The following is a 56,960-nucleotide window of genomic DNA, read 5'->3' on the forward strand; positions in this document are numbered from 1 at the left end:
TCAACTCGTCTGTACATACGCCGGGCAGAAGGACTGGACATCCTTCTGCCCGGACAGGCAGTCGCGCCACGTCGACCGACGGCGGCTGTGTCGGTCGTGAACAGGCGATTAAGACCGCGGCTTGAGGTGCATGACCACAATCTCCGGCGCCGGCCACGCCCAGGCCGCAGGCGTCACGTACGGATGGTCCGCATCCGGCCAACCGGTGTACTTGCTGTCGTTGTACTCGTACCAGGTCGGGCCTTCAAACAGCGGGATCGTGGGCAGAGTTTCGGCAACAATCTTCTCAATCTTGTAGACCTCCTGCTTCTGGGTGTTCTCGTCGGTAGTCGTCGAGAACGCCTGCAGGGCTTTGTCAACCTCCGCGTTGCTGAACTGCTCATAATTCTGCGGGCCGCCGGTGCCGTAGGTCGTCTTGTAGATGTAGTACGGATTGGGACCGGTACCGGAAGAATAAATTGCCAGCTCGAACTTGTGGCTCTGCAGCATCGAAATGTAACCGCCGTACTGCTGCTGCTGGACCTGCACCTTGATGCCGACTTTCTGCAGGTCCTGGGCAATCAACTGAGCGGACATATCCCAGTCGGTCCAGCCGGCGACCACCTGCATCGTGAACGACAGCGGCTTGCCGTCCGGCGTCTCGAAGATGCCGTTCGAATTTTTCTTGAAGCCCGCATCCTGCAGCAACTTGACAGCCTGCTGCTGGTTGTACGTGAACTCGGTGTCCTGTTTCGGCAGGCTGGGATCCAGCCAATCCTTCATGATGGGCAGGAGCACCCCGGTTGGATTGGAGGCCTGCGGATACCCATACTCCGCCTTCTGGATGAGCGCGCCCCGGTCAATCGCCAGACTGATGGCTTTGCGCACGGTCAAATTGCTGAGAATCGGGTTCTTCAGGTTTGGAATCACCTGAACATTGTTGTTCGGTGGGAACCAGTAATGATTGTTCGGACTCTTGGAGGTGTACACGTTCTTGATGTTCGGGATGAACTGGCTTGACCAGTCGGCTTCGCCCTTGGCCAGCGCCAGGTTGGCCGAGTCGTTGCTGTTGTAGGACGGGATTTCAATTTCCGGCACGGGCGGCTTGCCCAGGTAGTAATTCGGGTTGGCCTTGAACTTGTAGTCCTGGGACGTAAAGGTGTCCAGTACGTACGGGCCGGTGCCGACCGGATTCTCGTTGTTGGTCTTTCTTGGGTCCGATATGTTTTTCCAGATGTGCTCCGGCACGATGTACGTCTCGAGCACGTACATGGCAAACGGCACGTCCGGCTTCTTGAAGTCGAACACGACCTTATAGTCGCCGTCCGCCTTCACATCGGCCAGCTCCTGCCAGACCCCGCTGGTATCGAGTGCTGGGTTCTTCTTCAGCAGATTGAACGTGTACACCACGTCCTGCGAGGTGAACTTCTGGCCGTCCGACCACTTGGCGTTGTCGCGCAGCGTTACCGTCAGCGTCTTGTTGCCGTTGCTCCAAGCCATGCTCTTGCCGAGGATGCCGTACTTCTCCGGTCCCACCAGGTTGTAGTAATACAGCGGTTCATAGATGAAGCCGTCCGTCCCCGGATTGGACGTCGTTTGAAACGGATTGAAGTTGCGCTGGAAGCTGCCATACGGCGCGGGCACCATGACGATGGGCTGACCCTGTGCGCTTCCCTGCGATTGCGTCGTGTTGGCCTTCCCGGAAGAATTGCCGCTGCTGTTGCCGCCGGAGCTGCTTCCGCACCCGGCGACCGTCGCCGAAAGCGCTATCGCCACCGCCGCGGTACTGCCCAGTTTCCAGGTCTTTTTCATCCACACTCGACCTCCTTCAAATGTCCACGACAACATGGATAGAGTACTCGCACACCATCGCTCCCACGGCAATCGGTGCGCGCGGGCCGTCACATGAATGCGTTTTCATGTTGTGGGTGCACGGCACCACATCAGCCTCTCCCCTTTCTCTCTATACCGGACAGAACCAGGACAGGGCGGCCAACTTTGCCAGTCTGCCCTTTTGCCCATACATTCCTGGTCCTTCTATCGCAGGTGAGCTGGGGGCCCCACTGTCTCCCGCACCACCAACTCGGTCGGAACGGTGATGATGGACGGCAGCTTGCTCGGATCCGCAATCAGCCCGAGTAATTCCGCAGCCGCCTTGCTCCCCATCTCCTCCCGTTGCTGGCGGATAGTGGTCAGGCCGGGAGTCACATAACGCGCCAATGTGATATCGTCAAAACCTACCACCGAAATGTCCCGCGCCACCTCCATCCCGCGTTCACGAAAGGCGCGGATGGCGCCAATCGCCATCAGGTCACTCACACAGAACACGGCGGTTGGGCGATGTGCGCAGTCGAGCAGACGACAGGCAGCCTGATATCCACTTTCCTCCATAAAATCGCCTTTCAAAACCCACTCTGGATGAAACGGAAGACTGCGTCTGCGCAACTCCTGCTGGTACCCAATCAATCGATCCTGTCCTGGCTTTGTCGCCAGCTGGTCTCCGAAGAAAGCGATTTCCCTGTGTCCACAGTCTGCCAGATAGCGGACGGCGGCCACCGCTCCGCCGACATTGTCCGACGTCAGGTAACTTGCCCGTGAACCGACCAGATCGAGGTCCACAAACACACACGGGATCTGGCTGTTGGCCAACTCCGGCAACCGCGGGTCACGCCGCGGAACGCCAAACACGAGCACCCCATCGACCTCGCGATGCCTCGCGCGCGCTTCAAAGCCGCTGAGCGCCTCCTCCAACTGCCGGTCCGCAAAGAACAGCACATCGTAGCCCTGGCGCCCGACCACATCCTGGAATGCGGAAATCAGGTCGCTGAAAAACGGGTGCCGCAACCCTACATTGACGTAGTCCTCAAAGAACACCCCGATACACATCGTGCGTTTGGTCGCCAAGCTCCTGGCGATGGCGTTGGGCCGATAACCGAGCTCCTCGGTTATCCGTTGCACCTTCAGGCGAGTCGCCACACTGACATCCCGGTACCCATTCAGAACTTTGGACACCGTGGCGGCCGAGACACCCGCTCGCTTGGCAATGTCGTATATGGTCGTCACACGGCACTCTTCCCTACCACGCAGAAAGCGGTTTCGATGTTTCCAACAACAGAGCACTTTGACTATATGGATGCTTATTCGACACGCTGCTCGAAAGTCCTCCTGTTGCAGCCACAATTTTTGCGAAACTCGCCAGCAAGGATGGACGTCGAGACCTCACGGTCCCCTAGACCCGGATCCGGCGTCCAGCTCCGTCCGCGGCAAGGCATCCTCAGCCACCGAGGTCCCCACGCCATCCCTGCAGTGATCAAGGAAGCCCTAATCTCTCCTCTCCCGCACGTATTTGTACAACTGGACGAGCAATGCTCGACGCGTCAGGAGTCCCAGCAGTTCTCCGTCCTCGTTGGTCACGCACAGGAACGGCCGGTTGATGGACAACTCCAATGCTCTTAAAAACGATTCCGTCGCCTGGATGCACGGCGCCTCCGTCTTCATCACCTGCTCCACTGTCGCTTCCGACAATCGCTCAAATTCGATGCGCTCGTTGCCCAGGATGGAATCGAGAATCATCGTCTTGCTGATGATACCCCGCACCCGCGACCGTGTATCCAGTACGGGAATTGCGGAATATCCGCTCTTGACCAAGACCAGGAGCGCATGCTCCAGGTTGTTGAATGGCTGTACGCAGGCCACGTTTTGCACCGGAATCAACAGCTCCCGAATGTTCGTTGCCAGGATGTCTCTGTGGTCCATGTCCATCACGAGGGACGCCCTCCTAGCATGGCATGTTTCTCAATCCGGCCGCCCGTATCGCCCAGGGCGCCAATCCCATTGTACCCTGTCGCACGCAGGCTGTGGTGTCATTTCTCCGACATACGGCAAGGCGGCCCGCCGGCATCGCTTCCGCAAGTCTGCTAAACTGATAGGGAAGTCATGTCGCAAGGAGGAGATGGGCGTTGCCGTTTTGGTTTCACGAGCCTGCAGCCCCGGGACACTTCTTGGGCTGGAAAGTGAACCGAATGCTGTACTCAGGGCAATCTCGTTACCAGCGGATCGAGTTTGTGGAAACGGAAGAGTTTGGTACGGCTCTCGTGCTCGACGGCGTCATGCAGACCACGTCTGGAGATGAATACATCTACCACGAGATGCTCGCCGGCGTCCCACTGGCGGCCCACGAAAACCCACAACAGGTGCTGATTCTCGGTGGCGGGGATTGCGGATTGGCCTCGACGGTCCTGCAGGACCCGCGCGTACAGGAACTGCGCATGGTGGAGATTGACGAGGAGGTCGTCAGTCTCTCCTGCACCTACCTTCCCCGGCACACGCGCAGCCTGCAGGACCCCAGACTGGCCATCACGTACCAGGACGGGGCCCAATTCTTGAAACACGCCCGTCCCGAGTCGTACGACCTAATCCTGGTCGATTCGACCGATCCAGACACCAACTCTGGCCAGTGGCTGTACACACCCGAGTTTCACGCCTCCGTTCTGCGTGCGCTCAAACCAGGCGGAGCCTACGTCCAACACTCGGGCACCCCGTTTTACGATCCGGACGTGCTCCGCAGCGTCAGCCGCGATGTGGCGGACCGTTTCCCATCCTGCCAGGTGTACTGGACGACGATACCTACCTACCCAGGCGGCCTGTTCACCTTTACCGCTGGCAGCAAGGGACTGGATTTGAGCGTCCCTCGTCACCGTCTGTCCTGGGACACGCGGTGGTACAATGCGGAACTGCACCGGGCCGCCTTCGCGCTGCCCCAATCCGTCAAGGAACTGCTGCCCGATTCCATTCTCAAAGCCGTCACACCCGGCTGAAGCTTCCGGGGCAACGCGCGGGCCTGCATCCGCGCGGCCCACTGGCGGCTTCCTAGCTTGTATTATATATTTTATATTTAGACCCCGCTTTCCGCGCGTCCTCGCGATGGCGCCAGCCGAAGCGCCTGGATGCCCCCGTCACGGGCGGCGCCTGCGGCGGCCCTGAGCAGATGCCCCCGGCTGAGGGGTAGGAACGGGCTGCCCACGCCGAACGTCGAACACGTCGTCGAGCAAATACCAGTTCTGTGCGAAGCTGTTGGGCAGCACCCAGTAGCTGAGGCCGCGCAGATTGTACAACTCGACCAAGTTGAACTTCGCGGCCACACTCAGGGCGTCCTCAAACCATACCACGTGCTGCCGGCGCTCACCGTCCGTGTAGTGGAAATACGGGGATGCGGCCCGCGTGTCCCACAGCACCTCCGACTCCCGTTCGATGGCCAACTCCATCGCCGCTTCACAGGACAGCCCGCTGGCGCGTTCGCCGGGGCGCCAGGGCAGTGTCCAGTCGTAACCGTACAGCGCTATACCCATCAAGACCTTGCGCGAGTCCATCTGCGAAGTCGCGTAATCCAACACGGCTTGCACTTGGTCAATCGGGGCCACCGCCATCGGCGGTCCACCGACCCACCCCCACTCATACGTCATTAGCATCAGAAAATCCACCGCTTCGCCCAGGGCGCGGTAGTCAAAGGCGCCCATCCAGGAGGCCGTCGGCATATCCTGCGTCTTCGGACCCAGGGCAATAGAAATGGACATTCGCTGCCTGCGCAACGCGGCCGCTGCCTCACGGACAAACTGGTTGTACAACTGCCTGTCGCCGGGGCGCAGGTGTTCAAAGTCGATGTTCAAACCGGAGAATCCCTTGCGCCTGGCCGTCTCGATGGCGTTGTTGAGGAGTCGTCCGCGCAGCGAGGCGTTGCTGAGGATGGTATGCGCCAGTTCGGTGTTGAACGTGTTGCCGTCAAAATTGGTCATCGTCATGAGCGGCTGAATCCCCAATTGGCGGGCGGCGCGCAACGCCTGCTCATCCCGTTGCGGTTGCAGGGAGCCGTCCGCCTGCGCCTGGTAGCTGAAGACAGACAGGTAAGTGAGGTTTTGGATTTCCCTGACTACGTTAGCGTCGCTGGCGCTCCCCTCTGGCAGCAGATAGGCGTTCACTTCCATCGTGCGTTTCTGGGGGACCGGCTTTGGCACATACAGCGTCGTCCCGGCTTGCAACGCCTCAACATCCCTTTGGCCGAGCCACGCCCGCAGCAACTGTTCGCTCACGCCAACGCGGCGCGCAATCTGCGCCAGCGTATCGCCCGCCCGCACCTGGTACGGCTGTGCCATGTAGCGGTCTCGAGCGGGCAGCAAAAGGTGCAGACCCGGGGTCAACCGGTCCCGTTGACCCAGTTCGTTCAAACGTATGATGCGCCGGGTAGACACACCGAACTGATTGGCAATGGAACTGATGCTGTCGCCCGGCTTGACCGTGTAGATGAACATCCTCCATTCCGCCCTTCCATACGCAAGCATACCCTCGCTTACCATATGCACGGGCGGGCATGGGCGTGTGCCGAGTGGGAGCGCCGAAGAACAACAGGGTCGGTCCTCAACCCTTGGCCGAAGAAGTGGAAGATTGGTGCACGAGCACGACCGCCGTCCCGTCCTGATAGGCGATGCGCCAGTCCGGCTGGCTTTCCAGATAGGTAACGATGGAATCCCCCGGCGGGAACAAGGCGGTTTCAAAACGATACTTGTCCAAAAGCTCTGGACACTGCCACCATACGTTCTGCAAGGCCAGGTAATCGTCGAACACCCCGCTGGCCAAGAAAACGTCCGTCCTGCCGTCCACAAACGTCGGGATTCCGCGGTAAATCAGATAGCCGCCCCAGTCGTAGGCGTTCAACAGACGGCGCGTGCGTCCATGCTGAATCAGGTAGTCAACGGCCGCCACGGGATAGGCGCTGGTGCTGAAGTGTTGGTCCACGGGACCCCGGACCTGGTGCCCATGCTCGGCACAGAACAGGGCGGACGCGGCCACCCCCGCGGCGGTGAGGACGCTCTCCGCAAGGCGCAGCCAGCGCCAAGCAAAAAAGTCGCGGAGGGACTCCTCCCAGTCGGCCAAGACCGCGGCGAGAAGCGGCACAGCGCAGATGGTCGTGTAGGGCAGGAAACGCTGATAGATAAGCGTCACCGCGAAGGCGCCGCCAAAAAACAGAGTCTCGCGCAGCGGCAGCGGGCGCCGGCGCGCCAGCAGAAGCAGAAATACAACGATGAGAAAGGGGAGCACGACCTGCTGGAACGACTCGGTGTGAAAATTGGGCGAGTGCCACTCCATGATGTTGTCCACCAAGTCCTTGTTGGTGGACAACAGTCCATAGGTGAACGTCTGCAGGTGGTTCGGATTGATCAACCCGAGGACAAAGCCAAGTCCACCCGCCCCGATCAGATGCAGACGCGCCGGCCAGGACAGAGAAAACCTCTGCAGCCGGCCCAGGGAAGGGACAAAACTCAACAAGACCTCCAGCCCAATCATGACCACACCGATGCTGGCCGACGCGTGGGCATTGGCCCACAGCCATAACAGGGGCGGCATGAGACACGCCGCCCCCCAGCGGCCTTCCCGGACGTGGCTGAGCAACCACAGAAAGACGGCAAACAAGAGGTAGGAAACCAACTGTGGGCGCAGCGTCCAAAAGTCGAGCGCCACCCAGGTCGCCGCGCAGGCCGCCAGGGCACTGGCCAGATAAGCGCCGTGGGAGACGCGAATCCCCAAGCGATACAGGACCAGCACGGTGAGCGCGTGCAAGCCGGCGTACAGCAGCCACGCCCCGACAAACTGAAAGTGTTCCACCAACGCCGCCAGGACGACCTCAAACAGCCACTCGTGCGTCACCCAAGGGTGGCCGTGCATCGTCCAGGAGAACGGATCGGTAGTGGGCACCTGATGTCGATCCAGAATGTAGCGGCCGGCTGCCAGATGCCAGGGAGTGTCCGGATCGGAAAACGGGCGCATCGCATAGACCGCAAACCACGCCATCCAGGCGCATAGGACGGCGTGCGGCAGACGCAACCAGCGACCAATCCAGGACATCCCATCCCCTCCTTGACCGACAGCAGTACCCGGATGGGGCGCCGCGCACGATACAGCCGTACCGAATCAGCCGCGCCCGTCGCGCAGATGAACATACAGGTTGGCCTGTGCAAGCATGGTGAACGGAGACGTGAACACCAGGACAATGCCGTTGACAACGAGGATGGCAACCGAATTATGCACCAGTCCGACCATGAGGGCGCCAATCACCGCCTGCACGACGGTGATGAAAAAGTAGGTGATGACGAATACCCAGAAGACTCGCCAGCCTTGCTTGCGGGTCAACACCCACGACCGGCGAATGGCGGCCCACAGCAGTAATGGCTCCGCAAAGACGATGGGGGAGACCTGGGAAAAACGGATAGCAATCCAAACCCCAATCACGGCCGCCGCAAGGGCAACCACGGCAGCAACGGGACCCATCAAAGCAAATGCGAACGACATAATCAGTCCGGCGACAAAGACGAGGACCGTCATCACAACCAGCCATAGCAACCACCATAAAACCGTGGTCACCGCCACCGCCGGCAGGCGGCGGGCCGATGTGGACAGGGCATCGTCCAAAGCCGGGGGCTCGCCAGTGGCCGACAGACTCAAGGCCAGGCGCAGCACCATCCCGAACAACAGCGGCATCACGACCAACGCGCGCAGCAACCCGAGCACCGCGACCACCGCCGGGTTGTCCGCTCCCGCCGAGTCCGCCTCGGTCGTGTTGAGCCACTGCTCCAGCGACTTGTCATTGTTCAAGATGGACTGAAAGATGTCGGTCCATTGACTCACGGCGTGGTAGTCAAAAATGCCAAGAAGAACCAAATAAGGAACAAGGATGCATGCCGACGCGGTCAGCCAGTAACGAACATGGCCCCGATACTGGGCCCAAGTCGCGGACAGAACCGCACCCACACGCACCTTGCGCACCTCAAACTCCTTCCAGGAACCAGCCACAAATCATCCTCCCAATCCTCTCGCATCCCTCCTATCATAGCATACGCGCGCCGGGCCCAAGGAGCCCCCGGTTGCCGCGCTGCATCCGGGGCCCCAGCCCGTACACCTGCATGCCGTCTTCGATGCCGGACTTCTTATGCAACTCCGCGTAGTAGCCGTCCAGACGCAGCAACTCCTCGTGCCGCCCGGACTCGACAATGCGTCCACGGTCGAGCACCAGAATGCGATCCGCCTCGCGGATCGTCGACAGGCGGTGGGCAATCACCAGCGTCGTGCGGTTTTCGGCCACCGCTCTCAGCCCCCGCTGCACCCACGCCTCCGTCCGGCTGTCCAGGTTGGCGGTCGCCTCGTCCAGCACCAGCACTCGCGGGTTTAGGGCCACGATGCGGGCAAAGGAGATGAGCTGGCGTTCGCCCATGGACAAGTTGGCCCCCTTGGCGAAAAGCTGGGTTTGGTAACCGTCCGGCAGCCGCTCAATCACTCGGTCCGCGCCGACCGTGCGGGCCGCGCGGATGGCCTGCTCCTCGTCGATGTCGTCGCGGAACAGGCGAATGTTGTCGAGCACCGTTCCGGTGAACAGGTGAACATCCTGCTGCACCATGCCGACCAAGCGGTGCAGGTCTGCTTGGGCCATGGCGCGGATATCCACCCCGTCGATCCGAATGGAACCGCGGGATGGATCATAAAAGCGCAGCAGCAGGTTCATAATCGAGCTCTTGCCCGCCCCGGTCGCCCCGACGATGCCGATAAACTGACCCGGTTCCACGGTGAAATGGATGTCTTTGAGTACCGGTTGGCCATCCCGATAGCCAAACCACACGTGGTCAAACTCCACCCTCCCCCGCACCCGGCTTGCCTTGACCCGCGCCGGCCGAACGGGATCGACAATCGCAGGCTGCACCCGCAACACGCCGCCGATGCGCTCCGCGGCCACCATCGACGATTGCAGGGTGTTCCACTGCTGCGTGATGGAGTTGATGGGCTGAAAGAACTGCCGGATGTAGCTGATGAAGGCGTATAGGGTGCCGAACAAGATGGCGTGGTGCAGCACCGCCGTACCGCCCACCCAGGCCATCAGGGCCACGGCCACATTGCCAAGCAACTCCAGCGAGCGGTTAAACATCACCGACAGTCGGTACTCGGCGACGTTGGCCCGGTAATGCAGGCCATTGAGATCGGCGAACGCGCGGGCCTGCCGGTCTTCCTGACGAAAGATCTGGATGATGCGCATGCCGGCCAGATTCTCGGCGAGAAAGGCGACAATGTTCGAGAGGCGAGTCCGGGTGGTCTGGTAACGCTGCCGCAGCTGGCGCCGAAACAATAGCGAAATGGCAAAAATCACAGGAATGACTATCATGCACTCAAGGGCGATGTGGGTATCGAGTTGAAACATCGCCACCACAATCATCACAACCGACAGGCCGTCGCGAATGAGACTGAGGAAGAACTGGGTGAAAAACTGGCTGACCGTCTCCGTGTCGCTGGAGACGTTGGTGACGAGGCGGCCGAGCGCGCGTTCATCGAAGAACGACATCGACTGCCGTTCAATGTGCTCAAACAGATCCTGGCGGATGCGCTGGACGATGCTCTGCCCGGTGTACTGCAGCAGCAGGATTTGCAGATAGTTGGCCACCACCCCGACCACCACGACGGCAATGTACACCAGGCTGATGATGAACACCCCGTGCAGACTCGGATGGGAGACGGAAATGTCGTCGTCAATCGCGATTTTCACCAGATACGGCTGGAGGACGGAGGTGGTGTTGAAGATCACCACCAGGCCCAAAACGGCAAGAAAGTTCCACATGTACGGGCGTGCGTAAGGCAGGAGCCGGGTCAGACTGTGCATGCCGGCGCCCGTGCCAGAACCCGCGGCGGGTGCGCGGTGGTCCCAATTCACCCGACAGCTCCCCCTTCCTGCATCGCGTAGATGGACGCGTACACACCGCCTGCGGCCACAAGTTCATCGTGGGTACCGCGTTCGACCACCTCACCGTCGTCCAAAACGAGAATCTGATCCGCATGGCGCACCGCAGACAGCCGGTGGGCAATGACAATCGTTGTCCGCCCACGCCGCACACGCCGCAGATTCTCCAGGATGCGCTTTTCCGTGTTCATGTCCACCGCCGACAGGCTGTCATCCAGGATGAGAATGGGCGCCTGCTTGAGCAGGGCGCGGGCAATCGCCGCCCGCTGCCGCTGACCGCCGGACAGCGTGATGCCGCGTTCGCCGACGAGGGTGTCGTAACCCTGCGGGAAGTCGACAATCTCCTCGTGGATGGAAGCCAGCCGCGCCGCCTCCTCAATCTCCCCCTGGGTCGCCGCCTCACGTGAAAAACCGATGTTCTCGCCGATGCTTGTCGAGAACAAGAACCCGTCCTGCGGCACATAGGCTATCGCTTGGCGAAGGTCGGCCAGCGCCAGGTCGCGGACGTCAATGCCATCGATAAAGACCGCACCCGGGGGCGGATCGAAAATGCGCGGCAGGAGGTTGACCAACGTGGTCTTGCCGCTGCCGGTGCGCCCGACGATGCCCAGGGTCTGTCCGGCCGGGATGTGAAATTGGACCTGCCGCAGCACGGCCCGGTTCCCTCCCGGATAGCGGTACTCGCGAAGGCGTACCTCGACCTCGCCCTTGATATGCCCGGGCTGAACCGGGTGGGGCGCATCGGCAATGTCCGGCTGCTCCGTCAGCAGCACGGTCAAGCGCCGCAGGGAGGCGGAGGCGCGCTGGAAATTGTTGAACACAAAGCCCAACTGCTGCAGCGGCTGGATCATCATCGTCAAGTACAGCGTGAAGGCCACGAACTCGCCCAGGTGGATGCGCCCAGAGACGGTCAGGTAGCCGCCGTAAAGCAGGGCGATGGCGAAGCTGATGGAACCCATCAAAGGAATGAGCGACTGAAACGTGGCGCTGCGCCGAAACATCGCCATCTGCCGCGCCACAATAGCGTTCAGACGGGTCCGGAAGCGGCGGGCCTCTACAGCCTCGTTGGAAGTTGCTTTCACGACGCGAATGGCCGACAGGCTCTCCTCGGTCAGGTCTGCGACGTCCGACAGAGCCTCCTGCACCTGGCGCGAAGCGTCGCGCAGGCGCGGGCCGAAGAAGACGACAAACAAGGGGACAAACAAGATAGGGATAATGGCCACCAGGGTCAACTTGACGCTGACCGTACGAAAGGTCATGTACAAGGTCGACAACAGCAGGAAGATGGCGTTGAACAGGATGTTCATACCGCCGGACAAAGCCTCCCGGACAGCGCGCACGTCATTGAGCGCGTGGTTCAGCAGATCGCCGGTGCTGCGCCTGTGGTAATAGCTGGCCGACAGCCGCTCCCAGTGCAGGAACAGGCGCTCCCGCAGTTGGTACTCAAAGGCGCGCCCCAAGTGCCCGTTCATCAGTTGGCCGATGCCGTACAAGACCATATACAGAGCGCCGATGGCGAGCAGGGTGAGGCTGTACATGGCAATGCTGTGTCCAGTCAGCCGCCTGGCCTGCAGCGCGTCCGTGAAGTTGCCCAAGACGTGCGGAAACTGTACGGTCACGATTTCCGACGCAATGATGGACAGGCTGGACAGCCCGTAGGCCCACTTTTTGGACCACAGAAAGCTGCGCAGCAGAGACTTTGGGTCGTCGATAGGTTACACCCCCCAACGCGGTCGAGATCATCCGCCTGCGGCTGAACAGGCCCCGCTTCCGTCGGCGAATATTACGCACTATAGATAGTTTACCTCATGAAGGAGAGCAAAGGTACGCCGCTCGGCTCCCCGAAAGGGCAGCAGGGCTGCCCGGGAACCCCCGCGCAGCCCTGTGTGTCGTCCTCATGGCGCGTGAATCGGATGGCCTTCAGGTGCCTCATCAGAATGCATCTCAGGCAATCGCGCACCCGGTCGTTCAGAGGTGTGCCATAGGCCGGCTTAAGCCTCGCCGTAGCGGGCAATCCGCTCACGGATGCTCTGCTGTTGGGTCTCAAAGCCCGGCTTGCCGAGCAGGGCGAACATGTTCTTCTTGTAGGCCTCGACCCCGGGCTGATCAAACGGGTTGACCCCGAGCAGGAGACCACTCATGGCGCAGGCCAGTTCAAAGAAGTAGAACAGTCCGCCGAGGGAGCGGGCGCTTCGGTCCGGCACCGACACCAGTAGGTTGGGCACACCGCCATCCGCGTGCGCCAGCGCCGTCGCCAGCCGTGCCTGGTCGTTGATCCAGGACAGCCCACGGCCGGCCAGGTATTCCAACCCGTCGTCCAGCGACGGGTCCGACGGCACCTGCACTTCACTGGCTGAATGCTCAATCCGGACAACCGTCTCGAACAGCGTGCGCAGGCCCTCCTGCACGTACTGGCCAAGAGAATGCAGGTCGGTCGTGAAGCCGAGAGAAGACGGATAAATGCCTTTTCCGTCCTTGCCCTCGCTTTCCCCGAACAACTGCTTCCACCATTCCGCGAACTGGCGCAGGGCCGGCTCATACGCTGCCAGCACCTCCGTGGTCTTGCCGCGCCGGTAGAGGACGTTGCGGACCGCGGCGTAGCGGTACGCGGCGTTGTCCGCCAAAGACGGGGTGCTGAATGCCTCTTCCATCGCCGCCGCACCTGCGAGCAGCTCACGAATATCGATGCCGACCGCGGCCAGCGGCAGCAGGCCGACCGGAGTCAGGACGGAATAGCGGCCGCCAACGTCGTCGGGAATGACGAATGTCCGATACCCTTCCTCCTCGGCTAACTGGCGCAGCGCTCCCTTGGCTCGGTCGGTAGTCGCCACGATGCGCTGGCGAGCCTCTTCTTTCCCCGCGTGCTGCAACAGCCAGGCGCGCAGCACCCGGAAAGCCACCGCCGGCTCGGTGGTCGTTCCCGATTTGGAGATGACGTTGAGCGTCACCCGCTTGCCCTCGAGCACGCGCAAAAGGTCGTTCAGCGCAGCGGCGCTCAGGTGATTGCCGGAGAAATACAATTCCGGCCCCTTGCGTACGGTGGCCGGAAGTTGATTGTAATACTCCGGTTGACACCACTCAAACGCGGCCCTGGCCCCCAGATACGATCCGCCAATGCCGATGACCACCATGGCATCCGACTGTTCCCGAATTTGCGCCGCGGTTTCCAGCAGGCTGTTCAGGCCAGAGTTGAGAGTTTGAGAGGGTAAGTGAAGCCAGCCCAAGAAATCGCCGCCCGGGACCTGTCCCTGGTGCAGGCGCTTGTGCCACTCATCGACCAGGGGCTGCAGCTGCAGCCATTCGTGTTCCGCGGCAGCACCGCCGACAAACCGCAGATCCAGTTGAACCATGTCTGTCTGCACTCCCTCTCCTAGCGTGATCGCCAGCTATCACTCTACCAATGCCGGCAAACGATGACAAGTTCATCCGGCCGTCACGCGCAGGCGCGCCACTCCTCCCTCGCGCCGCGGCCACCTCGCGGGCGAACCCGTTCGATCTCGTGCCTCACCGCAGAATGACACCCGCCGCCGCATAGACCAGGGTGCAGGCAGCGGCCACCCAGAGGGCGGCTCGCAGTTTCATGCGCGCGTAGTCCATCACAGGCAGGCGCATGACGGTCGCCATCGCCACCGTGTTGTCGCTCAGTGGGGAGGCAAAGCCGCCAAACGTCCCGCTGGCGAAGACCGCGCCGGCAATCAGCGGCAGCTCCGTGTGCGTGGTGGCCGCCAGGCTGAAGCCGAGCGGCAGCAGGATGCCCCAGGTGCCAAAGGACGATCCGATGACGTACGAGATCGCGCAGCCGAACACAAACAGGGCCGGCGCTATCAGGCTGCTCGGCACCAGCTGGCCTATCGTGCGCGCCACGTACGTGTTGAAGCCCAGGTCGGTGGACACCGCAGACACGGCCCACACCAGCACCAGCAGCACATTGACGCCCATCATCTCGTTGCCGCCCTGCAGCACGCCGAACAAAATCCGGTCTATCGGCTGCCTGCGCGCCGCGTACCAGACCGCGCTGACGAGCAGCGTCAGCAGGAGCGCCTCCAACATCGCCCTGGCCGCGTTTGCCTGAGCCAACGCCGCCCACAGCCCGGGAGCTCGCGCGTGACCGTCCCACCAAGTGAGAAACAGCGTCAGCACCAACAGGAGACCGAGCGGCAGGACGAGATTGAAGGTGTCCGGCGGCACCCGCTCGGCCACCAACTCAATCACATCCGGATAAGAGTCTTCAGCTTCCCCGTCCGCCGTGGACGCAGGGCGAGCCGGGGCCTCAGCCTGCTTGACGCCCGCCCGCAAGGGCGGAGCCAGTTCCCCGGCGGCTTCCAGGTACGCCACCTGAGGAGCTACACGCAAGCGCATGCGGCCATTCCCGCCGCGCTGTTGGGAATCCGGAGCCGCCCTGTCTTTGGGATCCGCCTCGTTCTCCGCTGCGGCGCGGGGCTCACGCGTAAAAAAGGTCCGGTAGAGCGCGAAGAAAATCATCGCGATGGCAAAAAAATTCAGGGGAATGCTCAGCAGGTAGAGCCGATACGGAGAACCTGCGACCGCCTGGTGCCGGCCGGCTGTAGCGATGAGCCCCACCATGTAGCCGACGAACGCGGTGCCAACCGGGATCAGGGCGCACACCGGAGTGGAGGTTGCATCAATCACGAAGGCCACCTTTTGGGTGGCCACCTTGAGCCGAGAGAACACCCGTTCCATCACGGGCGCCACGGTGATGATGCGAAAATCGGGAGCCATGAAGGTGACCAACGAAGACAGCCACGTCACCGCAAAGGCACCCCGCTCCGTTCGCACACGCTGGCTCATCCACTCAGCGAAGCCGGACACCCCGCCCGTGACGCGCACCAGACCCACGAAGGCGCCAAACCCATACAGAAACACCAGCAACCGCAGGTTGTCCGGCACCGCAATCTCCTTGACGATGTACGACAGCGAGGCCTGTATGCCGGCCAAGGGAGCCGGATGGAGCATGTATGCCCCTGTCAACAGCCCGAGCATCAACCCGGGCAAAACCTGCCGCGTCACCAGGGCGACCGGGATGACGACCAGAAACGGCACAGCGGACCAGATGCTCGCATGCACGATGCTTCCCTCCCACGCGGAACCTCACCGTGCATAAGGTGCCACGCGAAGGCAGAATCATGCGATGCGGTGGGAAGTCTCCACCATCGACTGATGCTCAGCCAGCAGGGGTGGACCAACGGACTCGCTGCTGATAACTGCCGGCCTGCGGCCCTGCATGAATCGTCACGTAGACGCGATGGGTGGCCGGGCGATACACGGCATCCGCCTCTGTAACGGTGCGGCCCGATTTGGGGCCGCGATAGACCACCGTGAGGTTGGTGCCCCCGTCCAGTTCCGCATAGACACGCATCCACTTCACCACGTCCTGGCGGAGGTTCCCTTCCTCGGGCGGCCGATTCAACTGCAGCACACAAAAATCGGTCTGAAACCCGGTCGCGTCGGTGGTAATCTCCGCTCGTCCGAGGTGGTGCGAGAGGACATAGGCAGCAAACTCTGAGGAATGTTCCGCCCGCAGGCGCAACGCCTGTCTGGTCATGACCGCAAAGGCTACGGCAAACAGGACGACAATCAAACCGCCCGACAGGAGCAACAGGCGGTTGCGGCGAACCCGCGCACGCGAGGATGCGGATGTTGAGATCAAGGGTAGCAGCCTCCCGCAATCTACAGCCTCTTTCGAATTTACCGTAACCAAGGCCGCGGGCGAAGTCAATGCCGCTTAGGGGCTGGAAAGCCACCAATTCTCGATGTGGTACAAAGACCCTTGCGCCAAATTCGGTTCCGGCGCATCGGCCGCCCGCCAATGCACCCGTGAGGAATAACCCATTGGGGTCCCGTACTGATACAGGAACACATACGGCGGGTTGTCAGAGAAGTCCTTGGCAATTTCCCCGTACACCCGCTTGCGATCCTGCTCGTTCACCGTCTCGTTGCCGGCTGTCCAGAGTTTGTCCGTGTGTGGGTTCTTGTACCATCCCATGTTGTCTCCGTAGGGAGGAAAGTATTTGGAACTGAAAACAGACTCCTGGTCCGGGTCCGGGGTGTCCAGAGACCAGGCCAACAAGACAGCCTGGAACTTGCCCGGCTTGAGGTTCCGGGTCACCCAATCCGAAAAATCGATAGCTCTCAGCTTGACCTGAATCCCGACCGCCTGCAGTTCCCGTTTCACCATGGCAGCTGTCTGCGCGCGCCGCGTATCCCCGGCGTTGTACTGCAGTTCGAAACGGAATGGATGCCCATCCTTTTCCAGCACACCGTCCGGTCCTAACTTCCACCCGGCTGCTCGGAGCAAGCGCTTCGCCTTGGCCGGGTTGTAGGCAAACTGTGTGGCCTGGTCGTCCACGTCGTACCACATGTTCGAGAGAAACGGCGAATTGATGACCGCACCATCACCCCGGAGAATGGACTTCACCATCGCTTTGCGATCCAGGACGTAATAGATGGCTTGACGCGTTGTCGGGTCGGCGAACGGATCAAAATCACCTGGGAAATTGCTCGCATCGAAGTTGAAGGCGATGGACTCATACTGCGGCCCCGGCTTGGCGAGAACCCGGACGTTGCCGCTTTGACGCACTGTGCCAAGCTGGTCCCACGGGATGGCCGCATCCATGTCGACATCGCCCCGCATCAACGCCTCGGTCAACGCGTTCTCGGTCGCATAGATCTTGTAGACAATCTTCTTGATGTGCGGTTGCGGACCCCAATAGTTGGGACTCCGGTCAAATTCGAGGTACTGCTTCGTCTTCCAGGCCTTCCAGCGCCACGGCCCATCGGACACCGTCTGGCTCGGATCTCTACCGAACGCCGCCTTTTGCAGCTGACTCGCGGGCACACCTTTTAGCACGTGTTCGGGAATGGGCATTACCTCGGCCAAATAGTCGCCAAACGGAGCGTACACGCGGTCCAAGGTAATGCGCACCGTATGCGCATCCACTTTCTGGAGACTCTTCACCTTGTCAAACTCTGTACGAGCCGGGGAGCCAACCTTCGGGTTCCTGAGCGTCTCAATGGTAAAGATGAGGTCATCCGCTGTCACCGGCTTGCCGTCGCTCCATCTCGCGTTGGACTTCAGCTTGACGGTGTACGTCCTGCCATCTTGACTGATCTCCAACGGCGCGGCCGCCAGGTCCCAGGGTTCCACGGTGAGGCGGCCCTGACGATTGAAGTCATAGAGCGGGGCGTAAACGAGCGTCGCCGCCCCTTGAGAGACGGCATCCGTGATGTAGACCGGATTCAGGGTGGTGATATCCGTAAGCGATCCGTAGGTCAACGTGCCGGCACCCACCGGTCTGCCGCTGGTCGAGGACTGCGTGGCCAGACTCGTCTGCATCCCCCTGCTGCAACCGCCCACAGCCAGGGTGAGAAAAACCGCCGTTGCCGCGCTGACCGTCACAGCCCAGGTGCGTTTGTGCATCTCCCAACCTCCTCGACCACCATACTGTGAATTCTATCTCTCGGCAGCACGGTCGTAAAGTTGGCCATGGCCCGCGGCACACGAAACAGAAATAGGGTTACACGCGAAGGATAATCTATCTCCGTCACGTGCAGCCCATTTTGACGGACGCAGGTCCTCCACCTTCGCTATTGCAACGGAGTATGGCACGCCACCACGCGCCCCGATCCCATCTCTCGCAACCCAGGTTCCTCCTCGCGGCAACGCGCCTGAGCAAACGGGCACCGAGTATGGAAACGGCAGCCACTAGGCGGGTTCGCCGGCGACGGCACGTCGCCCGCCAGAACGATGCGTTCTCGCTTGCGATTCAACTCCGGCCGGGGAATAGCCGACAACAACGCCGCCGTGTACGGGTGCAGCGGCTGACGGAACAACTCGTCGGTTTCCGCGACTTCCACCATCTTACCCAGGTACATCACGCCCACCCGGTTCGAGATGTGCCGTACCACGTTCAGACCATGAGCGATGAACAAGTAGGTCAACCCCAGATCCCGCTGCAGCTTCATGAGCAGGTTCAGTACCTGGGACTGTACCGATACGTCCAAGGCCGATACCGCCTCGTCCGCGACAACAAATTTCGGACTGAGCGCAATCGCCCGGGCAATGCCCACACGCTGCCGCTGGCCACCGGAAAACTCGTGCGGATACCGGTTGCGACGGCTCGCATCCAAACCCACCAACCGCATCAGTTCTACAACGCGCTCGTCCCGCTCCTTCGCGCTCATGCGCTCATGCACCCGCAGCGGTTCGGCGATGATATCACGGACCAGGAAGCGCGGGTTCAGGGATCCAAACGGATCCTGAAATATAATCTGCATCTCCCGTCGCAGCCGACGCACTTCACTACCGGACATCTTGAGAACGTCGCGACCTTCATAGAATACCTCGCCGCCGCTGGCTCCCTGCAGACGCAGAATGACCCGAGCCAATGTAGACTTCCCGCATCCGGACTCCCCGACAAGTCCAAACGTCTCGCCGGGTCGGATGCCAAACGACACGTCGTCCACGGCGCGAACGTGTCCCACTACGCGGTTGAGCAACCCCTTCTGAATCGGAAAGTACTTCTTCACATGCCGCGCTTCAACCAGATAGGGGACGTCTGCACCGGTGGGATAATGGGTCTCCACTGCGGTGACCGGTATGCGCCCTCTCGCAATGTGTGTGCTCACTTTGCCGCCCCCCTTACGGCCGTTTGTCCATCGCCTGGGGACAATTCCGCCGGCACGGCCTCGGTGGATTCGACATCCATTCCGGTGACCGCGCCGGTAACTCGGCCGGCCGCGACATCCTCCGCGTACCAGCACGCAACCTTACGCCCTTCATCCAACTTACGCAGTGGTGGTGACTCCTGCCGGCATCGATCCGTAGCGAATGGGCACCGTGGGTGAAACCGGCATCCGGAGGGCAGTCTAGCCAGGTTCGGGATGTTGCCGCGGATGGTGTACAGCTCTGTCCCACGTTCTCCTTCAAACCCAGGGATGGATTTCAAGAGTCCAATCGTATATGGATGGTGGGGGCGCTCAAAAATTTGCTCCACGGTTCCTTCTTCGACAATGATCCCGGCATACATGACCGCAATTCTATCCGCCATTTCGGCCGCCACGCCCATATCGTGCGTGATGAGCATGATCGCTGTTCCGAACTTCTGCTGTAGGTCCCGCAGCAAATCGAGAATCTGCGCCTGTACAGTCACATCCAGCGCCGTAGTCGGCTCGTCCGCAATCACGAGTTCCGGATGACAGACCAAGGCCATGGCTATGACCACTCGTTGGCACATACCGCCAGACAACTCGTGCGGGTATTGACGCGCCCGCAGTACGGGCTCAGGAATGCCTACCAGACGCAGCATCTCCACCGCACGCGCCCACGCCGCATCCCTCGTCACTCTTTCGTGCATGCGCACAACTTCGGCGATTTGATCTCCGACCGTGAATACCGGATTGAGCGCGTTCATCGGTTCCTGAAAAATCATGGAAATCCTCTTCCCGCGTATCCGCCGCATCTCCTTTTGGCTTTTGGTCAGCAGATTCTCGCCTTGAAACCAGACCTCACCGCCCAAGATTTGTCCTCCGTCATATTCTGAGAGACGCATCACCGTGAGCGATGTGACGCTCTTCCCGCTTCCCGACTCTCCGACCACACACACCGTCTGTCCTGTCTCTACCGTCAGTGAAACGCCGTCCACTGCCTTGACGATGCCGCCTTCCGTGATGAATCCTGTACTCAGGTCCTTGATTTCGAGAAGCGTTCGCGCCATTGTTCCAGCCTCCTCTGCGAGATTTTCACGCGATAACGCGGGTCAAGCGCATCGCGTATGCCGTCGCCAATGAAACTGACAGACAGCACCACCAGAAGGATGCAAAGGCCGGGATACAAGGCCTCCATAGGGTTGGTCAGCATGTAGTTCTGGGCATTGCTGAGCATCAGTCCCCAACTCGCCTGAGGCGGCTGGATGCCCAGGCCCAGATACGACAACCCGGACTCGCTGAGAATGGCCCCACCCACCATCAGCGTCGCGTTGACAATAATGGGAGCCGTGGCGTTGCGAATCAAGTGGCGCACGATTATAGCCCCGTGGCTGACGCCAATCGCGCGCGCGGCTTCGACATACTGCATCTCCCGCAACTGTAGAAACGTCCCACGCACCAACCTAGCCACACCCATCCAATTGGTCACACTTAAGACGAAGATCAAAATCTTAAACCCGCTGCCAAACAGCGCCATGATAAGGATGTTGAGGAACAACAGCGGAATCGAATTCATCACATCTACAAGTCGCATCAAGATGACGTCCACCCAGCCGCCGAAGTACCCGGAAACCGCACCGATGGCGGTGCCGATGAGCACCGTACAAAACGCCACCGCAAATCCGACGACGAGCGAAATGCGCCCTCCGTACAACAGGCGCGTAAAAATGTCACGGCCTATCTCATCCGTGCCGAGCAGGTGACCATCCGCTCCGGGCGGCAGGTTGGTATGCAACATGTCCACCTTCGCTGGGTCGTACGGCGTCAGCCAAGGCGCCAGAATTGCGGTCAAAATGAAGATCAGCAACACAATCGACCCACCGACTGCGAAGGGATTTTGCAGGAACTTGCGCAATGCGATGCGCCAAAGGTTCTGCGGACCGGAGGTTGCCTCGGTCGTGTCCACTGGCTCTGCCGCCATGGTCTCCGTCGCCATCGTCATGTCTGGATTCTCCAACGGAGGCAACTGACTCATACCGACGCGCCTCCCTTCTTGCCGAGTTGGACGCGCGGATCCACCACCGCGTATAGGATGTCCGCGAGTAGATTACCCAGCACCACCATCACAGCCGTGATGACCGTGATGGCCATCAGCACAGAGTACTCCCGCGCAAGGGCCATCTCGACAAACTCCCGGCCCATCCCCGGCCAGTTGAACACGTTCTCGGTCAACAGCGCTCCGCCGACCAATACCGGCAAATCCAGCCCCAACACCGTGATGACCGGAATCAAGGCATTGCGCAGCGCATGCCGGTAGATCACCCATCGCTCTGGGACCCCTTTGGCTCTCGCCGTGCGGACAAAGTCTTCGTGTAGTACCTCCAGCATGCTGGCGCGCGAGTATTTCAGATAACCAGCTAGAAACCCCAGTGCCAGCACCGTCACCGGCAGGACCATATGCCACAACAGGTTGCCGATGTCCCCTTGCTTCCCCACCGTCCACATGTCCGACAGTGGAAACCAGTTCAGTTTGAGCGAGAAATACTCCTGCAGCAGGATGCCAAACCAGAACGACGGGATGGCGAACCCCAAGTACGCAATCACGGTTGCAACGTTGTCGGATATCCCGTAGGTCTTGGTACTGTTGTAAATGCCCCAAGGAATCGCGATGATCAGTGATAAGACCCAAGCCGCCCCCATCAGAATGAGGGTGTTTCCTACCGTCGGCCAGATGATGGTGTTGATGGGGATATGATTTTTGAACGTGTAGCCAAAGTTGCCTGTCAGCATGTCCTTTAGCCAGTGCAGGTACTGTAAGGGAAGGGGTTGGTCGAGCCCCATGTTGTGTTCCTGAATCTTCATGGCCTCCGGTGACATGCCAGGTCCCAACAGGACATGCGTCGGGCCGCCTGGCGCGGCGTGCACGAGCGCAAACATGAACACTGTCACCAGAAAGAGTACGACAATCGACTGCAGGATCCGGCGAAGCAGGTATTCCGTCATCAATATATCCTCCTACAGACAGGGAAGGGATGATCCCATCCCTTCCCTGTCAGCGGTCGTATCCGGTCCATTATTATTGATTTGACAACCACCAAGTCTGTACGTGATATAGGTACCCATACGAGAGACCGATCTGCGGCGCGTCTTGAGACTTCCAGTGCACACGCGTGGTGTACCCGGCTGGCGCCCCGTACTGATACAGGAACACGTACGGAGGATCTTGCGAGAAGTCCTTGGCAATCTGCCCGTAAATCTGCTTGCTCTTCGTCCGGTCTATAGTGGAATATCCGTCGACCCACAACTTGTCGGTTTCCGGATTTTTGTACCAACCCATATTCTGGCCGTTGGGCGGAAAATACTTCGAACTGTAGATGGATTCCTGGTCAGGATCCGGTGTATTGATTGCCCATGACAGCAAGACCGCCTGGAATTTTCCGGGATTCAGGTTCTGATCCACCCAGGCTGAGAAGTCGATCCCCTTCGGCTGGCAGTCAATCCCGACCGCTTTCAGTTCCTGCTGAATGATGGACGCGACCTGCTCACGACGAGTGTTGCCGGCATTGTACTGCAGCTCAAACGAGAACTTGTGCCCGTCCTTCTCCAGGATGCCGTCCGATCCTTTCTTCCAGCCCGCCTCTTTGAGCAGCTGCTTCGCCTTCGCCGGGTCATAGGTGAAGTTGGTGGCTTGGTCATTCACGTCGTACCAAGTGTTAGGCAGGAACGGTGAATTCATGAGCGTCCCCGTGCCCTTGAGAATATCCTTCACCATCGCCTTACGGTCAAGGGCATAGTAGATAGCCTGGCGCGTCTTAGGGTCAGTGAACGGGTCAAAGTCGCCCGGAAAATTGCTGGCCTTGAAGTTGAATGCCAGAAATTCGTACTGCGGCCCCGGCTTGTTGATGACCCGGTTGTTCTTGCTGTTTTGCACCGCGCTCAACTGTTCCACGGGAATGGCCGAATCGACGTCGATATCCCCTTTGATCAACGCCTGGGTCTCTGTGTTCTGATCAGCATAGATTTTATAGATGATCTTGTCGATGTGTGGCTTCGGCCCCCAATAGTTGGGGTTGCGGTCAAATTCGAGGTACTGTTTTTGCTTCCACGTCTTCCACACCCACGGCCCGTCCGTCACCGTCTTACTCGGGTCCGTGCCGTAGGCATACTTTTGCAGCTTACTGGGTTCGACATCCTTCAGGACATGTTCCGGGACTGGCTGCAGTATCGCAAGTGCGTCGGCGAACGGGGCATAGACCTGTTTCAGAGTAATCTGGATTGTGTGATCGTCTATCTTCTTCATGGTCTTGATCTTGTCGTATTGACTGATACCCGGAGACCCAGCCTTTGGATTTATAATAGTCTTGAGGGTAAAGATAATGTCGTCGGCAGTCAGTGGCTTGCCGTCACTCCACTTTGCATTCGGTTTGAGCTTGATAGTGTACGTCTTCCCATCGTCGCTTATTTGAGGCGGAGCAGCAGCAAGATCCCACGGTTTCACAACAATGTTGCCCTGCGGATCGAAATCATACAGGTACGCGAAAGTGAATTGCGCAGCATCCCCGGACGCGGTGTCGGCGATGTAGATTGGATCGAGCGTCACGATGTCCGAAAAGGTTCCATACGTCAGCGTACCGCCATTCACCGGTTTGCCCGACGATGCGGTCTGCGTGCCCGACTTGTTACCGGTAGAATTATTGCTCCCGTTTGCCCCGCTTCCGCTGCTGCCGCAGCCTGCCGCCACGAGAGCCAACGAGACAGCGGTCGCAACCGTCGCCATTGAGGCTTTTGAGACTTTCTTCATGCCTTTAACCCCCTTAGGAAAGAGTATGATTCAACCGCCCGGACGCCCTGACCAGCCAATGGCGACTTTATACGGGTCAGTCACCGATGCGTTGAATGCCGGCCGCTACCCGCCAGCCACACGCGACAGAAAACCCATCTACTCTAATCTCGAAATAATATTCAGAGCAATTGTACCGTCGCCCACCCAACCTGTAAAGTAGACGGACGATGATTTCTTTCAGCAGAGTGTACAAGGAGTTAACCAATAAAATCAAGTCTATTCTATTTTAGAAAATACCTCTTTCATAACCCAAAATATAGAAAGGCAAGCGTGGAGAATAATGATAATGCAGTGAAATGCGAACTTGAAGCTTGCATTCTCATCCGTTCTGAAATGTATCCCGCAGCCGCGCTCCCGCACGAATGCGCGATGGCGCTTTAACGGATCGCAGATGAATGACAGAAGATTCAATCTCTGCATCCGCCGGTGACGGCTGGTATACTGAGAACAGCAACCCATGCACATGCGCTAGGAGGCGCCGGGACGCTCCCGCCGACCGTACTCTCATCGCCGGAGGTGACAACATGCGCATCCTCCTTGTCGAAGACGAAAAGCGCCTGGCGGCGGCGCTACTTCAGTTGTTCAAAGAGCACCACTACGCGGCCGATGTCGCCTACGACGGCATCACCGGGTGGGACCTGGCAAGCACGAACAGCTATGACATCCTCGTCCTGGACGTGATGCTGCCCGAGATGAGCGGATTGGAGATTGTTCGTCAGGTGCGCGCACAGAAGCTGGACGTGCCCATTTTGTTGTTGACGGCCCGCGACGCGGTCAGCGACCGGGTAGCCGGGCTGGACGCAGGCGCCGATGATTATCTCGTCAAACCCTTTGCTAACGAGGAACTGCTGGCTCGCATTCGCGCCCTGGCTCGTCGTCCGGCCGCTCTGGTTGGCACGGACGCCATCGCCGCCGGGCCGTTTCGGATAGACTTGGGGAGCCGCGAGGCGACGCGGGATGGACAGCCGCTCAACTTGACCGCCAAAGAATTCCAATTACTGGAACTGTTCATTCGCAACCATGGGAAAGTCCTGGCCAAGGACCTCATTTTGGACCGGATTTGGGGTCCGGATGCAGACGTTATCGCCAATGCAGTGGAAAACTACGTTCACTTCCTGCGCAAGAAGATTGACCAGCCGGGACAGCCTTCCTATATTGAGACGGTGCGCGGCGTGGGCTATGTCTTTAAAATCCCTGAATGACAAGGACGAGTTCCTGTGTTCAATCGCGTTCGATTGCAACTGACCGCTCTCACTGTCACCCTGTTTGCGGTCCTCTACGCGCTCTCCGCGTACGCCATCTTTTCCATCGTGCATCGCGCGGTGCTGCGCAATGTGGATTCCCAGCTGGTGTACACCATCCACCAGTTCGAGGGCAATCCGAACCGCATGGCGGCCCTTCCTCCCAACACCTACTGCATCGTACGCGAGGGGCCCCTGGTGAACACCAACGCCAGCTATCAGCTCGTCGCCTTCCTGCAAAACTGGCTGCAGAACCAGGACCCCGATGAGCCCATCGTGGCGGACATGCACGGGCCTAATGAAACCATGTACCGAGTCTACTACCAACCGTTGCTCAACGCGGGCGGCCAGGTCTTCTACATTCTCCTGGCCCAGAACGTCAACCGCGAATGGGCGGTGCTGGACCAGCTGCGAGCCGTGCTTTGGTGGGTCGGCGCCAGCGGCGCGCTGGCGGCGGCGGTGCTCGGTTTCTGGCTGGCCGCCCGTGCCCTGCTGCCCATTCGCAAGGCGTATCAGCGTCAGACCGAGTTTGTCGCCGACGCCTCGCACGAATTGCGCACACCGTTGGCGGTGATACAGTCCAACCTGGATATTGTCCTCAACCACAGCGACCAATCGGTGATCGACAACCTGGAATGGATTCAAAACGCCCGCAGCGAGGCCCGACGTCTCGCCAAACTGGTGGAGGACCTGCTGACCTTGGCCCGCCAGGACGCCGACAAGGCCTTGCTGCACCGCGACAGGGTGGACGCCAATGCGCTCGTGCACCGTCTCGTTGAATTGTTCCTGCCCCTGGCCGACGCCCGAAACGTGCGTTTGTCCGCCGACGTGGAGCCCGGAGTCACAGTCCTGGGAGATGGGGACCGATTGCACCAGTTGTTCGTCATCCTGATTGACAACGCCATCAAGTACAACCGTCCCGGTGGACAGGTTTCGGTGCGCGTCCGCACGAGCCGAAACTGGGCGCTGTTTCATGTCGAAGATACCGGCATCGGCATCCCGGCAGCAGACCTGCCCAGGGTATTCGAACGCTTTTTCCGGGCCGATCCCGCCCGTCAGCACGAGGAGACGACCGGCGCCGGGCTCGGTCTGTCCATGGCGCAGTGGATTGTCGAGGCCCACAAGGGACGGATTCGGGTGGATAGTGTGGAAGGCCAAGGCACCACGGTCAGTGTGCAGCTGCCGCTCGCCGCGCGAGGAAACGACGCCGCGGCCAAGGGCGCGCACGGCTGATCCCCCGCGCCACGCTCACACCTGGTACAGGCGGCGGATGACCTCGGCCAGCTCCAGCGCCGCCGCTGCCGCGTTGGCGGCCGCATCCTCGTCCCAGCGGCGGGCCGGCAGGAGATCGCGCAGGGTCACCGCCGTATCCGGCTGCACCCGGTACTCCTGACCGGCGATGGTGTAAAACTCGTTAATCCAACCGAGCGCCGGCGCCAGGGCGATGTCCACCGTGATGCAGGCATGGACCAACACAAATCCGGGGTGTCGCGAAGCCACACCCGCCAATCCGCCCCGCCAGGCCTGTGCGGTCCCGACCAGCTTGCGCCCGCCTGCCAGCACGTTGTAGGATCCGTCGCAGTAGCTGCCAGGGAGGTCCCCCGTCGCCGCCGGGACATCGTGGTCAGCCAACCAGACCAACAGCGGCCGGCACAGCAAGCGGTAATAGGCGTCCGTCGTCGCCGCCGCGTGCGTACGCGGCAGGATGAAAGACAGGTGCAGCACGCCATCCCCCTGCGGGACCGCGGTGCCGCCCGTCTGGCGGACAATGACGTCGAGGCCCTTCTCCCGCAGCGCCTGGGCGGCTGCCTGCCCACGGTCGCTGGCCACGTCCTTGCGACTCACCGCAATGCCTGGGTTGTGGGCGGATCGCCACAGGCGAATGAGCGGCGGTGATTCACCTTTCGCCACCGCCTGCCCCAGGTGCATCTCCAGGTCGGCGTTATACTGCCCATCCTCCAGCGCTTCGAGGAAACTGAATTCCACCGTCTCGGGCAACAAGCTGCGTTCGTCCGTTGTCCACATCCCCGCCGGCCCTCCCCATCCGTAACCATCTGCCGGCTACCACTATACCAAATCGCGCTTGATCACGAAAAAACGCCCCGGCGCACCTTGAGACCGCCGGGGCTGGTAGGATTTGCGACAGCGGTGCACTCAACCGAGCACACGTGTGCACTTGGACAATCTCGGTTCCCAGTAGGAAGTATTGAGCGACTGGTAACAGACGCCTCCATGGACGGTGGCGGAGATGAACTGGCCGCCGCCGGCCCAGATGCCGACGTGTGAATACACGTCTCCCGTGGTGTTGAAAAAGACGAGGTCCCCAGGCTGCAGATCGGAGACGGAGATTTTCTGGCCGACCTGTGCCTGTCCCGCCGCAGTGCGCGGCAGCTTGATGCCAAAGTGCGCGTACACCGCCTGCACCAGGCCGGAACAATCCCAGCCGGAGGTCGATTCTCCGCCGTACAGGTACGGATCGCCCACAAACTGTTTTGCGTAATTCACGACCGCCTGCCCGCTCACCGACTGGGTCACCGTCTCAGGCGGCAGTCCACCGCGCGACGATGGCGTCGGCGCGGTGGACGTTCCGCTGTTGCCCGACGCGGCCGGGCTTTGTGTGACCGAGGTAGAAGCGGTGCCTGAGAGGCGCAGGGCCATGCCCGGATAGATCAGATTCGGGTTGGAAATCGAATTCCAAGCAACCAAATTGCCCACGCTGACCTGATAGCGCTGGGCGATAGACCACAGCGTATCTCCCTTGCGCACGACATACGTTGTGGCACTGCTGGCCGTGCTGCTCGTGGACGTGCTGATAGATGTCGCATCGGTTGTCGACGACGACGCATCGCCGGACAGACATAGAATCTGGTTGGGATAGATGAGATCTGGGTTGGCTAGGTGGTTGTACGCCACCAGTTGAGAGACCGTGAGACCGTGTCTGCGGGCGATGGACCAGACACTGTCTCCCGGCTTGACCTTGTACGTGGTGGCGGCCCAGGCGCTGGTCACGCCGACCGTCCCGGTTAAGGCGCTGCCCACGACAATCCCGAACATGCTGCGGCCAAACCGTGTCCGCCGCACCGACGAGCGGCGGAGATGGCGCGGCTGTCTGTGATGTCGCTTGCGGTGTTTCACTCCATCGACTCCTTCTCTCGTCCTGCGAGGATCATTGCCCGCCCCAGGAACACGGGCCAACCAAGGCCAACATCGTCCGCAGGCGGCTTCCCCCGTCCGCGTCTCGCGATAGGACTCGTAGGATTGGTATATTTAAAGGTTTTGTCGCTAGTGTAACGAGATTTGTCGAACGGCTCAAGCCGTAGTTTTTTACAGACTTCCGTTCACGAAGCAGGAATACAGCATTCTGGAATTTCTAGCGTTCCTCCCCTGGTTGCCACCACGCTCTCAGGGCGCGGGCAAACTGACCGGCGCATGCCGGCAGGCTGCCCTCCCGCCGACCGATGAGCGTGATAGTGCGCGCTCCAAGTTGTTCGTCCACCGGTTCTATCACCCGGAGCCGTCCCGCTGCGACATCGTCCGCGACACAGGAGCGAGGCAGGCAGGACAGACCTACCCCTAGTTGGACCAAGCGACTGATGCTCTCCAGACTGTCTGTCTCCATTGCGACCGTGAGGGACAAACCGGCTGAACGGGCCAGGTCATCCAGGATGCGGCGCAGACCGGAGCCCCTGCGCATCAGCACCAGCGGCTCGCTCATCCACTCACCGCGCGAAGCTTGACCGCGCTCGGCCAACGGATGCCCTGGCGCGGCCACCAACAACAGCTCGTCGCGCAGCAGCGGGGCCGTCCAACAGTCGGCCATGTCCTCGCCCACCGTGGTCACCACGCCCAGGTCAATCTCCCGCCGCTGCAGGGCTGCGGCAATCTCCTTGGACGATCCGCTCGTCACCTGAAACTGCACGCGCGGGTGCTGGCGGCGGTAGGCAGCCAAAACGGGTGGCAGCAGATAGATGGACGGAGTCAACCCTGCCCCCAGATAGACCGTGCCCACGTCCGCGTCTAGGAGGGCACTCAATTCGTCTCGCATCTTGTCATGCAGGCCCTGATGGATCTTGGCGTAACGATAGACCACGGTGCCGGCGCGGTTGAGCACCAGCCGCTTACCCATTCGGTCAAACAGCCTAACCCCTAAGCGCTCCTCCAACTGCTGCAGCTGCCGCGTGACGGTGGGTTGGGTGAGGTGCAGCTGTTCAGCGGCCCGCACCAGACTCGACGATTCCACCACGGCAATCAACGTGCGCAGCCAAGCATCCAAATCAACATCCCTCGCCTTCATCCAATTAGCGGCGCGTTAGCGGCGCGGCCCCGTGTTATGCGATCCGTTATACGATATTCGTATAGAAAGTATACAACAAATCAATTTTACACATAACAAAATCGACCGTAGACTGGGACGTGTACGAATGGGCTGCTGGCCCCATGACCGCGGTTTGATCGAACGGTTCCGTCGGCACAGTATGCGCCGCAGCCGCAGCCCGATTTTGCTGAACACGGAGGCGACGGACATGGTGCACGCGGTGGTAGGCGCCCAGTACGGCGATGAAGGGAAGGGCAAGATGGTCGACTATTTCGCCGTCGATGCCGACATCGTGATTCGCTACCAGGGGGGCGGCAACGCGGGCCACACGATTGTGAATGAGCACGGCCGATTTGCCCTGCACCTGGTACCTTCAGGCATTTTCAATCCCGACACCAAGGCTGTGCTGGGGACCGGTGTGGTCGTCCACCCGATGAATCTCGTCCAAGAGTTGAAATCGCTTAACGATGCCGGAATCTCGACAGATAATCTGATCATCTCTGAACGCGCCCACCTGGTGCTGCCGTATCACATTTGGCAAGACGAATACGAGGAACACGCGCGATCGCGGAAAGTCGGAACGACTCGACAGGGCATCGGGCCAGCGTACCAGGACAAGGTTGGCCGCTTCGGCATCCAAATCGGTGAGATGCGCGACCTTGGACATTTCCGCAGCCGCGTTGAACAGGCGTACCGAGCGAAAATGGAACGCATGCCAGGCATGGCCGCGTTCGCGAAGTCGTTTGCGGAGATTTGGAAAGAACTAGTAGAGGCGCGTGAGTATTTACTGCCTTACATTCACGACACGCTTCCCCTGCTGCAGGCGGCGGTATCTTCTGGGAAGTACGTGCTGCTCGAGGGCCAGCTCGGCATCATGCGGGACCTGGATTGGGGAGTCTACCCGTTTGTCACCTCTTCGTCCCCCATCGCCGGCGGTGTCCCGGCCGGGTGCGGCCTTCCCCCGCAAGCCGTAACACGAGTGACCGGCATCACGAAAGCCTACACGACGGCGGTTGGAGCGGGGCCATTCCCCACCGCACTGAACGACGAGTTCGGTCGGCACCTGCAGGAAAAGGGCCATGAGTACGGCGCCACCACCGGCCGTCAACGCGATTGCGGCTGGCTCGATATTCCGACACTGCGCTACGGCGCCTTCATCAACGGGTATACGGAGCTGGCCATGATGAAACTGGACGTCCTCTCTGGATTGCCGCGGGTGGCGTTATGCGTGGCCTACGAACTGGATGGTCAGCGTTATGACTATCCCCTGCCGGCTTACCAGCTGGAGCGAGTGACCCCGGTGTACGAATGGCACGACGGATGGCAACAGGACCTGTCCGACTGTCATCGCTTTGAAGATTTGCCGGAGGAGGCGAAAGGCTTGGTGAAGCGGATTGAAACCCTGGTCGGCGTGCCCATCCGGTTTGTCTCCGTCGGGCCTGACCGTCGGCAAACGATTGTTCGGTGAGCCTGCCCACGGTGAATCGACAGGCGCGTCGCGTACGCGCCTGGGAACTGCCTAACGACGGGCCTCATTCCAGACCTTGCACCCCGTGGACAAACAAGGGAATTCCTTCCTTTCCATCATATTGGCCCTATCGTTTTTCCCGAAAGAGTAAACATAGTGTAGAATAGAACATTGAGTTGCGTGAATCCGCGGATTCGTGCGCCTGAGCGGCCCTCTCGCGCACCCCGGGGCCATGCAGACAATCGACAGACATCTGCAACGCACAAGAGGAAGCACGAAAAAGGGATCACGTACATGGGGTTGAACGGGTTGACCGAGGCCAAAGACCTACTCCTAAACATCGCCAACATCCTGGTGCCGTTATTTGTCTGCCAGGGTATCATCAATCAACGAGAGCACATCGACAGCGTGCAGGCCAAGGCCATCGCCACCGCCTGCTCTGTCGTGTCCATACTCTTGTGCATGACGTTTCCCGCATCTATCGCCCACCAGAGTTATGACCTGCGCGCCGTGCCATGGATCATTTCCAGTCTATACCAGGGATACTGGGCGTGCACGGTCCTGACCCTCACGATGTACGCCTATCAGGCGATACTGCACGGTGCTGGATCCTATCCGATGCTTATCAGCTACGTGTACGTGCTGCCGGCATTGTACGTGGTCATCGGCAACTTCCGGCAGCAAAACCGACGCCCACGCATCATCACCGCCGTCCTGTTGACGAGCACGACCGCCTTTGCCGTACTGGTGACGACAACGCTGTTCCAAATGGCCCATGGCGAACACAACCTTCTCGCACCCGAGCGGTTGTTCCTCGACAGCATCTACCTATTCGCCCACTCAGTCTTGGCTTGGATATCCGTGGCCATCATCGAGCACCAAAACGAGTTTTGGCGCATGCAGCGGCGCGTACAGGACATGGAACAGACCCAGGTATTGGGTCAATTGGCCGCCTCCATCGCCCACGAGGTCCGCAATCCACTGACGGTCGTTCGCGGGTTTCTGCAGCTTTTGCGGGGAGACGCGGACGTCCCGCCCGAGAAGTGGCGGATGTATATCGAGACCAGCATACAGGAATTGGATAGGGCGGAAGACATTATTTCCCGATACCTGGCGATGGCCAAATCGACCGAAGGCCAAAAAACGCGCATCGACGTGCGGGAACGAGTGCGACTCCTGGTGGACATGATGTCGCCTTATGCGGTGCTGCGCGGCATCGACATCGTAGAATTGTGCGAGCCCGAGTTGTATGTATGGGGAGACCCGAAGCGATTGGACCAAGCGCTCATGAACATTGCAAAGAACGGTATTGAAGCGATGCCGAAAGGAAAAACCCTGCGCATCTATGGGTACCGTGAACATGAGCAGGTGGCCTTGGTCATTGCCGACGCGGGGGTCGGCATGACGCCAGAGGAAATCGAACGGCTGGGCACCCCCTACTACTCGACGAAGACATCCGGCACCGGCCTGGGCCTGATGGTCAGCTACCGCATCATCCGCGATATGGGCGGCCGAATTGAGGTGCAGAGTGAAAAGGGGTTCGGCACGCGCTTCACGATTTACTTGCCGACTGCGGAACTATAGAGACCCACAGCCCATGTAGCAAGTGTCCCTTTTCCACAGGTGATGGACACAGAGACTGTCCACCCTCGCCGCTCGACGCTGACGCCGCCGACGCAGTTCGGGCCAGGTTCACCGCAACCACCCGCTCACCGCGAGTTGACAGAACCTCTGCGGACCGCGCCCGAGGACCCGATTCGGCGGGCCATAAGCAGAGCGACACGCCGCCCACATCCCAGACCACCGCCTCCCCCCGACGTTCCGGGAGAGGGAGAAACGGACCATAGTACTGAGACAACCGCTCACTCGTTCGGGCGGGACTTTGCACCAGTGCGTGCATCCGCGTGAGGCGGAGATCACCATCCGCAAACGGTGCGTTCCCCCGCTCCTGGTCTGCGCCGTGACTGCCGTTCCGTTGCTGGCCAGATGCAGTCGAACCCGTGCTGTCCGCCGCTATAGACTCCTGTGGGCGCGGCCCCCACTCAATCAGAAACGGCAGCGGGAAATTCGCTCCCGCCTCACGCGCCGGAAACAGCAGACGCCAGGTCAACTCCAGCCCATCTGGTCGCACGCGGCGCCCTCTGACCGGGCCCACGAACGGAAGGCCGGCCTCCCTCCACGTATCGGCTACCGCGTCCAGGGCGGAGGTGCGCAGCGCCAGCTGCGAAACCCCTTCTCCCCGCGCCAAATCGTAGAGCAGCCAACGGCCGAACTCGTTGCCGGCGGCCAAGTCGCTATCGAAGACCGCCGCCCATTCCACATACACTGGGCCCAAGTGAGCCAGTGTGTTGTATGTGCCCCACGCCTCGTGACGCCCGCCCTCGCTGGTCGCCAGAGGGAACTGGTGCATAAAGGTATGGCGCGCCTGGTGGGCATCTCGCACCGCGTGAACAACGTGGTCCAGCACCAACCTCATATCCCATCCCCCACCCTTGGCCGAGCCAGCGTTACGACTTTGGGCCCGCCTTGAGGACGCGAATCAGGTCCGATTCGCTCATGTTCGAGCGGAACGTGTAGGTCCCCGGGCGCAGGTCCTGATCCGCGTGCGTGTCCTTCATCTTCATGTCAAACGCGATGGCGCTCTTGACCAAATGGTGCTGTTGCAAAAACACCGACAGGTCGTGCACGGGCGTTCCCAGACGCAGAGTGTAGGTATAGGTTTTCGGCGCGCTGGAAGCCGCATGTTGACTGGACGGGGATGTGGACTTCGCGGCGTCGGCGGTCTGCTTGTCACTGGACGAAGTGGTGGATGCCTTATCCTCGCTCGCCGCTTTTCCCGCGCTCGCTGAGGAGGACGCGGCCGCAGGCGCCGAGGCGGATTGAGATCCCGGTTTCACCAACTGATAGCCGTGACTCTGCGCCCACGATTCCACCCCCTGCTTGGTCAACTCAGCCGCGGCCGCCGACGTCTTGCCACCGTGGTGCAGGCTGTCGGCCAACAAAAACCCGATGCAACCCGCAACCACCACACAGGCCCCCGAAACCATGCGGGCAAAAGTCCGTGTGCGCGTGAACGGAACGTAGTGAATCGACGTCACTGATTGCACCCGCCACTCATCCGAGCGATAGCGCAGCCGTACATCAATGCACAGTCCCCCGGAGAGGCGCGCGCGTACGTGAAACAGCATACCTCCGTCAGTCAATGGCTCCACCGCCAGCACACGCCCGTGAAGGACAGCCCTCCAAACGTCGGCACGAACATCGGGGGTGTTGGGCTTGTCAAATGCGGCCGTGTCCAAATAAGGCCGCAGCTCATCAACAAACGGCGTCTGCGGCAGGTCCGCGCAGCCAAGTTCGCGTGCTGCTTTGGCAAACGGCATGGCAACCGCCGAGTTGAGCAGCGAATACAGGGGTTGCAACGACTGGAACTCCGGATTGGCCACAGATTCCCCTCCTCCAATGCAAAGCCTGCGGGTCAGGTTGTTTAGTACCCGCGTTGTCTATCCACCAACCCTGTCAGGGGCTCACCCACTTCGTATCGTCTCAGGTCATTATCCCTTTGACCATAGGCTGTTTGCTTGGGACTTGTCAAGCATCAGGATCTACCTGCTTGCACCCTGGGCGTTTATCGACCGGGCAAAAGGCGCCGAGAGCTCGGCCACAGCCAGCCCAGACGGGTCTGCAAACAGCAACAGGACGGCCACTTCGGCCGTCCTGCTGTAAGGTAGCGCTTGTGTCGTTGCAACCACGCCTCACACTGAACCCCTGGATACGTAGGCCTGCGGTAGCATCGCACATCCGCCTCCCTTACGCCCGTAGTATTCTCGACAGAGGCCTGGCCCATGCACCCTTGGTGTCACTTTCGTCTGGAAAGCGGTTTTACTTGTGGGAATCCGTGTACAGTTACCCCCACATTTCCGTTGCCGGCGACGGAATATATGAGGACGAATGCAGAAAGTGGGAGGTACCGGACATGAAGACCACAGGCATTGTCCGTAAGGTGGATCAGCTCGGACGGATAGCCATCCCGGCCGAACTGCGCCGCACCTTCGGTATTGAGATCAAGGACCCGCTGGCCATCTATACCGATCGGGACCGCATCATCCTCAAGCGCTACGAGCCTGCCTGCATCTTTTGCGGCAATCTGGACGAGTCGATTGAGTCCTTCCACGGACGCATGATCTGCCGCGAGTGCCGGGAAGAGTTGCAGCAATTGGCGTTGGCGCGCATGTCCTGAACACCCACGGAGGTACTTACCGTGGTGCTCCGGTGAGGCTGTTCAGCCAGGCCCAAACCTCCGCTTCGCTGGGAAGCGCGGGAATTGCCCCGCGTTTGGTCGCGGTCAGCGCCCCCGCCGCGTTGGCGAATCGGAGTGCATGCAGCCAGTCGGATGGTGTCAGCGCGTACAGATCAAAGTCAAATTCGGCAAGACGAGCCAACACCCCGGCCATGAACGCGTCCCCGGCACCGGTGGTGTCCACCGCCTCCACCGGTGCGCTGGGGACATGAATGACCTCCGTCTCCTGGCCGGGTACATAGACGACCGATCCGTCCGCTCCCAGTGTGACCAACAAGGCACGCACTCGGTACGTGTCCGCCAAGCGACGAATGGCATCGGCGAAGCCTGCGGACAACCGCAGGCCTTCGCCATCCCTCTGCCACACGGACTCGGCTTGGGCCGCCCATTGCGGACAGAGGAACCTCAGTTCCTCTTCGGACACCTTGACCACATCAGCTAGGGTCAAGCCTTCGTGAATACACTGTCGGGCTACCTCCAGGTCTTCCCATAGCGGGGGTCTCAGGTTTACGTCGAAAGAAACCACCCGGCCTGCCCGCTTCGCGGTCTGCGCCGCCGCCAGCGTGGTCTGCCGTGCCGGGTTGTCGGTCAGGGAAACCGACCCAAAATGGAACAGAGGCGTGCTGGCCACCCGATTCCAGTCGATGTCCTCCGTCGAAAGCTGGGTGTCGGCCCCCGGATGGCGGTAGAAGTGAAACGTGCGCTCCCCGTTTGGCGACAGGTGAACAAACGCCAGGGTCGTAGGCGTCGTCCGAGACACCACAAGTCCAGCGGTGTCGACGCCACAATCCATCAGTGTGTCCCTCAGCTGCTGGCCGAACGCATCGGGTCCGACCATGCCCACAAAGCCAGCCGGAACGCCAAACCGAACCAAAGCTGCGCACACGTTGGCCGGGGCGCCGCCAGGATTCGCGGCAAATACCGGTACACTCGGACGATCACCAACCGGTGGCGCCTCAACCGGGGTGAAATCGATAAGCAATTCCCCGAGCGCGATTACCTTGGGGGGCTGCCCTGCCGCGGAAAAGCGCGTTTTGGAATGGGCACGTATGTCCGTTTGCAAATGACTCACCTCAGGCCTATGTATGCGTGGGCAGCTCCAATCGCCAGCTCATCGGTTCGCTGTCCCTCATGATCTATAATAATAAATAATACAACAACGGCATGTGTGCGACGTCCGCGCCCTTGAGTGGGCGCGCCAGACGCTCGGCGTGCCCAAGCCGGATGACGAGCGACCATCATGGCAGAGTGGATAGCCAGGACGAAGTGACGGCTGGACCTGGCCGGAGGAGGGATACGCGTTGCCAACCGACGCATTCGGACGCTCCCTGCGCGACTTACGGATTTCGGTCACGGACCGGTGCAATTTCCGCTGTCGATACTGCATGCCTAAAGAGGTCTTTGGGCCCGATTTTGCCTTCCTCCCGCGCACCGCCCTATTGACGTTTGAGGAGATCGTTCGCTTCACCCGCATCGCCGCCCAACTGGGTGTCCGCAAGGTGCGCCTGACCGGCGGCGAGCCGCTGTTGCGCCGCGACCTAGAGGAGTTGGTCGCCCAGTTGGCCGAGCTCGACGATATCGAGGACATCGCCTTGACCACGAACGGATCGCTCCTGACAAGAGACAAGGCGGTCGCCCTGCGCGCCGCTGGACTGCGGCGCATCACCATCAGCCTTGATTCGTTGGACGACGCCGTCTTCATGGCGATGAACGATGTGCATTTTCCGGTCGCCAAGGTCTTGCAGGCGATTGAAAACGCCTACGCGGCGGGCCTGCGCCCGGTCAAGGTCAACATGGTGGTCCGACGCGGCTGGAACGAGGACAGCATCATCCCGATGGCGGAGCGGTTTCGCGGCAGTGGCTGCATCGTGAGGTTCATCGAATACATGGATGTGGGCAACTCCAACGGATGGAAGCTGGACGACGTGGTTCCGGCGGAAGAAATCCTCCGTCGTATCCACCAGCATTGGCCGCTGGAAGCCGTGCCCCCGCGCACTCCAGGCGAGGTGGCCACCCGGTTTCGCTACGCCGACGGACAGGGTGAAATTGGCGTCATCGCCTCGGTGACGCGGCCGTTTTGCGGTCAATGCACGCGCCTCAGGTTATCGGCCGAAGGCAAACTGTATACCTGCTTGTTTGCATCGCACGGGTTTGATGTGCGTGCTCCGCTGCGCGCCGGCGCGTCCGATGCCGAGCTGCTGGAACTGCTCAACCAATTGTGGGGCGAGCGCCGGGACCGGTACTCCGAACTGAGGACGCAGGCCACCAGTCAACGGCCAAAAGTGGAAATGTCCCACATCGGGGGGTGATGGGCATGGAACAAGAGCAAATGGAGTCCTCCAGCCCGCGCGTGGGTGGCATCGTGCTGGCCGCCGGATTGTCCACCCGCATGGGCCGACCCAAGCCGCTGCTGGAGTTGGCCGGCATCCCGTTTGTGCGTCGCGTGGCGGCCGCGGCGACGTCCGGAGGACTGGCGCCGGTGGTCGTCGTGGTGGGACCCGATGAGCTGCAGGTGCGACGCGCCCTTGCCGGGTTGCCAGGTATACGGTTGGTGAAAAACCCGGATTACGCTTCCGGTATGGCCTCCTCGCTGGCCACCGGTGTGCGGGAGGTGATGGCGTACTGCGACGCCGTGATGGTGCTGCTGGCGGATCAACCCTTGCTGCCCGCCAGCGTGGTGGACCAACTGCGCGCCCGCTACGCTGAGGAACGAGCGGGCGGCATTCTCATCGTGCGCGCCCGTTACGCCGGCCAGCCAGGCCATCCCGTGCTGTTTGACAGCGCTGTGTTTCCGGAACTACTGCAGCTGCAGGGGGACGTTGGCGCCCGGTCGGTCGTCTCGCACCACGCGTCCGCGCTTGCTTGGGCCGACTTTGCCAACCCGTGGTGGGGCAAAGATGTGGACACCCCCGAGGCCCTGTCCGAGGTGCTCGCGGCATGCGAAGATATGCGTCGCGGTTAGCCGGAAGCGCGTCCGGCGGCTAGGGACGAATCGTGTAGTGGTCCACGGCGCTGCTTCAAAAAACCGCCCTGACGGCCGTTTTTCACGTCCAGCATGTCGGTCGTAATTCTATGCTTTCGCTATCCATTCCCAAGCCTGTTCCAGGTCCGCCCAGTTTCCTGCCGGTCGCACCGCCTGGCACACGCGCAGCAACGCCTGCGCCGCTGCCGTGGCTGGGCGATAGGCCGAATCTGCCGCGAGTGGGTTCAACCAGATCAGCTGCCGCGTCCACCGTCGCAACCAAGCCAGCTCCCCGACCAAGCCACGCTGGCTGGGGCCTGCCGTCGCCCCTTCCTGCTCACTGGCTGTCGCCTCAAACCCGTCTGTGACCAGCAGCACGTACGCACCCCGCTGCAGCATACGGCGCGCATATTGGCGGCGAAACTCGGCCAACGCCTCGGTCAGCCGCGTACCGCCAGCAAAATCGGGAATGCGCGCCATCGCGTCCGCCAGCGCCCGATTGGGGCTGTGCTGGCGCAGTTCGCGGGTGATGCGGGACAGACGCGTCGAGAAGACGAACACCTCCAACGGCACCCGCCGTTGCAGCAGCACGTGGGCGAAACTAAGCAGCGCCCGGCTGTATGGCTCCATGGAGCCACTGACGTCGCACAACATCACCACGGGCCGTGGCACGACGGCGCGGGCCGCGTATAGCCAGCGCAGGACCTCGCCGTGCCCAAGGCTGCTGCGCAGCGTCCGCGCGAGGTCTATCCGCCTTTGCCGTCGATCCGAACGCCACCGCCGGCTGAGGCGCATCGGTCCGGAGACCGCCCCCGACCAACGAGCCAGTTCTCGCAGCTCAGTCTCGGTCAACCGGGCGAAGTCGGTTTGGCGCAGCGTTTCCTGGCGGCTGGCTCCCCGCCGCCAGTTCACCTGCACCTGGTCGTCCTCCTGTGGATCTGGCCGGCCCTCGTCGCGCTCTGCCGGTCCCTTCGCCCTCAGCCACACCACCTGCGGCCTTTGCCACCGCTGCGCGCGCAGGCGCGCCACATGGGCCGCCAGGGTGTTCTCGGCGAGGAACGGCAGCGACGGTCCGCGGAGTGTACGCAGGAATTGGTGCCACAGGGCGTCGAACATAACAAACTCATCCGCCCGTTTCGCCACCACTGCCCGCACGGCAAAGCGGCAGACGGCTTCCTCATCCAAGCCCACAGCCGCCAGGGCCGCGAGCGCCGCAGCCTCCTCCTCAGCGCCGATGGAGAAGCCGAAGGCCCGCAGCGCCCGCAAGAACACCAACATGTTTTCCTCTATCAGCGCTGGCTCAATCATCCACCTGTCCCCCGGGCATAGCGCCGACTTCAGCCAACAGGCGCCGCAGCGGCGACGAATCGGCCTCCCGGTCTCCGAGCAACAGGTCCAAGTCGTCACGGTACTTGAGCAGGCACCCGAGCGTCGCCTCCACCCGCTCCGCATCGAGACGTCTGGCTCCGAGCGCCGTCAGCGCCTCCGCCCACTGAATGGTCTCCGCCACCCCGGGCGCCTTGAACAGCGGTTCTTGCCGCAAGCGCTGAACAAAGGCCGTGATGCTGGCCGCCAACTGGGCGGACACCCCGGGCACCCGCTCGCGGACAATGCGCACTTCCTTGTCGAAGGACGGGTAGTCCAGCCAGTGGTACAAGCACCGGCGCTTGAGCGCGTCGTGCAACTCGCGCGTGCGGTTGGAGGTGAGAACGACCAGGGGCTCTTCCTGGGCCCGCAGCGTCCCCAGTTCCGGGATAGTCACCTGAAATTCGGCCAACAGCTCGAGCAGAAACGCTTCGAACTCCTCGTCGCTGCGGTCGACCTCGTCAATCAGCAGAACCGGAGCCGGGCCGTCGGGCACCACCGCCGCCAACAGCGGGCGGCGCAGCAGAAACCTCGGCCCAAACAGCTCCTGCTCCAACGCAGCGCGCCCAGCGGCGTCCTCCGCCGCCCGCTCCCAGAGGCGAATGTGCAACAGCTGCAGTGGATAGTTCCACTCGTACAGGGCGCTGGCCTTATCCATCCCTTCATAGCATTGCAGGCGAACCAGCGGGCGGTCCAGCACCGCGGCAACCACTTTGGCGACCTCAGTCTTGCCGACACCCGCCTCCCCTTCGAGGAACAAAGGGCGCTTGAGGGCCAGCGCCAAAAACACGCTGGTTGCGAGCGCCTTGTCCGCGATGTAGCCGGCCCGGGCAAAGGCCCGCTCGACGTCTTCAGGGCCCGTAAACGGGTGGTTCACAGCAACACCTTCCGTAGCACCCGCTCCGTATAGACACAGCACAGGTGGCGGCGGTATTCCTCCGACGCGTACACGTCCGATCCTATCGATCCGTCCTCCGCCGCGTACTGGGCGGCCTGCCGGATGATTTCCAGAGACGCCGTCTGCCCAACCAGCGCTTCCTCCACCTGGTAGGCGCGGTACGCGCAATCCGCAGCCCCGGTCACGCCGATGCGCGCGTGTTCCACCGTTCCGTCCGCGGCCACGGTCACCGTTGCCGCCACACCGACCACCGCGTAGCCCGAAGCCGGGTGCGGACACTTCACATAGGCGCTTCTGGTGTTGGACGCCGGTACGGGCACCGCCACCGACGAGATCACCTGCCCGTCCGGCAGGGCCGTCACCATCGGCCCGAGGAAAAAATCTTCCGCCGCCAGTACGTCCCGCCCCGCCGGTCCCATCACGGTCAGTCGAGCGTCGTAGGCGAGCGCCACAGCCGGCAGATCGGAGGACGGATCGGCATGGGCCAGGTTCCCGCCTATGGTGCCGCGGTTGCGCACCTGCAGGTCGCCGATTCGCGCGGCCGCCTCCGCCAACGCCGGCAAGTGGGTACGAATGAGCGGATGCTTCGCCACGTCGGCGTGCGTGGTCAGCGCACCGATGACAATCTCGTCGCCCACGCGCTGAATCCCCCGCAGTTCCTTGACCCCGCTGATGTCCACCAGAGTGCCCGGGTTGGCCAGGCGCATTTTCATCAGCGGCAGCAAACTGTGCCCGCCCGCGAGCAGCTTGGCGCCCGAGTCCTCCTGCAGAATGGCAATCGCCTCGGCGACGGAGTTGGCCCGTCGATACGCGAACGCCTGTGGAATCATGAACGTTGCCCCCCTTCCTGTATCGATCGCCACACGCGCTCCGGCGTCAGCGGCATCTGAATTTCCCGCACGCCAAACGGCGCCAGGGCGTCCAGCACTGCGTTGACCACCGTCGGCGTCGCGGCAATCGTGCCGGTTTCGCCGATGCCTTTGACGCCCAGCGGATTGTGCGGTGACGGGGTTTCGGTGAACGCAGTTTCAAAATTCGGGAAGAAGCGTGCCTTCGGCATCGCGTAGTCCATCAGCGTGCCAGTCACCAACTGCCCCTGTTCGTCGTACACGGCCCCTTCCCACAGGGCCTGGCCAATGCCCTGGACGATGCCGCCGTGCACCTGGCCTTCCGCAATCATCGGGTTGATGACGCGCCCGCAGTCGTCCACCGCAATGTAGCGGTCGATGCGGACATCGCCCGTATCCGTGTCCACCTCGACCATGCAGATGTGGGTGCCGAACGAATAGGTGAAGTTGGCCGGGTCATAGAAGGCCTGCGCCTCCAGAGACGGCTCGACCCCCTGGGGCAGATTCCAGGCCAGGTGCGCCTGGAGGGCCACGTCTTGGAAGCTGACGCTGCGGCTCTTCGCCCCTTTGGCGTAGAACCGCCCATCTTCACACTCCACGTCTTCGGCCGACACCTCCAGCATGTGCGCGGCAATCCGGCGCGCCTTCTCCAACACCCTGTCCAGCGCCACCGCCAAGGCGCTGCCCGCCACCGGCGTCGTGCGCGATCCGTACGTTCCCCAGCCCATCGAGATGCGGGCCGTGTCACCATGCACTACCTCGACATCTTCCACCAACACCCCGAGTTTGTCGGCCACAATCTGGGCAAAAGTGGTCTCCTCGCCTTGCCCGTGCGGTGAGGAGCCGGTAAACACGGTCACCTTGCCCGTCGGGTGCACGCGCACTGTGGAACTCTCCCACAGTCCGCCCTGGAAGCCGACCGCCCCGGCCACCTGGGAAGGACCGAGCCCACAGATCTCCACGTACGTCGTCACCCCGACACCCACATGCCGGCCCTGCGCCCGCAGTTCCTGTTGTTTGCGGCGGAAGCCGTCGTAATCCGCCATATCCAAGGCCCGCGACAGCGCCAAGTGGTAGTTGCCGCTGTCATACTCCAGACCGGTCGGCGTGTGGTAGGGGAATTCGTCCGCCGGAATCAGGTTGCGGCGGCGCACCTCGACCGGATCCATGCGGATTTCCCGGGCGTACAAATCGACCATGCGCTCCAACAGGTATGTCGCCTCCGGCCGCCCAGCTCCCCGGTAGGCATCGGTGGGCGTGGTGTTGGTGAACACCCCGTACACGTCCACGCCGACGTACGGAATCGTGTACGGCCCAGGGACAATCAGGCCAAAGAGGATGGTGGGCACACCCGGAGCCGCGGTGGACAGGTACGCTCCCATGTTGGCATAGGCGCGGACGCGAATCGCCTGGATGCGCCCGTCCCGTGTACCGGCCAATTCCAGTTCCTCCACATGGTCGCGGCCGTGCGTGGTGACCAAGAAGTGCTCCCGCCTGTCCTCCGTCCACTTGACCGGACGCCCCAAATCCATCGCCGCAAACGCCACCAGCGCCTCATCCGGGTACACGGCAATCTTGGCGCCAAAACCGCCCCCCACGTCGGTCGCGACCACACGCAGGCGATGCTCGGGGATGCCGAGGATGCCGGAGAGAACGAAGCGGTGGATGTGCGGATTCTGGGAAGTCACCCAGACCGTCAACTCCCCTGTCGCCGGGTTGTACTGGGCGACCGAGGCGCGCGGCTCCATTGGGTTGGGCACCAACCGCTGCTGCCGGATGGTATGCCGCACCACCACCTCCGCCTGGGCGAACACCTCGTCCGTGGCATTGCCAATCTGCCAGTGGAAGGCCACGTTGTCCGGCGCCTCCGCGTGCAAAACAGGCGCCCCGTTTTCCATCGCCTCCACCTGGTTCACCACCGCGGGCAGCACCTCGTACTGCACGGAAATGAGGTCAAGGGCGTCGCGCGCCGCGTAACGGGTGTCGGCGATCACCATCGCCACCCCGTCACCGACGTAGCGCACCTTGTCGACCGCCAGCGCGCGATGGGGCGGCGTCTTCAAGTCGGATTCGGGTGGAATCCAAGCCGTCGGAACGCTGCCCATGCGCTCGGCCAGGTCCCGCCCCGTATAGACCGCCACGACCCCTGGCGCACGCTTGGCCGCCTCGACGTCGATGCCGATAATCCGCGCGTGCGCGTGCGGACTGCGCAGAATCGCTGCATACAACATTCCGGGTAGCTGCACGTCGTCGGTGTACTGCCCGCGCCCGGTGATAAAACGCGGGTCTTCGCGGCGCTTGACCACCTGCCCAAACACCGTGCTCATGCGTCCTCCCCCTCCTGACGCGTCAACTCTTGGGCGCCGCCGGTCGGTGCCGAGGCCGCCACCTCAACCGCGGGCTCGGGTTCGACCTCAGGCGTCCTGTCGGCCGCGTACTGAATGGCCCGGACAATGTTCTGGTACCCGGTGCAGCGGCAGATGACCCCTTCCAGCCCCTCGCGGATCTCTTCCTCGGTCGGATGCGGGTTTTCGTTCAGGAGCCCGGCGGCGGTCATAATCACCCCCGGCGTGCAAAATCCGCACTGCAGCCCATGTTTTTCCCAGAACCCTTCCTGGACCGGGTGCAGCTTGTCGATGCGGCCGAGCCCTTCAATCGTTGTCACTTCACACCCGTCCGCCTGCACCGCCAACACGGTGCACGACTTGACCGCCTTCCCGTCCAAGAGCACGGTGCAGGCCCCGCACTGGCTGGTGTCGCAGCCGACGTGCGTCCCGGTCAGCCCCAACTCGTCGCGCAGGAAATGGACCAATAGGAGGCGCGCCTCCACCTCCCGCGTGTAGGACGTCCCATTGACCGACAGCGTGATGGCACACTTGCTTCCCTCCAAACGCCATTCCTCCTTCGCACTGGTTCGTCCTTTCCTTTCTTATGGCGTTTTGTTCAGAATCAGAAGCGTCATCCAGCCCAGACGCCTGATTCTCCGCCTCCACTCCTGCCTGCCGCCGCAGCCATGCCCTGACCGAGCCCACGCCCCGGCATTTGCGCGCATGGGTATCTTTTGATCTGGATGGTAGCACTGGGGTATTATTCTCGCAATCCTATGCGACTATGAAAAAGTTTGTCATTTCTTGTCGAACTGCGTTGTGAGCGATGAACCGTAATGGATTGTATACAATTGAACGCAAAAATTACTTCTATATGTCCTGAAACATCCCTCTCATCGGACACTTTATCTATTCCGATTCGTTACCTATGGCTATTTCATCCCCGAATACTTCAGACAGACTGATCTCGAAATCATCCAACACGGACACTTTCACCTTCTCGTTTCGTTCATGAATCTGATTTTGCGAGTACCTCCCATTGTCGTCCAAAACGAATACCTGTACATATTGGGTCAACGGATCGATGATCCAATATTCCCCAACCCTGGCTTGCTCGTATGTTCGCAATTTGATAATTTTATCTTTTCTAACTGTAGAAGGGGACAAAATTTCAATCACCCAAATTGGGACACCGCTCACCATCCGTCTGTGTTGACCGCCGCAAATGACAAATATGTCGGGTTGCACAACATCCTTTGCATTCAGGTTGTCTTCCGCATCAAACAGCAACAAGTCTGTGGGGGCAGTGTACACTCTGCATGGACTCCCCTTTGACCTCAGATAATTCCATATAAAACCGGACAGATTCATCGAAACTTGCTGATGCCATGATGAAGGGCTGGTCATGAGATAGGGAACACCGTCAAGCAATTCGTATCGTTCGTCGGTATCCCAGGATAGATAATCCTTCAGCGTGTAACGTTTGCTGAAATCAATCCTGTTGACGCTCATGGTTTCACCTCCTTCATAAATCCCATTCTATGTTACCATCGTCACCGGAGGTTGCATCTATGTGCGCCAAGCCAAGCTGATTCATAAATCCACGACACATTTGGCTTGTCCGGTATCTGAATGATATAATCCCTCTTCGCTCACGCGAAGGGGTGATACACAATCGCCCGACGCACAGAGCGCCAGGCGCGACCACAGCCAACGGCCAAGCGGCCTCTGTAAGTGGACGCTGGTTTCACTCCGCCAGCGTCTGGGGGACACGGGATTCACGTCGCGGCTCCCGGCCCGCGTGGGTGGACAACCGCCCCGACCCGCCGCGGTGATGGAGAAACAGGTTCAAGAACACGGCCGTGATCGATCCGCTGACAATCCCGTTTTGCAGCAGCATCTGCAGGGAACCCGGGAGATGGCTGAACACCTGCGGCACGACCGCGGATCCTAAGCCGACCGCGACGCTGCAAGCCACAATCAGAAGGTTCTCGTTGTGGCTAAAGTCGACATGCGAGAGGATGTTCATTCCGTAGGCGACCACCATGCCGAACATGGCCATCATCGCGCCGCCGAGGACGGAGCTGGGAATCACCGTCGCCAACGCTGCCAGCTTGGGGAGACAGCCGAGGATGACCAGAATCACGCCGGCCGCAACAACGACGTTGCGCCCCTTCACGCGCGTCAGCGAGACCAGGCCGACATTCTGCGAGAACGTGGTGTACGGAAAGGTATTGAACAAGCCGCCAATCAGGATGGCCAGACCCTCCGCCCGCAGTCCCTTGACGATGTCCGCCTCCGTGATGGATTGGCCGGTAACCCGGCTGATGGCGAAGTAGACGCCGGTGGACTCGACCAAACTGACCAGGCAGACCACGCACATCGTCAGCACAGCCATCGGTTGGAAGCGCGGCACTCCGAAGTAGAACGGGTGCACGACGCTCACCCAGGAGGCCGAGGCCACGGCGTCGAAGTGGACGATGCCGAACAGCCAACCCGCCAGGGTGCCCGCATGAGGCCAATCAACACGGAGACGGCGCGGGCAAAGCCGGTCAAGAAGCGGTTGACCAGCAAAATGAGAAGCAGCGTGCCGAACGCCAGACAGAGGTTCAGCGGCCGGCCGAAGTCGGAGCTGCCGCTGCCCCCGGCCGCGTCGTTCATGGCCACCGGGATGAGGGACAGACCGATGATGGTGACGACAGACCCCGTCACCACAGTCGGAAACAGGCGCAGCACCTTGCCAAAGACAGGCGCCACCAACACGACCATCAGACCGGCCGCCAGGATGGCGCCGAAGACGGCGGGCAGCCCGGACGTCTGACCGATGGCCGTGATGGGCGCGACGGCAGTGAACGTGCAGCCCAGTACCACCGGCAGACGGATGCCGACAAAGCGCGTTCCGATGACCTGCAAGAGGGTGGCGAGGCCGCAGGTGAACAGGTCCGAAGCCAGCAGATACGCCATCTGCGCCGAGTTCAGCTTTAACGCGCTGCCGATGAGCAACGGCACCACGACCGTCCCGGCGTACATGGCCAGCACGTGCTGCAGGCCGAGCGTGACCACCTGCGCCCGCCGCAGCGACTGAGTAGGCATCGTCATCAAAAGCCACTCCCGTTCTGTGAGAAATAGGGTTGTGGACGTTGCAGAGGGGATGTCCCAGCCAGGGCGTTGTTCGGTGCGGCGTCCACCGCACCCTCATCGGCCAGGAACTCTATCCCGTCCGTGCCCATACGGAGAATGCGCGCCAGGGCGCAGACCGGTACCCCGAGGGCGTCCAACTGTCGCCGCCCCTCCTGGAAACTCTTCTCGATGACCACCCCCACCCCAACCAGGTGGGCTCCCGCGTGCCGAATCATCTCGCACAACCCAAGGATTGCGCCTCCCCGCGCGAGGATGTCGTCAACAATCAGCACCCGCTCTCCCGGGCGCAGATAGGTCTTGGAGATGGTGATAGGAACCGTCTCGCCGCGCGTGTACGAGACAATCGGCACGGAATACGCCTCGCCCGACTGCGTGAGGGCGCGCCGCTTCTTGGCGTAGACAAACGGAACATCCAGGCACAGCGCGGTCGCCATCGCGATATGGATACCGCTGGCCTCGACCGTTAGCACCTTGTCCACCCGCTCGGCTGCGAACCGCGCGGCAAAAGCCTTGCCGATGTCCATAATGAAAGCGGGATCGACCTGGTGGTTGAGAAATGAGTCGACCTTCAGAACGGTCGGTGACACTACGCGCCCTTCCTCCCGGATGCGGCGGTGAAGCGACTGCACAGGTCATCACACTCCTGGCACGAAAAAGTGAGAGGTCGTCCATGTCCGGCGGGGAACCACAAGCCAACAGAAAAAGCCCAGACCGACAGGTTTGACCACCAATTGCAAGCAAGTGAAACCTGTCCGTCTGGGCTTTTATCCCTCTGGTGTGCCGCTCGGATGTCCGCGCGGACGCGTCGCTCGGTCCTGACCGCAGGCGAGGCCATGGCATGTTGTGCCCCTGCCGTGACAGACTACACGCAGCATGTCCGCCAACAAATGCGGCTCTGCTTTCCGACGCGCGCATGCGTCGCCGCCGCCATTCCCTGTCGGCCACCGCTTCCCCTGCGCGGAACCCTAGACGCGCTTTCACTCGTAGTCAAACGATTTACGGTCGTTTGGTAGAGACTGCCGGGCCGTATCCCCCGCATTATACGAGCTCTATGCAGTTGATTCGACGTGACCACCATAACAGAGCCGCAGGGCTTTGACAAGAGGCTATGAAAAGAACCGAAAAGGACGCAAGCGGACCCTGCGGTCCAAACAACCGCCGATCCGCCCCGCGACTTGCTTCATTCAACCCTATGCACGGACACAGACAGGGCCTCAATCTGTTCTACAATGCCGGGGTCTGCCTCGGCGTCCGTAATGAGCATGTCCGCCACCCGCACCGGTGCGATTTTGGTGAAGGCGCGCTTTTGAAACTTGCTCGAGTCCACCAACAGGATGAGTTCGTCCGAGTTGGCAATCATCTTCGCCTTGACCCGCGCTTGCTCCTCCGTGGTCTCGCTGATACCGTACTCGAGGTGGCAGCCCCCGCAAGACATGAACAGTTTGCCCACATGGTAGCTGTCCAGCGAGCGCTCGGCCAGCGGACCGACAAAGGAGAGCGACCTGACAGCCAGGTTCCCCCCAACCGAGATGACTTGGATGTTGTCCTTGCCGGCCAGTTCCATGACCACCTTGACCGAATTGGTGACCACAGTCAACGGGATGTCGGGAAGAATCTTCGCCATCTGCCAGGCGGTCGTACTGGCGTCGAGCATGATTTGGTCGCCTACTTCAATCCACTCCATCGCCTTCTCGGCAATCTTGCGCTTCTGCTCAATCCGTTCAATTTCCCGCTCCGACACCGGGATTTCCAGTCCCGGCTCCTCGTTACGGACCGCCCCGCCGTGGGTGCGCAGGACCTTGCCCTCTGACTCCAATTTATCGAGGTCGCGCCGTATCGTCTCCTCCGTCACCTGGAACAGTTCGCTCAGCTCGGAGACGCGCACACTCCCCTCCCGCTCGACAAGCTCCACAATGCGGCGGTGCCGGTCTGCCATCAACATTGAATTCATCACCGACTTACCATAGGTGGTTTTCATTGCACTACCTCGTAAACGCGGCCGCCACGCCTCCGTCCACGGTCAACATGCAGCCCGTCGTCTTGGCCGCTCTCCCGGACGCCAGGAACAAAATGGCTTCCGCAATGTCTTCCGGCACCACGTTGACATGGAGGAGGGTTCGGTTCTTATAATACTCTTCCAGTTCGTCCGGGGAAATCCCGTAGGCGGCGGCGCGCTCCTCGCGCCAGCTGGAGTTCCAGATCTGCGACCCTTGCAGGACCGCGTCCGGCAGCACCGAATTGACGCGGATTCCGTGCGGCCCGCCCTCGACCGCCAAACAGCGCGCCAGATGGACCTCCAGCGCCTTGGCGCTGCTGTACGCCGCCGCGTCCTTGCCCGCGTACACCGAGTTTTTGGACGCGACAAACACGATGCTGCCACCAATGCCTTGCCGCAGCAGCGTGACGAACGCCGCCCGCGAGGTCAGGAAGTACCCGGTCCCCAGCACGGCCAGGTTGCGATTCCATTCGTCCAGCGTGGTCTCCGTGAGGGCTGCGGAACTGGCCAGGCCCGCGTTCGACACGAGCAGGTCCAGACCGCCGTAGGCCAGGATCGTCGCCCGCATCGCCTCCTCGACCGCGTCCTCCCTAGTCACATCCAGGTACACCGAGGTGACTGTCCCTTCACCAAAGCGATCCGCCAGTTCCCCCGCCACCTGCCGCGCCCGGTCCGTGTTGATGTCCGCGATGACCACGTGCGCGCCGGCGGCCGCCAGACGCTCGGCGGTGGCGCTGCCGATGCCTCCCGCACCGCCGGTGACAAACGCCACCTGCCGCGACAACTCTTTCTCCGGCGGGGCGAGCGATAGTTTGTAGAGTTCAAGCGGCCAATACTCCACACGGAACGACTCCCGCTCATCCAGGGACACGAACCGCCCGAGCGTGCTCGCCCCCTTCATCACCGCCACCGCCCGTCGGTACAGATCTACCGCGATATTTGCCATCTTCTTCGTCTTGCCCGTGCCGATTACCCCGAGCCCGGGAATGAGAATCACGCGCGGGTACGGATCGGCCATAGACTGGTGACCGTCTGTGTGTCGCTGGAAATACTCGCTGTACTCGGCTGCGTACCGCTCCATTCCGGCCCGCAGGCGCGCAACCAACTGCTCCACATCTTCGCTCTCCGGTTGCCAGTCGACATAGAGCGGGACCCGTTTCGTATGGACAAGGTGATCCGGACAGGCGGCGCCCACCTGCGACAGCTCTGGGGCATCCTGGCTGTTGACAAACTGGAGCAAGTCATCGCTGTCGTCATAGGTCAGAATTGCCCGCTGCCTTTGCGACACCAGGCCGCGGATGACAGGCAGCACCTCCGCCGCCACCTGCTGACGTCGCTCGCGTGGGAGAGACTGATTCCGGGGGCCGCCGAACACGGTTTGCGGGTTCATCCGGGCGGCAATGTAATCGGCCGCCTCCTGAATCACCCGCAGGGTGTTCTGGTAGCAGGCGTCGGACGTGTCTCCCCACGTGATGAGGCCGTGTTTCTCCATCAACACCAATTCACACGCCGGATTCGCCGCCACCGCTTCGGCAATCATCTTCGACAATTGAAAGCCCGGACGCACATACGGCACCCAGACCATTCGCTGGCCGAACAACTCCTCGGCCAACTGGCGGCCGTTGTCGGCGCAGCAGAAGGAGATGATGCTGTCCGGGTGGGTGTGGTCAATATGGGCGAACGGGAGAAACGCGTGCAGGAGCGTCTCAATGGAAGAGCGCGGGTGGCGCGCGTCCAGCATGCAGTGAGCAAGGTACTCCACCATCTCCTCGTCACTCAACTCATCCCGCTCAAGCAGCGGCATGATGTCGTCCAAACGCAGTGCAGTGAAGCTTTTCTCGGTGGCCTCGGCCAAGTCGGAACCGCTTCCCTTGACCCAAAGCACCTTGACCTGACGACCCCGAAAGTCGGTCATCATCGTCTTCATTGATGTGTTCCCGCCGCCCCAGTTGCACACGGATCTGTCGGAACCCAACCGGTTGGAGCGAACCACCAGTTGCTGCAAAGAAGTCTCAACAACGGTTGCCGTCATCAACAAGTATCTCCTTTCACCTGTCGCCCTTGCCCCCATCCGCCCGTGCGGGCGCTGGCCGGCGTGGGCTCTGTCTGTTCCATGAGCGCAACGAGCCGCTCATACCCAAGCGCCCAGCGCCCATCGTCTGGGCGTGGCGTGTAGGTTGTCTGGGCAAACGAACGGCCAATGAGCGCCGGGATCTCATCCACCCCGCTCAATTCCCCTTGGACAATCAGCTGTGCGCACAGATTCCCAATCACGGTCGCCTCAGCCGGTCCAGCCACCACCGGCTTGCCCGTGGCGTCGGCCGTCCACTGACACAAGGCGGCGTTGTTCACCCCGCCTCCCACCACGTGAATCACATCGAACCGACTCTGCGTTGCCTCTTCCAGACGCTCCAACACCCAGCGGTACTTGAGCGCCAGGCTTTCGAGGATACAGCGCACCACCGCTGCGTCGTCCTCGGGCACATGTTGGCCCGTACGCGCCGCGAAAGCCTGTATCGTCTGGACCATGTCGTCCGGCGCCAGGAACACATCCGCGTCCGGATCGATCACACAGGCCATTGGGTTGGCACGCTGGGCCATGGCCATCATGTCAGCAAACGACACGTTGCGGCCCTGGTGCGCCCAAAGGCGGCGTACCTCCTGCAACAACCACAGGCCCATTACATTTTTTAACAACCGGTAGTTGCCGACACCGCCTTCGTTGGTGAAGTTAAACTGTTCGGTCACCTCTGTGATGAGCGGCCGCGGGACGAGTGTGCCGACCAACGACCACGTACCGCTAGAGATGTAGGCCACTTTGCGCGCGCCTGACGGCAACGCGAGAATCGCGGAGGCGGTGTCGTGTTCCGCCACATTCACGACATCGACGCGACCGGCTCCCAGTTGCGCCTGCAAGCGGGGACGCAGGCTCCCGAGCCGGTGCAGCGGCGGTACCACGGGCGGCAGCAGATCCGACGGAATCCCGAGCGCAGCAAGCAAATCGCCGTCCCAATCCAACGTGCCCTGACGCAGCAGCTGCGTTGTGGTGGCATCGGTGAACTCGCTCGCCAGCTCGCCCGTCAGATAAAACGTGAAAAGATCGGGCAACAGCACCGCGTGCCGCGCGCAGTCCAACAGCTGCGGACGCTCGGTACGCAAGTAAGCGAGTTGAAAAATGGTATTGATGGGCAGGATTTGAATGCCCGTCCGCCGAAACAAATCATGCTTGGAGATAGAAGCCAACACCTGTGTCATGGCCGCTACGAACTGTGGGTTTCGATAGTGCCGGGGATTCGCGACCAATTCCCCGTGACCATCAATTAAGCCAAAGTCTACCGCCCAAGTATCGATACCGAGGCTGTCAATCCCACCCTGCTGTCGAGCCGCCAACAGACCAACCCACACCTCGTGGAACAGCCGGGGAAAATCCCAATACACCGTATCGCCCAATGTGGCTGGCTGATTGGGAAAGCGGGTCAATTCCTTCAGCAAGAGCACTTGTCCGTCAAACTCCCCCAGGACTGTGCGCCCGTTGCTCGCCCCCAAATCCGCCGCAAAGCCGCGCCACCTGGCCATCACGTCCACCCTTGCCCCCCAGTCCCCCGCTGCAGCCGCTGCTTGGCTTCGTCACTGTGCAGGTACGCCGCCAACGGATCCTGCGGCACGCCGAGCTCCTCACGCACCTCGGCCAACAACGGTCGCACATCCGTCTGAAACGCGTCGTAGAGTATGCGCTCGGCGCGAATGACATCGCCTTCCGCCTGCGCATCCCGAAGTTCTTGGCGCGGTACCAACAACGCCTTGGCGAACGCCGTCTGGATGTTTTCCACCGAACGCAGGACGGCCGGGATCTTCGGCTCGATGTTGTGGGACTGGTCAATCATGTAAGCCACCTGCGACGCACAGGCCGCGGTGTCTGCGTCTTTTTCCGCGCTCACCAATTCGAGACAAATGAGAAAGAGTTCATAGGGATCGATGGAGCCGACCATCAGGTCATCATCTGCGTATTTTCGGTTGTTGAAGTGAAAACCGCCCAGCTTACCCTCATCCAACAGCGTAGCCACAATGTGCGCAATGTTCGTTCCTTGCGGGTGATGGCCTAGATCAACCAACACCTGGGCTTTATCCCCCAGCTTCAAGCAACAACTGTACGCGGTTCCCCAGTCGGGCAGGTCCGTATGATAAAACGCAGGTTCGAAAAACTTGTACTCAATAAGCATCCGGGCACCTTCCGGCAATTCCGTGTAGACACGCTCAAGTGCCTCTATCAAATACTGCCTCCGCTTGCGAAAGTCGTCCTGTCCTGGATAGTTGGTTCCATCAGCGATCCACAGGCTGAGCACGTCCGAGTTTACCGCCTTCATGATCTCGACGCACTGGAGCATGTGGGCAACGGCCTTCTCGCGCACCTCTTTACGCGGGTGACAGACACTCCCCAACGCGTAGTCGTCGTCCTGAAACAGATTGGGATTGACCGCGCCAATTTGGAGACCCAGCTGTTCGGCATAGGCTTTCAGGTCCCGGTAGTCATCGACGTGGTCCCACGGAATGTGGATGGCCACCTTGGGACACACACCCGTCAGGCGATGCACCAGTGCCGCATCTTCGAGTTTCTCATACGGATTGCGAGGAACACCGGGCTGCCGGAACACCTTGAACCTCGTGCCGCTGTTGGCATATCCCCAGGATGGGGTTTCGATGATGAGGGATTTGAGTTTGGATTTGATGGAATGGAGATCACGGTCGGACTTCTTAGAGCCACTCCTCCACGCCTCGTCCTCGCGCATATGTGCCATGCTTGTGGAACACTCCCCTAAACTTACGTTGCGTCAGTATTTGAAGCGCCAAACCCACACGGACCTATGGCTGTGATACAAATTCAGTATACCATAGAATTTGTTTTTTGTTGTTTTATGATCGTATACTCTTATTTTTTCGGGCCGTTCTTGTCCGTATTATCTTGCCCTGCTGTGTTTCTCATTCGATCAGCCGGCATTTGGGTCGGTAAAGAGTTTTCGTCGCAACCATGATTGACAAAGTCGTGGCCACAGGATGGTGTTCTGCCAATTTCCATCATCGGATATGTAGCTCAAATGGCCTATGACATCGCCAAAGTGCAGATGCGAAAAGCAAACTATTTTCCACGGGGACATCTCAGATAATACCTGGCTAGCGTTACCGATTGGTTCTACGTCGCTAGAATGGTATCGGTGACGGAAAGGGAGACGCCCGATAATGTCGCTTCTCCAACAAGCGACAGGCTCGCCCTGGTGGTCAGCTTGATGCCTGTGTCCACGACCTGGCATTACAAATGATATGTCTGGAAAAGCCTTTTCATTTGGCATGTATATGCACATGCTAGGGTACTCTGCATTGCCCCATCGCCCTCCTGAGTTGGTGTTCCTAAAGATGCGCGATCATGGGCCGTACGCCCCCTGAGGGAAGTGAAACACTTCAGGTAGGGGTACCATCGTCCGTCCTTCGTGATCGGCTATCAAGATATCCGACATATACTTTTGCCACCGTATATTCGCCGGATGTTCCTCAATAGACTTGATAGCCGAGTCCAAGTCTTCAGCCTCCATGTAGGCATACAGGATATTCCCATCCATGAAAATACTGTAGGTCTTGATGCCTACACTTTCAAAGACCCTTAACAAATCTTCATGGACCGCTTGATGCCGCCGCACGTATTCTTCTGCTGTTCCCTCACGAATGCGCAATTTAAACGCTCGTCTTTGCACGACATATCATCCTTTCGCATTGGATCTGACATTCTATTCAGTAAATATATACCCTTTCCCCAGTTCGTGCCGATTGGTATATAGCCAGAATGACTTTTAGGACGTGGAGAGATTCCTCGCCATTCACGAGAGGTTCTCTATCCTCTTGAATGGCAGCAATCATGTCAGCCAGCTGACGGCCATGCGCATGGCCTTCCTCCTCGACATAATTGGGTGCACAGTTGGTCCCGCCTTCGCCGAACATCGGATCCGGGTGTCCCGGCTGGCGATAGTATAGATTCCTGAGAGTGTGGTTCTGGATAACCGCGCTGCCTAGTTCACCAATGATCTCTAGCCTCGTGTCGAGTCCCGGGTAGGCGCTTGTGGTGGCACTGATGGTTCCGACGGCACCGTTCTTGAAGACAAGTGCCACAGCCGCAGTATCCTCGACCTCAATTCCCTTGTGTGTAAACGTTCCTGTGTGCGCAAAAACACTCTCTATCGGCCCCATGATGTATTGCATGATGTCAATGGTGTGGAGGGCTTGAATCATCAACACTCCGCCACCATCCATTGCCCAGGTTCCAGCCCCACGGCTTCTATCGTAATAAGACTGACCACGGAACCAGTGGACAGTCGCCTGAGCAAGCACTGGCTTGCCGAATCTGCCGTTAACCATATCTTCTTTCACACGCATCGTGGATAGATCAAATCTATGCTGGGAAATGACCGCCAGCTTGACGCCTGCGGCCCGACAAGCGGCAATGGCCTGCTGCGCCTTTTCAAGCGTGACATCTAAGGGTTTTTCAACAATGACGTGTTTTCCCGCTTTCGCAGCAGACATCGCAATGTCAGCGTGCGTCCCGCTCGGGGTTAAAATGCAGACAACGTCTATATCCGCACGATCGAATAGTCGACTATAGTCGGTAAACCAGTCTACATCGACCTTGTTAGCTATAGTTCTAGCCCTGTCGCCATTCACATCACAAACGGCTACCAGGTTTGCGTTGTCCAAGTGCTTGATTAGATCCAGATAGATTCGGCTGATCCCTCCACACCCAATGATTGCAAACGATATAGCCTTCTTCATGCAACCATATCCTCCCCTAGTATTTCCGCTATTACGCCTTAAGCCCTTGTGTTGCGATTCCCTTTACCAAGTACTTCTGAAACACCACAAAAATAATTAACACAGGAATAATAGAGAGCATAGACATGGCAAACATCTGCCCCCACTCACTCTGACCTGTATTGTCGAGGAACAGGTTCAATCCAATAGGAACCGTGAACAGATGAGGATCAGTCAGATATATTAACTGGGTAAAGAAGTCTCCCCATGTCCAATAAAAGGCAAATATCGATATCGTTATCAATGCAGGTCTGGCCAGCGGGAGAATAATGGACACAAACATCCGAAACAAGCTACAGCCGTCAATTGCAGCAGCTTCGTCCAGATCCCTTGGGATTCCACGTATGAACTGAACCATTAGGTAAATAAAGAACGGCGTTGTGCCCAGAAAACTGGGCAATGTTAGAGGTATAAATGTATTCACCCATCCTATTTTATGGAAAATTATATATTGAGGAATCAGAGTAATTTGTACGGGAAGCATCATTGTACCTAACATGAACCCGAATAAGAAGTTTTTCAGCCGGAATTGAAGTCTGGCGAAGGCAAATCCAGTTAGCGAGGCACTAAAAAGACTGCCTAGTACTACGATGACCGCGATAACTGTGGAGTGAACAAAGTAGGTGCCAAAACTAATTCCATCATGCCCTACCCATCCGTTGATATAGTTCTGAAGAGTCCAACTTGCAGGAAGTAGCGAGGTAGTTGAGAAGATTTGCCTCGCAGGCTTGAATGACGCAAAGAACATCCACAATATCGGGTACACCATCAAGAAACTCCCGATGATGAGCAACACATGGGTGATACACGATTGGACAAATGGCCTCTTCATTGTTTCACTCCCTCAATCCTCATAATGAACCCAATACCTGGATGTCAAGAACAGTAAAGCTGAGCACACGGCAATGATAAGAAGCAGCACAACAGCAAGAGCAGCCGCATATCCCATATGAAAATATGTAAATCCTTGATTGTAGAGATAAAGAACATAAAGTA

At 60.3% G+C, this 56,960-nt stretch carries 45 protein-coding genes, 1 pseudogene and 1 riboswitch; of the genes and pseudogenes, 8 read left to right on the forward strand and 38 right to left on the reverse strand.

Features of this window, described 5'->3' with window-relative positions:
- Nucleotides 1–108: 108 nt before the first annotated feature.
- The 3 genes from ASH01S_RS12660 to cbpB all read right to left on the reverse strand — a co-directional run bounded on the left by ASH01S_RS12660 (nucleotide 109) and on the right by cbpB (nucleotide 3,741).
- The gene (locus tag ASH01S_RS12660; protein ID WP_067928795.1) at nucleotides 109–1,791 is read right to left on the reverse strand and encodes an ABC transporter substrate-binding protein; all 1,683 of its coding nucleotides are present in this window, start codon (nucleotides 1,789–1,791) and stop codon (nucleotides 109–111) included.
- A gap of 225 nt (nucleotides 1,792–2,016) precedes the next feature.
- The gene (locus ASH01S_RS12665) at nucleotides 2,017–3,042 is read right to left on the reverse strand and encodes a LacI family DNA-binding transcriptional regulator (protein WP_067928797.1); all 1,026 of its coding nucleotides are present in this window, start codon (nucleotides 3,040–3,042) and stop codon (nucleotides 2,017–2,019) included.
- Between the two features lie 258 nt (nucleotides 3,043–3,300).
- Nucleotides 3,301–3,741: a cyclic-di-AMP-binding protein CbpB gene (gene cbpB, locus ASH01S_RS12670; RefSeq protein WP_245629064.1), complete on the reverse strand. Its 441-nt coding sequence runs from the start codon at nucleotides 3,739–3,741 to the stop codon at nucleotides 3,301–3,303.
- A gap of 197 nt (nucleotides 3,742–3,938) precedes the next feature.
- Between cbpB and speE the strand changes: the two genes are divergently transcribed.
- Nucleotides 3,939–4,796: a polyamine aminopropyltransferase gene (gene speE, locus ASH01S_RS12675; protein WP_067928799.1), complete on the forward strand. Its 858-nt coding sequence runs from the start codon at nucleotides 3,939–3,941 to the stop codon at nucleotides 4,794–4,796.
- Nucleotides 4,797–4,934: 138 nt separating this feature from the next.
- Here the strand turns inward: speE and ASH01S_RS12680 are convergent, their stop codons facing one another.
- From ASH01S_RS12680 to ASH01S_RS12745, 14 genes are all read right to left on the reverse strand, one after another.
- On the reverse strand, nucleotides 4,935–6,284 hold the full coding sequence (locus ASH01S_RS12680; RefSeq protein ID WP_067928801.1) for a glycosyl hydrolase family 18 protein: 1,350 nt from the start codon (nucleotides 6,282–6,284) through the stop codon (nucleotides 4,935–4,937).
- Nucleotides 6,285–6,390: 106 nt separating this feature from the next.
- A complete protein-coding gene (locus tag ASH01S_RS12685) occupies nucleotides 6,391–7,875 on the reverse strand; it encodes a hypothetical protein (protein WP_067928803.1) in 1,485 nt (494 codons plus the stop codon).
- A gap of 66 nt (nucleotides 7,876–7,941) precedes the next feature.
- Entirely contained in the window at nucleotides 7,942–8,820 is an 879-nt protein-coding gene (locus tag ASH01S_RS12690; protein WP_067928804.1) for a hypothetical protein, read from the reverse strand.
- Nucleotides 8,821–8,854: 34 nt separating this feature from the next.
- Nucleotides 8,855–10,720, reverse strand: coding sequence for an ABC transporter ATP-binding protein (locus ASH01S_RS12695; protein ID WP_245629060.1), 1,866 nt, complete (start codon nucleotides 10,718–10,720; stop codon nucleotides 8,855–8,857).
- A complete protein-coding gene (locus ASH01S_RS12700) occupies nucleotides 10,717–12,459 on the reverse strand; it encodes an ABC transporter ATP-binding protein (protein WP_067928806.1) in 1,743 nt (580 codons plus the stop codon). Before ASH01S_RS12700 ends, ASH01S_RS12695 begins: the two co-directional genes overlap by 4 nt.
- Nucleotides 12,460–12,738: 279 nt before the next feature.
- Entirely contained in the window at nucleotides 12,739–14,097 is a 1,359-nt protein-coding gene (locus tag ASH01S_RS12705) for a glucose-6-phosphate isomerase (RefSeq protein WP_067928858.1), read from the reverse strand.
- A gap of 154 nt (nucleotides 14,098–14,251) precedes the next feature.
- On the reverse strand, nucleotides 14,252–15,832 hold the full coding sequence (locus ASH01S_RS12710) for a Na+/H+ antiporter NhaC family protein (protein ID WP_067928808.1): 1,581 nt from the start codon (nucleotides 15,830–15,832) through the stop codon (nucleotides 14,252–14,254).
- Between the two features lie 97 nt (nucleotides 15,833–15,929).
- Nucleotides 15,930–16,415 carry a hypothetical protein gene (locus ASH01S_RS12715; RefSeq protein WP_067928809.1) on the reverse strand — a complete coding sequence of 162 codons (486 nt, stop codon included), beginning with the start codon at nucleotides 16,413–16,415 and terminating at the stop codon, nucleotides 15,930–15,932.
- A 75-nt stretch (nucleotides 16,416–16,490) separates the two neighbouring features.
- Nucleotides 16,491–18,185 (reverse strand): ABC transporter substrate-binding protein, encoded by a 1,695-nt coding sequence (locus tag ASH01S_RS12720; RefSeq protein WP_067928811.1) that lies wholly within the window; start codon nucleotides 18,183–18,185, stop codon nucleotides 16,491–16,493.
- Nucleotides 18,186–18,352: 167 nt separating this feature from the next.
- Entirely contained in the window at nucleotides 18,353–19,351 is a 999-nt protein-coding gene (locus ASH01S_RS12725) for an ABC transporter ATP-binding protein (RefSeq protein ID WP_067928860.1), read from the reverse strand.
- A gap of 38 nt (nucleotides 19,352–19,389) precedes the next feature.
- Nucleotides 19,390–20,481: an ABC transporter ATP-binding protein gene (locus ASH01S_RS12730; RefSeq protein ID WP_083517135.1), complete on the reverse strand. Its 1,092-nt coding sequence runs from the start codon at nucleotides 20,479–20,481 to the stop codon at nucleotides 19,390–19,392.
- Nucleotides 20,448–21,437: an ABC transporter permease gene (locus ASH01S_RS12735; protein ID WP_373278576.1), complete on the reverse strand. Its 990-nt coding sequence runs from the start codon at nucleotides 21,435–21,437 to the stop codon at nucleotides 20,448–20,450. The genes ASH01S_RS12730 and ASH01S_RS12735 overlap by 34 nt, the downstream gene beginning before the upstream one ends.
- Before the next feature lie 5 nt (nucleotides 21,438–21,442).
- Nucleotides 21,443–22,414 (reverse strand): ABC transporter permease, encoded by a 972-nt coding sequence (locus tag ASH01S_RS12740; protein ID WP_067928814.1) that lies wholly within the window; start codon nucleotides 22,412–22,414, stop codon nucleotides 21,443–21,445.
- 73 nt (nucleotides 22,415–22,487) lie between these two features.
- On the reverse strand, nucleotides 22,488–24,212 hold the full coding sequence (locus ASH01S_RS12745) for a peptide-binding protein (RefSeq protein WP_067928816.1): 1,725 nt from the start codon (nucleotides 24,210–24,212) through the stop codon (nucleotides 22,488–22,490).
- A 566-nt stretch (nucleotides 24,213–24,778) separates the two neighbouring features.
- On the opposite strand from ASH01S_RS12745, the gene ASH01S_RS12750 reads away from it, so the two are divergent.
- On the forward strand, nucleotides 24,779–25,456 hold the full coding sequence (locus ASH01S_RS12750) for a response regulator transcription factor (RefSeq protein ID WP_067928818.1): 678 nt from the start codon (nucleotides 24,779–24,781) through the stop codon (nucleotides 25,454–25,456).
- Between the two features lie 15 nt (nucleotides 25,457–25,471).
- Complete coding sequence (locus ASH01S_RS12755; protein WP_067928819.1) at nucleotides 25,472–26,728, forward strand: sensor histidine kinase; 1,257 nt, start codon at nucleotides 25,472–25,474, stop codon at nucleotides 26,726–26,728.
- Between the two features lie 15 nt (nucleotides 26,729–26,743).
- Here the strand turns inward: ASH01S_RS12755 and ASH01S_RS12760 are convergent, their stop codons facing one another.
- The 3 genes from ASH01S_RS12760 to ASH01S_RS12770 all read right to left on the reverse strand — a co-directional run bounded on the left by ASH01S_RS12760 (nucleotide 26,744) and on the right by ASH01S_RS12770 (nucleotide 29,768).
- Nucleotides 26,744–27,520 (reverse strand): lipoate--protein ligase family protein, encoded by a 777-nt coding sequence (locus ASH01S_RS12760; protein WP_067928821.1) that lies wholly within the window; start codon nucleotides 27,518–27,520, stop codon nucleotides 26,744–26,746.
- Between the two features lie 129 nt (nucleotides 27,521–27,649).
- Nucleotides 27,650–28,630 (reverse strand): C40 family peptidase, encoded by a 981-nt coding sequence (locus ASH01S_RS12765; RefSeq protein ID WP_067928823.1) that lies wholly within the window; start codon nucleotides 28,628–28,630, stop codon nucleotides 27,650–27,652.
- 235 nt (nucleotides 28,631–28,865) lie between these two features.
- Nucleotides 28,866–29,768: a LysR substrate-binding domain-containing protein gene (locus ASH01S_RS12770; protein ID WP_067928824.1), complete on the reverse strand. Its 903-nt coding sequence runs from the start codon at nucleotides 29,766–29,768 to the stop codon at nucleotides 28,866–28,868.
- A gap of 148 nt (nucleotides 29,769–29,916) precedes the next feature.
- On the opposite strand from ASH01S_RS12770, the gene ASH01S_RS12775 reads away from it, so the two are divergent.
- Nucleotides 29,917–31,278, forward strand: a complete 1,362-nt coding sequence (locus ASH01S_RS12775) for an adenylosuccinate synthase (RefSeq protein ID WP_245629062.1) — start codon at nucleotides 29,917–29,919, stop codon at nucleotides 31,276–31,278.
- 294 nt (nucleotides 31,279–31,572) lie between these two features.
- Nucleotides 31,573–32,862 carry an ATP-binding protein gene (locus ASH01S_RS12780; protein ID WP_067928826.1) on the forward strand — a complete coding sequence of 430 codons (1,290 nt, stop codon included), beginning with the start codon at nucleotides 31,573–31,575 and terminating at the stop codon, nucleotides 32,860–32,862.
- On the opposite strand, the gene ASH01S_RS12785 is transcribed toward ASH01S_RS12780, so the two are convergent.
- Both ASH01S_RS12785 and ASH01S_RS12790 read right to left on the reverse strand, forming a co-directional pair.
- Complete coding sequence (locus ASH01S_RS12785) at nucleotides 32,831–33,754, reverse strand: VOC family protein (protein ID WP_067928828.1); 924 nt, start codon at nucleotides 33,752–33,754, stop codon at nucleotides 32,831–32,833. The two genes, ASH01S_RS12780 and ASH01S_RS12785, sit on opposite strands and share 32 nt — an antisense overlap.
- A gap of 31 nt (nucleotides 33,755–33,785) precedes the next feature.
- Nucleotides 33,786–34,721 (reverse strand): MltG/YceG/YrrL family protein, encoded by a 936-nt coding sequence (locus ASH01S_RS12790; RefSeq protein ID WP_067928830.1) that lies wholly within the window; start codon nucleotides 34,719–34,721, stop codon nucleotides 33,786–33,788.
- A gap of 530 nt (nucleotides 34,722–35,251) precedes the next feature.
- Here ASH01S_RS12790 and ASH01S_RS12795 point away from each other — a divergent pair.
- A complete protein-coding gene (locus ASH01S_RS12795) occupies nucleotides 35,252–35,515 on the forward strand; it encodes an AbrB/MazE/SpoVT family DNA-binding domain-containing protein (RefSeq protein ID WP_067928832.1) in 264 nt (87 codons plus the stop codon).
- A 16-nt stretch (nucleotides 35,516–35,531) separates the two neighbouring features.
- Here the strand turns inward: ASH01S_RS12795 and ASH01S_RS12800 are convergent, their stop codons facing one another.
- On the reverse strand, nucleotides 35,532–36,638 hold the full coding sequence (locus ASH01S_RS12800) for a carbohydrate kinase family protein (protein WP_067928833.1): 1,107 nt from the start codon (nucleotides 36,636–36,638) through the stop codon (nucleotides 35,532–35,534).
- 238 nt (nucleotides 36,639–36,876) lie between these two features.
- Here ASH01S_RS12800 and moaA point away from each other — a divergent pair, with 238 nt between their 5' ends.
- Both moaA and ASH01S_RS12810 read left to right on the forward strand, forming a co-directional pair.
- The gene (moaA, locus tag ASH01S_RS12805; protein WP_067928835.1) at nucleotides 36,877–37,884 is read left to right on the forward strand and encodes a GTP 3',8-cyclase MoaA; all 1,008 of its coding nucleotides are present in this window, start codon (nucleotides 36,877–36,879) and stop codon (nucleotides 37,882–37,884) included.
- A gap of 5 nt (nucleotides 37,885–37,889) precedes the next feature.
- Entirely contained in the window at nucleotides 37,890–38,537 is a 648-nt protein-coding gene (locus tag ASH01S_RS12810) for a nucleotidyltransferase family protein (protein WP_067928837.1), read from the forward strand.
- Between the two features lie 108 nt (nucleotides 38,538–38,645).
- On the opposite strand, the gene ASH01S_RS12815 is transcribed toward ASH01S_RS12810, so the two are convergent.
- The 15 genes and pseudogenes from ASH01S_RS12815 to ASH01S_RS12885 all read right to left on the reverse strand — a co-directional run bounded on the left by ASH01S_RS12815 (nucleotide 38,646) and on the right by ASH01S_RS12885 (nucleotide 56,733).
- Complete coding sequence (locus ASH01S_RS12815; protein ID WP_067928839.1) at nucleotides 38,646–39,845, reverse strand: vWA domain-containing protein; 1,200 nt, start codon at nucleotides 39,843–39,845, stop codon at nucleotides 38,646–38,648.
- Nucleotides 39,838–40,779: an AAA family ATPase gene (locus tag ASH01S_RS12820; protein WP_067928841.1), complete on the reverse strand. Its 942-nt coding sequence runs from the start codon at nucleotides 40,777–40,779 to the stop codon at nucleotides 39,838–39,840. The genes ASH01S_RS12815 and ASH01S_RS12820 overlap by 8 nt, the downstream gene beginning before the upstream one ends.
- Nucleotides 40,776–41,630: an FAD binding domain-containing protein gene (locus ASH01S_RS12825; protein ID WP_067928842.1), complete on the reverse strand. Its 855-nt coding sequence runs from the start codon at nucleotides 41,628–41,630 to the stop codon at nucleotides 40,776–40,778. The genes ASH01S_RS12820 and ASH01S_RS12825 overlap by 4 nt, the downstream gene beginning before the upstream one ends.
- On the reverse strand, nucleotides 41,627–43,975 hold the full coding sequence (locus tag ASH01S_RS12830) for a xanthine dehydrogenase family protein molybdopterin-binding subunit (RefSeq protein WP_067928844.1): 2,349 nt from the start codon (nucleotides 43,973–43,975) through the stop codon (nucleotides 41,627–41,629). The genes ASH01S_RS12825 and ASH01S_RS12830 overlap by 4 nt, the downstream gene beginning before the upstream one ends.
- Entirely contained in the window at nucleotides 43,972–44,538 is a 567-nt protein-coding gene (locus tag ASH01S_RS12835) for a (2Fe-2S)-binding protein (protein ID WP_083517138.1), read from the reverse strand. Before ASH01S_RS12835 ends, ASH01S_RS12830 begins: the two co-directional genes overlap by 4 nt.
- A gap of 346 nt (nucleotides 44,539–44,884) precedes the next feature.
- A complete protein-coding gene (locus tag ASH01S_RS12840) occupies nucleotides 44,885–45,487 on the reverse strand; it encodes a Uma2 family endonuclease (RefSeq protein ID WP_067928846.1) in 603 nt (200 codons plus the stop codon).
- Between the two features lie 235 nt (nucleotides 45,488–45,722).
- Nucleotides 45,723–47,068: pseudogene (locus ASH01S_RS12845) on the reverse strand (nucleobase:cation symporter-2 family protein).
- Between the two features lie 5 nt (nucleotides 47,069–47,073).
- Entirely contained in the window at nucleotides 47,074–47,745 is a 672-nt protein-coding gene (locus ASH01S_RS12850; protein WP_083517139.1) for a xanthine phosphoribosyltransferase, read from the reverse strand.
- Between the two features lie 335 nt (nucleotides 47,746–48,080).
- A riboswitch (purine riboswitch) is annotated at nucleotides 48,081–48,182 on the reverse strand.
- A gap of 114 nt (nucleotides 48,183–48,296) precedes the next feature.
- On the reverse strand, nucleotides 48,297–49,058 hold the full coding sequence (locus ASH01S_RS12855) for a DeoR/GlpR family DNA-binding transcription regulator (RefSeq protein WP_067928864.1): 762 nt from the start codon (nucleotides 49,056–49,058) through the stop codon (nucleotides 48,297–48,299).
- A gap of 40 nt (nucleotides 49,059–49,098) precedes the next feature.
- Nucleotides 49,099–51,144 (reverse strand): bifunctional aldolase/short-chain dehydrogenase, encoded by a 2,046-nt coding sequence (locus ASH01S_RS12860; protein WP_067928847.1) that lies wholly within the window; start codon nucleotides 51,142–51,144, stop codon nucleotides 49,099–49,101.
- Complete coding sequence (locus tag ASH01S_RS12865) at nucleotides 51,144–52,688, reverse strand: rhamnulokinase (protein WP_157067131.1); 1,545 nt, start codon at nucleotides 52,686–52,688, stop codon at nucleotides 51,144–51,146. Before ASH01S_RS12865 ends, ASH01S_RS12860 begins: the two co-directional genes overlap by 1 nt.
- Nucleotides 52,688–53,899, reverse strand: a complete 1,212-nt coding sequence (rhaI, locus tag ASH01S_RS12870; protein WP_067928866.1) for an L-rhamnose isomerase — start codon at nucleotides 53,897–53,899, stop codon at nucleotides 52,688–52,690. The genes ASH01S_RS12865 and rhaI overlap by 1 nt, the downstream gene beginning before the upstream one ends.
- A 630-nt stretch (nucleotides 53,900–54,529) precedes the next feature.
- Nucleotides 54,530–54,856, reverse strand: coding sequence for an L-rhamnose mutarotase (locus ASH01S_RS12875; RefSeq protein WP_067928851.1), 327 nt, complete (start codon nucleotides 54,854–54,856; stop codon nucleotides 54,530–54,532).
- Nucleotides 54,857–54,893: 37 nt separating this feature from the next.
- Nucleotides 54,894–55,925, reverse strand: coding sequence for a Gfo/Idh/MocA family protein (locus ASH01S_RS12880; RefSeq protein ID WP_067928853.1), 1,032 nt, complete (start codon nucleotides 55,923–55,925; stop codon nucleotides 54,894–54,896).
- A 31-nt stretch (nucleotides 55,926–55,956) separates the two neighbouring features.
- On the reverse strand, nucleotides 55,957–56,733 hold the full coding sequence (locus tag ASH01S_RS12885) for a carbohydrate ABC transporter permease (RefSeq protein ID WP_245629063.1): 777 nt from the start codon (nucleotides 56,731–56,733) through the stop codon (nucleotides 55,957–55,959).
- Nucleotides 56,734–56,960: the final 227 nt, after the last annotated feature.

This window comes from Alicyclobacillus shizuokensis NBRC 103103 (assembly GCF_001552255.1).
GTDB lineage: Bacteria > Bacillota > Bacilli > Alicyclobacillales > Alicyclobacillaceae > Alicyclobacillus_G > Alicyclobacillus_G shizuokensis.

Coding starts and splice junctions, on each gene's coding strand:
- ASH01S_RS12660 (WP_067928795.1), bottom strand. CDS start 1,791: ATGAAAAAGACCTGGAAACTGGGCAGTACCGCGGCGGTGGCGATAGCG.
- cbpB (WP_245629064.1), bottom strand. CDS start 3,741: ATGGACATGGACCACAGAGACATCCTGGCAACGAACATTCGGGAGCTG.
- ASH01S_RS12680 (WP_067928801.1), bottom strand. CDS start 6,284: ATGTTCATCTACACGGTCAAGCCGGGCGACAGCATCAGTTCCATTGCC.
- ASH01S_RS12685 (WP_067928803.1), bottom strand. CDS start 7,875: ATGTCCTGGATTGGTCGCTGGTTGCGTCTGCCGCACGCCGTCCTATGC.
- ASH01S_RS12705 (WP_067928858.1), bottom strand. CDS start 14,097: ATGGTTCAACTGGATCTGCGGTTTGTCGGCGGTGCTGCCGCGGAACAC.
- ASH01S_RS12720 (WP_067928811.1), bottom strand. CDS start 18,185: ATGCACAAACGCACCTGGGCTGTGACGGTCAGCGCGGCAACGGCGGTT.
- ASH01S_RS12730 (WP_083517135.1), bottom strand. CDS start 20,481: ATGGCGCGAACGCTTCTCGAAATCAAGGACCTGAGTACAGGATTCATC.
- ASH01S_RS12740 (WP_067928814.1), bottom strand. CDS start 22,414: ATGACGGAATACCTGCTTCGCCGGATCCTGCAGTCGATTGTCGTACTC.
- ASH01S_RS12745 (WP_067928816.1), bottom strand. CDS start 24,212: ATGAAGAAAGTCTCAAAAGCCTCAATGGCGACGGTTGCGACCGCTGTC.
- ASH01S_RS12750 (WP_067928818.1), top strand. CDS start 24,779: ATGCGCATCCTCCTTGTCGAAGACGAAAAGCGCCTGGCGGCGGCGCTA.
- ASH01S_RS12760 (WP_067928821.1), bottom strand. CDS start 27,520: ATGTGGACAACGGACGAACGCAGCTTGTTGCCCGAGACGGTGGAATTC.
- ASH01S_RS12775 (WP_245629062.1), top strand. CDS start 29,917: ATGGGCTGCTGGCCCCATGACCGCGGTTTGATCGAACGGTTCCGTCGG.
- ASH01S_RS12780 (WP_067928826.1), top strand. CDS start 31,573: ATGGGGTTGAACGGGTTGACCGAGGCCAAAGACCTACTCCTAAACATC.
- ASH01S_RS12785 (WP_067928828.1), bottom strand. CDS start 33,754: ATGAGGTTGGTGCTGGACCACGTTGTTCACGCGGTGCGAGATGCCCAC.
- ASH01S_RS12795 (WP_067928832.1), top strand. CDS start 35,252: ATGAAGACCACAGGCATTGTCCGTAAGGTGGATCAGCTCGGACGGATA.
- ASH01S_RS12810 (WP_067928837.1), top strand. CDS start 37,890: ATGGAACAAGAGCAAATGGAGTCCTCCAGCCCGCGCGTGGGTGGCATC.
- ASH01S_RS12815 (WP_067928839.1), bottom strand. CDS start 39,845: ATGATTGAGCCAGCGCTGATAGAGGAAAACATGTTGGTGTTCTTGCGG.
- ASH01S_RS12825 (WP_067928842.1), bottom strand. CDS start 41,630: ATGATTCCACAGGCGTTCGCGTATCGACGGGCCAACTCCGTCGCCGAG.
- ASH01S_RS12830 (WP_067928844.1), bottom strand. CDS start 43,975: ATGAGCACGGTGTTTGGGCAGGTGGTCAAGCGCCGCGAAGACCCGCGT.
- ASH01S_RS12840 (WP_067928846.1), bottom strand. CDS start 45,487: ATGAGCGTCAACAGGATTGATTTCAGCAAACGTTACACGCTGAAGGAT.
- ASH01S_RS12855 (WP_067928864.1), bottom strand. CDS start 49,058: ATGTTGATGGCAGACCGGCACCGCCGCATTGTGGAGCTTGTCGAGCGG.
- ASH01S_RS12860 (WP_067928847.1), bottom strand. CDS start 51,144: ATGACGGCAACCGTTGTTGAGACTTCTTTGCAGCAACTGGTGGTTCGC.
- ASH01S_RS12865 (WP_157067131.1), bottom strand. CDS start 52,688: ATGGCCAGGTGGCGCGGCTTTGCGGCGGATTTGGGGGCGAGCAACGGG.
- rhaI (WP_067928866.1), bottom strand. CDS start 53,899: ATGCGCGAGGACGAGGCGTGGAGGAGTGGCTCTAAGAAGTCCGACCGT.
- ASH01S_RS12880 (WP_067928853.1), bottom strand. CDS start 55,925: ATGAAGAAGGCTATATCGTTTGCAATCATTGGGTGTGGAGGGATCAGC.
- ASH01S_RS12885 (WP_245629063.1), bottom strand. CDS start 56,733: ATGGTGTACCCGATATTGTGGATGTTCTTTGCGTCATTCAAGCCTGCG.